The following is a 54,883-nucleotide window of genomic DNA, read 5'->3' as shown; positions in this document are numbered from 1 at the left end:
ACATCGTCCCCTGGGACGCCGCCTGGCACATCACCCACCTGTTCGGCGGCGATGTCCGCTACGTGCTCGCCTCCAGCGGCCATGTCGCCGGCATCATCAACCCGCCGGGCGGCAAGGGCAGCTACCTCGTCAACGAATCCGGCACGCCCGCCGGGACGCCCACCCTCTGGCGCCAGACCGCGAGCAAGCGCGAGGGAAGCTGGTGGACCGACTGGTTCGACTGGCTGGGCGCGCATGCCGGCGCGCGCGGCGCGCCGCCGCCGATGGGCCGCCCCGGCGAGGCGCCGCTGGCCGACGCGCCCGGCACCTACGTGCTGGAGCGCTGATCCCGGCACAGGCGGCGCCCCCGGCGGGCGCCGCCGACGCGCCGGTGGAGAGGCGCGCGCCGCGCGGATGCCGTATCAGGCTCGCATCATCCCTTCCGGAGCCGGTACCGCCGCATGCAAGACGCGCACACGCCAGAAACCCTCGCCGCCGCCGGCTGGGTCCCGAGCCACGAACCCGGCCTTTCCGACACGCTCGGCGGCCCGCTGTGGAGCCGGCCGGACGAGGGGCTGACGGACGGCCTGCCCTGCTTCGGCTTCCGGACCGCGCCGCACCACGCCAACGGCCACGGGATGGTGCATGGCGGCGTGCTGCTGACCGTGATCGACCACTCGCTCGGCATGTTCGTGCGCGCGGCGACCGGCGGCCAGGGCGGCGTGACGATGCAGCTCGACACGCAATTCGTGGGCGCCGTGACGCCGGGCGCCTTCGTGGTGCTGCACGGGCGGCTGGTCCGCGCCGCGCGCAGCGTGGTGTTCGTGCAGGGCCGGCTGCTGGCGGGCACGCAGGAGGCGGCCTCGGCGAGCGGCATCTGGAAGCTGCGGCGCGCCACGCCGGCGGGCTGAGCGACTCGCCGGCGGGCGGAGCCGCCCGGGAGAGGCAGCTCACGCAGCGTTTGCGGCCGCGCCCCCGGCGCGGGGCCCGCCCGATTCCCTCGTGCCCGCCTTCCCCGTGCCCACCTTCCTCGTCCCCGTCCCCCGCTCAGGCCGCCGGCAGCACCGCGACGCGCCAGCCGAGCGCGCGCGACTCGCCGGGAGGGATCAGCATCAGCCCCGGCTTGGTGGCGAATTCGCCGTCGAAGCCCTCCTCGCTCGCCATGCCGCACCAGGGCTCGATGCACAGGAAGTCGCCGCCCGCGCGGGTCCAGAGGCCGAGTTCCCGGAAGCCGTGCCAGGAGAAGTCCAGCGTGGGCGCGCCCGGCGCCGTGAAGCGGAGCGAGCGGCTGCGCGGCCGGTCCAGGATCAGCGCGTCGGCTTCGAACAGCGAGGAATCGAGCGGCAGGGTGGCGCCCCGGATCGGCGTCGGCTCCGGCTCGCGGCGCAGCAGCCCGCCGGCCAGACGGCGCACCGGCTCCGGCTCGGCCTCGGCGAATTCCAGCCGGTGCGCCTCGCGCGGCACGCCCGGCGCCAGCGGCCAGCGGAAGGCCGGATGGGCCCCCAGCGAGGCCGGCAGCGTCACCTCCCCGGTGTTGGTCACCCGGTACTCCACCGAGAGCGCCCCGGCGGCCAGCGCGTATTCGACCTCCAGCCGGAAGGCGAAGGGGTAGAGGGCGCGCGTCGCGTCGTCGTCCTCCAGCACCAGCCGGCAGCGGTCGGGCGCGCGCTCGGCCCAGGCGAAGCGGCGGTCGCGGCCGAAGCCGTGCTGGGTCAGGCGGTAGGTACGCCCCTCGTGGCGCAGCGTGTCGCCCGCCAGGCGGCCGACGATCGGGAACAGGATGGGCGAGTGCCGCGGCCAGGCCGGCTCCGCCAGCCACAGCACCTCGCCCGCCGCCGCCTCCCGCAGCGAGCACAGCTCGGCGCCCTGCGCGAGCACGGCGGCGGCGAGGCGGCCCTCGGCGAATTCGTGGCGGTCCTGCTCGGCCATGCGCGGTTCTCCTGTGACGCCTACAGCGAAACGCAGTCCGATCGGGACTGCGGTTCGCCGTAGCTCGTTGTTCTCGGCGCGGATTCACGCCGCCGGGCGTGTCCGCCCGCCGGCGATCCGCTCTAGAGCCGATCCAGCCTGACTGTATCAGGCCGGAACGGCTCTAGCCTTTTGATTTTTCGCATTTTCCGAGCCGCTGAGCGAGGACGCTCAGCTTGAAAATGCTCTAAGGGTGGGCGGCGGACGGGCAACGATGCCGGCTTCCCGCCGGGCCGTCGAGCGCGGCCAGCGGGTTGGCGCGGCGGGCGGGCGATCCCGCCCCGATGCGGCGGGCGTCAGCCGGCGCCGCCGAGCAGCCGGCGCAGGCGGATCTCCTCGGCGTCCAGCTCGCCCTCCAGGTCCGAGAGCAGCGACGCGTCCATCTCGCCCTCCCGGAAATGGTGCAGCAGCCGGTCGCGGCCCGCGCGCACCGCCGCGAGGCGCAGCGCGAGCCGCGCCTGCAGCTCGGCCGCCGCCCCGCCATGCGCCGCGACGCGGTGATAGACCCCCGCCTTGTCCCGGTACTCCGACACGAGGTCGGCGGCGATGGCGCCCTCCAGCGGGTCGCCGGCGCGGCGCTCCAGCTCCTCCAGCATGGCGTCGGAGAGCACGCGGCGCGCCGCGGCCTCCTGCGGCGGCAGGCCGCGCAGCGCCGGCTCCTCGATGCCGAGGCGCCGGATCACCCATTCGAGGCTGGTGCCCTGCAGCACCAGCGTCGCCAGGATGGCGGTGAAGGCGAGGAAGACGATCAGGTCCCGCTGGGGGAAGTCCTCCGGCAGGCCGATCGCGGCGGCGAGGCTGACGACGCCGCGCATGCCCGCCCAGGCGATCACGGCCACGTGCCGGGACGAGGGCTGCGGCCGGCGGCGCGAGCCGGGTCCGGAAGCGGGATCGGGGCCGGCCTTGGCCGCGGGGCGCGACGCCTCGTCGCGGGCGTCCCGCAGCCCGTCCGCCAGCCGCGACAGCCAGTCCGTCCCGAACACCCAGACGAAGCGCGAGACGATCAGCACGGCCGAGAGCAGCAGCGCCGCCCGCGCCAGCGCCCAGCCATCGTCCCCCGCCAGCCGGCCGAGGATGGCGTTGAGCTGCAGCCCGATCAGGATGAACACGAGGCTGTTGAGCACGAACTCCACGAAGGCCCAGACCGCCCGGCCGTCCTGGCGGGTGCGGGCGGAGAAGACGGCGTGCTGCCGCACGCCGAGCACCATGCCGCAGGCGACGACCCCGAGCACGCCCGAGACGCCCGCCGCGTCGGCCAGCATGTAGGCGGCGTAGCCGGCGAGGAAGCCGACGCAGGTCTCCAGCAGGCTGTCGTGCAGCCGGCCGATCATCCAGATCGTGACCCGCCCGACCGCGTAGCCGATCGCGACACCCCCCGCCGCCAGCACCAGGAACGACGCGGCGGCCTCCAGCGGGTGGACGCCGCCGAGGGCGAAGGCGGCGACGGCGAGGCGGTAGACCACCAGCGAGGAGGCGTCGTTGATCAGGCTCTCGCCCTCCAGCACCGTGACCATGCGGCGCGGCAGGCGCAGCTTGCGCAGCACGGCGCCGGCCGCCACGGCGTCTGGCGGCGCGACGATGGCGCCGAGCGCGATGGCCGCCGCCCAGGGCAGGTCCGGCAGCAGCCAGCGCGCCGCCACGGCGATGCAGAGGGTGGTGAACAGCACCGCCCCCAGCGCCAGCGCCAGGATCGGCCGCAGGTCCTGGCGGAAGGCGCGCCAGTCCGTCCGGTAAGCGCTCACCTGCAGCAGCGGCGGCAGGAAGAAGGCGAGCGCGAAATCGGGATCGAGGTGCGGGGCCGGCAGGCCCGGGATCAGCGCCGCCGCCATGCCGCCGATCACCAGGATCACGGCGTAGGGCACGCGGATGGTGCGGGCGAGCACCGCGAACACGATGCAGGCCGCCATCATGGCCAGCGTGGCCTGGACGATCTCCATGCTGCTCCTCGGCCGGTGGCGGCGCCTCGCCGCCGGGAAGTCCGATACCCGCCCTGAGCGCGCCGGCGGGGTCCGCCCGCGCGCCGTTCCGGGCCCTCGGCGGGATAGCCGACCCGGCCCCGCAGGGCCGGGACCGGGATGGGCGCGGGGTTCGGCCGCGCGTCGGACCCCGGGGAGGTCAGGCCCGTCGCGGCCGGCCGGGCGGGACGCCGCGCCGGCGCGGGATCAGCGGTAGCAGCGCTGCTGGTTGCCGGAGACGCCGGTGTCGAAGCAGATCTCGGGCGTGTCGTTCTGGCCGGCGGCGGGGCGCAGCGGCCCGCAGGCGGCCACCAGCAGGATCATGGCGAGCAGGCAGAGGCGCATGGTCGTTCCTCGGGGCTGGGTCGGGCGCGTCGCCGGCCGTTCCGGACGCCGCGCGCCCCGCTGCCGGACACCCTTCGCCACCGCACCATGGCGGAGTCGCGGGATGCGGGGCGGCCCTCCATCGCATGCGGGACATGGCCCGGCAACCGAACCCCGGCCGCGGCGCGGCGACAACCCCGGCCGCGGCGCGGCCGTCGCGCCCGCCTCCCCGTCCGGCCACCCGCCGGGCGGAACCGGCCCGGCCGGCTCAGTTGCAGATGGGCTGGGCGTTGGCCGAGGTGCGCACGCAATGCAGCCCGGTCGGATTCTCGGCCATGTTGTCGCGCAGCGTCTGGCAGCCGGCCACGGCCAGCAGGGACAGGAAGATGAGGATGGTGCGCATTGTCGCTCCCGCGATGGCCGGGCCTCTCCGCCGCGGCGCCTGCTCGATGTCCACTTCCCCGGGCCGGCGGCGGCGGGGGCCTCGCCCCGCCGGCGCCCGGCCCGGTGATCCGGATCCGCCGCGCCGTCACCGCCGACCGGCGGGCCGCCCTTATCCGCGTGGCAGGCTGAATCGGCAACTTACCCCGGCTTAATTGTTCGGCGGCGCCCGGCCGGCCCCCACCGCGCCGGGCACGCGGCGCGCTGGCCGGCATGTCCCGCCGCCCCGGCCACATGGAGGCGGACGTAACTTGCGCGATTCCAGTTCCTGGAATACGCACCGCGACATCGTGCCAGAACCGAACCGGATGGCCCGTGGCGGCGGACCGCCGATGCGGCACGCCGGCGCCCGACCGAACAGAGAATTCCGATCCGGCGGCCCCGGCCAAGGGGGTTCCGGCCAGGGGATTCAGCCAGAGGACTTGCGATGCCGAAACCCATCTCCCGGCGGAGCCTCGTGCGCCTCGCGCCCCTTGCCCTCCTGCCGGCCGCCGCCTGTACCAGCGACGCCCGGGTCGGCGCCAGCGCGCTCGCCGATCAGGTCCCCGACGCGACGGTGGAGATGCGGCAGGCGCAGGCCGCGTTCATCGGCAGCGCCGGCGGCGGCAGCGGCGTGCTCACCTTCCGCGGTCAGCGCTACCCCTTCACCGTGGCCGGCGCCGGCATCGGCGGCATCGGCGCCTCCACCATCGAGGCGCAGGGCGACGTGTTCAGCCTTCGCGACATCTCGCAGTTCCCGGGCGCCTACGGCCAGGTGCGCCACGGTCTGGCGGTCGGCCAGATGAGCTCGGGCGAGCTGTGGCTGCAGAACCGGAACGGCGTCATCATGCGCCTGCGGGCCCGTCGGACCGGGCTGATGCTCTCCCTGGGCGGCGACGCCGTCATCATTACCATGCGCTGAGCGGCGGCCGCTCCGCGCGGCCGCCGCCCCCTGCCCCGCCCCGCCGGTGCGCCGGCATCCGGCCGGAGACGCCGGGACGGGTTCCTCGATACCCCCCCGGCCGGCGGGCGGCCCGTGCCCCCGACCGGCATCCCGCCGCCCGACGGCGCCGCAGGCATCCCCTGCCCCGCGCCGGCCGCGAGGCCGCGTCCCTTGGCCGGCGGCCTCGCGCGCGGGGGCGCGACGGGCGCCGAACGGTGCGTGGCGCGGCCGGATCTGCTCCAGGCTTTTGATCCGGTGCATTTTCCGAGCCGCCGGGCGAGTACGCCCGGCTTGAAAATGCTCTAACGTCCCGCGCGCGGCCGGCTCTCGCGGGCAGGGCGGGAATCGGCGGGCTGCCCGGTGGCGCCGCCGGCCGGGCCGCCCGCCGACCGCCCTCTGGCCACCCGCCGTCCTGCTCGGGAGAACGTCATGCAACGTCGCACGCTGCTCGCCGCCCCTGTGGCGGCCCCCCTTGCCGCCCCGCTCATTTCTCCCATGGCGGCTCCCCTGGTCGCGGCGGCGCTGGCCGGTGCCGCCGAACCGGCGGCAGCCCAGGGGGCGCCCCAGGGAACGGAGAGCCAGGACGCGGTGCCCTCCCTTGCCAGCGACGAGTATTTCGTGCCGGCGCGTGACGCCGGCATCGAGCTCTACGTGCGCAACAAGCGGCCCGAGGGCCTGGCGGCGCGGCCGGACCGCACCGTGCTGTTCGTCCACGGCGCCACCTACCCGGCCGAGACCGCCTTCGACCTGCCGCTCGGCGACATCTCCTGGATGGACTACATCGCCGCCCGCGGCTTCGACGTGTGGTGCATGGATGTGCGCGGCTACGGCCGCTCCACCCGCCCGCCGGAGATGGCCCGGCCCGCCGCCGAGAACCCGCCGCTCGTGCGCGGCGAGACGGCCGTGGCCGACATCGCCGCCGTCGCCGACTTCATCCGCGAGCGGCGCGGGCTGCCCCGGCTCGTGGTGATGGGCTGGTCCTGGGGCACGGCGCTGATGGGCCGCTACGCCGCCGACAACCCTTCTCTGGTCGAGCGCGTGGTGCTCTACGCGCCGGTATGGCTGCGCAACACGCCGAGCCTCGTGCAGGCCGGGCCGGGCCCGCTCGGCGCCTACCGGACGGTGACGCGCCAGCAGGCGCGCGAACGCTGGCTCGCCGGCGTGCCGGAGGAGAAGAAGGCCGCGCTGATCCCGGCCGGCTGGTTCGACTACTGGGCCAACCTGACCTTCGCCACCGATCCCGAGGGCCAGCGCCTGCGCCCGCCCGTCCTGCGCGCGCCGAACGGGGTGGTGCTGGACGGGCAGGAGTACTGGAGCGCCGGGCGCCCCTTCTACGACCCCGCGAAGATCACCGCGCCGACCCTGCTGGTGCTGGCGGAGTGGGACCGCGACACGCCGCTCTACATGGCGACGACGCTGTTCCCGCTGCTGACGAACGCGCCGGGCAAGCGGCTGGTGGTCCTGGCCGAGGGCACGCACTCGATCCTGATGGAGCGCAACCGCGGCGCGCTGTTCCAGGCCGTGCAGGTGTTCCTGGAGGAGGCGCCGGCGGGCTGAGCCGGGGCCGGACGGGCCGGGGCCCCCGTCAGCCGGGGCCCGTCTTGCGCCATGGCGGCGCGCGGCGGCGGGCAGGCGGCCGGCACGGTCGGGCGGGAGCCGCGACATCGTCCTGGAGCCCGGCCGGGTCTTCGCCTATCGCTGGTGCAGGAGCGACGTGGGACCGTGGGACAAGCGATGCGCGATTCACGCCGCGGCACGAGGATGCCGGCCGGGCCGGCCGCCGTGGCGCACCGCCCCGCCGCCGCCGGGGGCGCCGACCCCGCAGGTCGCGGCGCCGCGGGCCGGAACGCGCCGAAGCGGGGCCGGCGGGGACGATGGCCGGGCGCCGGACTCGCGCGGCTGCTGGCCGGCGTGCTGCTGGCCGTGGCGCCCCAGGCGGGCGGGGCGCGGGCGCAGGCAAGCCTCGACCCGCGCGTGTTCACGGACCCGCTGCCCGGCACGCCGCGCGGCGGCAACCCGCTGTTCGGCAACGGGACGGACCCGTTCGGGCCTCGGCCGGGCGGGCGCGACTGGCCGGGTGCGCCGGGGACGGCAGAGCCGGGGTCGGGCATGCCCGGTCCCGGCGGTGGATCGCCGGGGGCGAGGCCCGGCGCCGCGGGCCTGTTCCCGAACCCCGGCGGCGGCCCGCCTGACGAGGCTTCCGAGCCGGGCAGCCTGCTGGTGGTCAACGGTGACTACGAGGCGGTCGTCGCGCTCTACGTGTCGATGCCGGGCACGGGAAGCTGGTCGGAGCTGCTGCACGGCAACGCCCTGCCGCCACGGCAGGCGCGGCGCGTGACGCTGCCGCGCGGGCGCTGCCAGAACGACGTGCGCGCCGTGTTCCCGGACGGCACCACCCGCGAGGCGCGCAGCCTGCCGACCTGCGGCCTCGCCCGGCTGGTGCTCCCGCGCGACCTGTCCGGGCTGGCGGCGCAGCGCGGCACGGTGCCGGCGGCACCGGGCGAATCCGGGGGGCTCGGATCGAGCGATTCCGGCGTCGGCAGCCCGCTCTCGCAACGCTGAGCCGGCGCGGCGCCGAGCCGATCGTCGGGAGCCGGCCGCGGGGAGCCGCGGCCGGTGCCGGGCGGGCGCGGCCCACCCCCGGCCCGGAAACGAGGGGCCGGGAAGGCGGAGCGGCGCCGCATCCGGGGGGCGCCGTGCCCCCCGGTCCGGGATCAGAGCCCGGCGGTCGCCGCGACCTCGGCCGCGAAGTCGCCCTGCGGCTTGTCGATGCCCTCGCCCAGCTTGAAGCGGGCGAAGCCCGCCAGCTCGGCGCCGGCCTTCTTCACCACGGCCTTCACGCGGCTCTCGCCGTCATGCACCCAGACCTGCTCCAGCAGCACCACCTCCTCGTAGTACTTGCGGATGCGGCCCTCGACCATCTTCTCGATGATGTTCTCGGGCTTGCCGGAGGCGCGGGCCTGCTCGGACAGCACGTTCTTCTCGCGCTCCAGCGCCGCCGGGTCGACGGCGGTGATGTCGAGCGCCTCGGGCATGGTCGCGGCGACGTGCATGCCGACCTGCCGGCCGAGCGTCTCCAGCGCGTCCAGCTCGCCCGCGCCCTTCACCGCCACGATCACGCCGATCTTGCCCAGGCCCGGCTTCAGCGCCTGGTGGACGTAGGTCGCCACCACGCCCTGGTCGACCGTCAGCACCTTCGCGCGGCGGATCGTCATGTTCTCGCCGATCGTCGCGACCATGTGCGTGAGCTGGTCGGCGACGGTCCGGTCGGCGCCCGGGAACTGGGCGGCCTTCAGCGCCTCCACGTCGTCGCCGACGGTGAGCGCGATCTTCGCCAGCTCCTCGACGAAGTTCTGGAAGGTCTCGTTGCGCGCCACGAAGTCGGTCTCGGCGTTCACCTCGACCATGGCGGCGACCTGCGGCGCGGTGGCGACGCCGACCAGCCCCTCGGCGGCGACGCGGCCGGACTTCTTGGCGGCGGCGGAGAGGCCCTTCTTGCGCAGCCAGTCGACCGCGGCCTCCATGTCGCCGCCGGCTTCGACGAGGGCCTTCTTGCAGTCCATCATGCCGGCGCCGGTCTTCTCGCGAAGGTCCTTCACGAGGGCTGCGGTGATCTCGGCCATGTTCTCAGTCTCCCACGGATCGGTCAGGGATGTCGGTATTCGTCGGGGGAAGCGCGGGGGCGGAAACGCAGACGGGCCGGGGCGCTGCGAGCGGCCCCGGCCCGGTCGCGTCCCGCGAGCGCGCTCAGTTGGCGGTGGGGGCCTCGTCCTGGCCCATCTGCTCCACCGCGGCGGCGTCGAGGCCGACGGTCGGGCTGGCCTGGGCGTCGTCCAGGAGCGGCTCCCCGGCCAGGATCTCGCCGGTCAGCGTCTCGTCGGCCAGCGGCTCGATCTCCTCGTCCGGCAGCTCCTCGCGGGCGCCGAGATCCATGCCGGAGGCGCCCAGCTCGGCGCTGATGCCGTCCAGCACCGCCGACGCGACCATGTCGCAGTAGAGGGTGATGGCGCGGATCGCATCGTCGTTGCCGGGGATCGGGAAGGCGACGCCCGAGGGATCAGCGTTGCTGTCCACCACGGCGACGACCGGGATGTTCAGCTTGTTGGCCTCCTCGATCGCCAGCTTCTCCTTCACCACGTCGATGATGAAGATGATGTCCGGCAGGCCGCCCATCTCCTTGATGCCGCCGAGGGAGCGGTCCAGCTTCTCCTTCTCGCGCGTCAGCATCAGGGTCTCCTTCTTGGTGAGGCCCTGCACGCCGGCGCCGAGCTGCTCCTCCATCTGGCGGAGGCGCTTGATCGAGCCGGTGATCGTCTTCCAGTTGGTCAGCATGCCGCCGAGCCAGCGGTGGTTGACGTAGTACTGGCCGCAGCGCTGGGCGCTCTCGGCCACGTAGTCGGCGGCGGACTTCTTGGTGCCGACGAACAGCACGCGCCCGCCCGCGGCCACCACGTCGCGGATGGCGCGCAGCGCGCGGTCCATCATCGGGACGGTCTGCTGCAGGTCGAGGATGTGGACCTGGTTGCGGACGCCGAAGATGTACGGCGCCATCTTCGGGTTCCAGCGGCGGGTGTGGTGGCCGAAGTGAACGCCGGCCTCGAGCAGCGGGCGCAGCGCGACCTGGGGCATCGCCATGGGCGAGATCCTTCCTGGTGTCCGGTTGGGCCTCCGCGGCGCTAAGCCCGGGATGTCTCCCCGGGACCGGACCCTGCCGGATGGTAGGGCGCGCCGCGTGCGGATTGGCAGGCCGCGGGGCCGCGCGCGGGGAAATGCCCGCCGGCGCGAATCCGGGTCCTGACGGCGCGCATATGGCACGCGGGCGCCGCGCGGACAACCCCGCGCGGGGCGCGCGGAACGCGGGGCGAGCCCGGTGGCGCCGCATGGGGACCGGGGCCGGGCGGGCCGTCCGGCGCCGCGGCGCGTTGCCGCTTATGGCCTTCGGACGCGGAATCCGACATGTCCCATGCCGACATGCCGCATCGCGCCGCCCGCCCGATCCTCGCCGCCCTGCTCCTGCTGCTCACCCCGTCGCCGGGGTGGACGCAGCGGCTCGACCATGCGCCCAACCCGTTCGCCGGCGGCGCGCCCGGCGGCACCGCGCCGACGACGCCGTCCCACCCCGCCCCCACCGCTCCGGCCACGGCGGTGCCGGCACCGGCAGATACGCCCGCGCGGCGGTTCACCTCGCTTCGCGCGGCCCGGCGCGCCTGCGGGGAGGATCCGGTGGTCTGGGCCAACCTGAATTCGCGCGCCCTGCACGAGGCAGGCAGCCCCTATTTCGGCAGGACGCGGCGCGGCGCCTATCTCTGCCGCTCGGAGGCGGAGCGCGACGGCTTCCGCCTGCCCGAGCGCGACGGCGGCCGCGCAACGGGGACGGGCGGGCGGGATGGCGGTGCCCGTCGGGGCGATGCCTCCCAGCCGGCGGAGCGTGCCGCCCCTCGGCACGACGGGTCGTGACGCTCCCCGCGCGCCCGGATGCACTAGCTCCCGTGCGCCCTGGATCTCCCATTTGCCCTGGCGTGACACCCCCGCGCGCCCTGGCGCGATACCCCCGCGCGCCCTGGCGCGACACCTCTGCTCCTGCGCACCCGGGACGACTGACCGCGCCGGAGCCGGCGCCCGGCGGCCTCAGCCGGCGCCGAACCGGTCCTGCCAGCAGGGCTGCGCTCCCGGCACCGGCAGCGCCTCGGCATGGAACACGCCGCGCGCGATCGCCCGCGCCATGACCAGCGTGGCGGCATGGCCGAGCAGCGTCAGTTCGGCGACCGGGTCGCGCAGCGGCACCTTCCCGGTGGCGGCGGCGAAGATCGTGTCGCCATCGTTCGGCGCGTGCGCCGGCAGCACGGCGCGTGCCAGCCCGTCATGCGCCATGACGGCCAGCCGCTTCGCCTGCGCCTTGGTCAGCGTGGCGTCGGTGGCGACCAGCCCGATGGTGGTGGCGGTCGGGTCCACGCCCTTCAGCCGGGGACGGAGCAGATCGGGCGTGAAGGCGGCGGGCAGGCCGCGGCCACCGAATTCGCCCTCCCGCTCGTAGGGCGCGGCCCAGAACCAGGGCCCCTCCCCCACCAGCGGCGAGCCCACCGCGTTCACCGCCACCAGCGCCGCCACGGTGTGCCCGGCCGCCGTCACGGCGCTCGCCGAACCCAGGCCGCCCTTCACCGTGGCCGTGGTCGCCCCCGTGCCGGCGCCCACGCTGCCCAGTGCGAACGCCCCCGGCGCGGCCGCCAGCGCCGCCCGGTGGCCCAACTCCCGGTAGGGCGGGAAGCGGCCCCATTCCTTGTCGCCGCCGTTGAGCAGATCGAACAGGATCGCCTGCGGCGCCAGCGGGATGCGGATGCCGGCGAAGCGCTGCCCGATCCCGGCCTCGCGCAGCGCCGCCTGCACGCCGCCGCCGGCATCGAGGCCGAAGGTGGAGCCGCCGGAGAGCACGATCGCGTCCACCCGCTCCAGCGTCGCATCGCCGTCGAGCAGCGCGGTGTCGCGCGTGCCGGGCGCGCCGCCCTGGATGCTGACGGCGGCGACCGCACCGCCCTCGAACAGCACGGCGGTGACGCCGGAGCCGAGCGCCAGGTCGGTGGCGTGCCCGACGCGAAGGCCGGGGATGTCGGTGAGGAGGTTCAGGGGCATGGCGCGGGCAGCATAGGACGGTTCCCTCGCCGGCGCCGGGCGGATCGGCCTCGGGCCGGGCGGATCGGGGAGGACAGGCCGGGGAACGGGGCTCCGACGAAGCGCCCGGGACCCGTGGCGAGGCGCCGCGCCCTTCGCCCCCCCGGCCTTCACCTCCCGGCCTTCACGCCCCTGGCCTTCGCGCCCGGCCGCAGACAACCCGGCCCGGCTGCCGTAAGGTGCCGCCGTGCCCGCCGACCCGCCCTTCTGGAAGCGCAAGACGCTCGACGCGCTGAGCCGCGCCGAGTGGGAATCCCTCTGCGACGGCTGCGGCCGCTGCTGCCTGCACAAGCTGCGCGACGAGGACACGGAGGAGCTGGCCTTCACCAACGTCGCCTGCCGGCTGCTCGACCTCGATTCGTGCCGCTGCTCGGACTACGCCAACCGGCGCGCCACCGTGCCCGACTGCATCAAGCTCACGGTGCGCCGGGTGATGACGATCGACTGGCTGCCGCCCTCCTGCGGCTACCGGCTGGTGGCGGAAGGCAAGGACCTGCCCTGGTGGCACCCGCTGGTCTCGGGCAGCGCCGAGACGGTGCACGAGGCCGGCATTTCCGTGCGCGGCCGCGCCGTGTCGGAGCGTCGCGCGGGGCCGCTGGAGGACCATGTGGTCGAGTGGCCCGGCGTGGCGCCGCCCGGCGCCCTGTCGCCGACGCCGCCGGAGGGCGGCGCCCGATCGGCAGGGCCGGGATCCGGCGACGCGACGGCAGCAAGCGACGCGACGGCAGCAAGCGACGCGACAGCAGCAAGCGACGCGCCGGCAGCACAGGCCGGGAGCGACGCGCCGGCAGCGCCGGAAGGGACCGCGCACGGACGGCCCGCCGGCCGGAAGGCGGCGGCCATGGCGATGACGGGAGAGGCGCCGGCGGCCGTCCGGAACGACCGTCGCGCCAGGAAGGGAGCGAGCTGATGCCGGAGGCCCTGTTCGGCGGCGTCAACGCCGCGGTGCTGACGCCGATGCGCGACGACCTCAGTCCCGATCCCGTCCGCCTCGCCGCGCGCTGCCGCTGGCTGCTGGCCAATGGCTGCGACGGCATCGGCCTGCTCGGCACCACGGGCGAGGCCAACAGCCTGGGCCTCGACGAGCGCCGCGCCGTGCTGGAGGGCGTGGTGGCGCAAGGCATCGACCCGGCCCGGCTGCTGCCCGGCACCGCCACCCCGGCGCTGACCGACACGGTGACGCTGACGCGGCACGCCGCGGCCCAGGGCTGCCGCGGCGTGCTGCTGCTGCCGCCCTTCTACTACAAGGGACCGAGCGAGGACGGGCTGTTCGCCTGGTTCTCGGAGGTGATCAACCGCACCGGCGGCGGCACGGCGATCTACCTCTACCACTTCCCGCAGCAATCGGCGGTGCCCTTCACCCTGCCCCTGGTCGAGCGGCTGCTGCGCGCCTTCCCCGGCACGGTGCGCGGCATGAAGGACAGCAGCGGCGACTGGGACAACACCGCCGCCATGATCGCGAATTTCGCCGCCGAGGGCTTCGAGGTCTATTCCGGCGCCGACGAGCACCTGCAGCGCAATCTCGCCGCCGGCGGCGCGGGCTGCATCACCGCCACCAGCAACATCAGCGCGCCCTGGGCCCAGCTCGTGTACGCGCACCGCGACGGGCCGGAGGCGGCGGCGGCGCAGGCGCGGATGGTGGCGCTGCGCGGCGTCGTCGCCGGGCCGCAGCTGATCCCGAACCTGCACGAGATCGTGGCGCGAAGCACCGGCGATGCCGCCTGGCGCACGCCCCGTCCGCCCTTCCTGCCGCTGCCGGCCGAGGCCGCCGGGTCGCTCTGGGCGCGGTACCAGGCGGCATTGCCCGAGGGCTGGCAGGCCAGCCAGGCGACGGCATGAACGGAGAGCGATGAGATGAGCGGTTTCGGCGAGAAGGCCATCGTGCCGCCGCTGACCTGCCGGGAGCCGGCGGTGCCCACCCTGCAGGTGGAGAACGAGCATGTGCGCGTGACGCGCTGGGACTTCCCGCCCGGCTCGGAGACCGGCTGGCACCGGCACGGCTTCAGCTACGTGGTGGTGCCGGTGATCGCCGGCACGATGCACGTGGAATTGCCGGGCGGCGGGACCACGACGGTCGAGATCACCCCCGGCGTCAGCTACGCGCGCGACTTCGGCGTGGAGCACAACGTGGTCAATGCCGGCACGGCGCCCTTCGCCTTCGTCGAGGTGGAGCTGAAGGCGCTGGCGGGGTAGGACGTCGCGAGGGAAGAGGGAAACGCCAGCCATGGCCATCCAGTACAAGTCGGACCACATCCACCTGCGCAGCCCGGACCCGGTCGCCGCGGCGCGCTTCTACGTCGAGGCGCTGGGCGCGCGCGAGGTGACGCGGCTCGACAACAACGGCGCGCTGCGAATCGTGCTCGACCTCGGCGGCCTCAGCGTCTTCGTCGAGCAGGTGCCCGCCACGACGCACCGCGCACCCGAGCCGCCCTATGTCGGCATCGAGCATATCGGCCTCGGCGTGAACGACATGGACGCGGCGGTGGCCGACCTGCGCACGCGCGGCGTGCATTTCGTGGTGGAGCCGAAGGAGGCGCGCCCCGGCGTGCGCATCGCCTTCCTCGAAGGCCCCGACAAGGTGCGCATCGAGCTGATCGAGCGCCGCCCCGCCTGAGCGGCAGGGCTGCGGCGGCCCGGCCTTCAGGGCCGCCAGCCGCCCTCGTTGCGCCCGTCCAGCTCGCGGTCGAGGTAGTAGGCGGCGCTGATGAGCGCGAGATGCGTGAAGGCCTGCGGGTAGTTGCCGAGGTAGCCGGCCTTCATGCTGAACTCCTCGGCGTAGAGCTGCAGGTGGTTGCCGTAGCGCAGCACCTTCTCGAAGATGTGGCGCGCCTCCTTCACCCGCCCCGCGCGCGCCAGGCACTCGACGTACCAGAAGGAGCAGGCGGCGAAGGCGCCCTCCTTTCCCCGTAGCCCGTCATCGCCGCGGTAGCGGTGGATCAGCCCGTCATCGGCCAGCTCCCGCCCGATCGCGTCCAGAGTCGCGAGCCAGCGCGGATCGGTGGCGCCGACGAAGCGCACCAGCGGCATCATCAGCAGCGAGGCGTCGAGCGCGGTGCCGCCCTTGCTCTGCACGAAATGGCCGCGCTCCTCGTTCCAGAAATTCGCCCAGATGTCGTCGTGGATCGCGTTGCGCGTCGCGACCCAGCGCTCGAAGGGCGCGGCGAGCGAACGCTTGCTGGCCAGGCGCACGGCACGGTCCACCGCCACCCAGCACATCAGCCGCGAGTGCAGGAATTCGCGCGGCGCGCTGCGCATCTCCCAGATGCCGGCATCCGCCTCCTGCCAGCATTCGCAGACATGGTCGACCACGCGCACCACGCCCATCCACTCGTCGTGCCAGATCGCCGGGCCGTACTTGTTGGCGAGGTAGATGGAATCCAGCAGCTCGCCGTAGATGTCGAGCTGGGTCTGGTGCCAGGCGTCGTTGCCGATGCGCACGGGGCGCGCCCCGCCATAGCCGGAAAGATGGTCGAGCGAGACCTCCTCCAGGCTGCCATCGCCGCTGATCGGGTACATGATGCGCAGCCGGCCGCCGGAATCGGTCCGCCGCGCCCGCTCGTCGACCCAGCGGGTGAAGGCCTGCGCCTCCTTCTGGTAGCCGAGGCGCATCAGCGCGTACATGGTGAAGGAGGCGTCGCGGACCCAGGTCGCGCGGTAGTCCCAGTTGCGCTCGCCGCCCGGCGCCTCCGGCAGGCCGAAGGTCGCGGCCGCGACCATCGAGCCGTGATGGCGCGAGGTCAGCAGCTTCAGCACCAGCGCCGAGCGCGTCACCACCTCGCGCCAGCGACCGCGATAGGTGGACTGCCCGGCCCAGCCCTGCCAGAACGCGACGGTGCGGTGGATGACGCCTTCCACGTCGGGCAGCGGCAGCGGATCGTCGCGGCCGGAATCGAGCACGATGTCGACCTGCTCGCCGGCCTGCAGCGTGAAGCACGCCACCACGTCGCCATCCTCGATGCCGAGCGGCGCGGTGGCGCGGAGGCGCAGCGCCGGCCCGCGCTCCGGCCGGAACCAGGCCGCGTCCGGCTCCAGCGTGGCCGGGACGCGCTCGCGCGCATAGTCGAAGCGCGGGGCGCAGCGCAGGCGCACCGTCACCGCGCCGCGCGTCGCGCGGACGCGGCGGATCAGCCGCGTCGCCTCGTCGCGTTCCGCCTCGGCGAGCGGCATCAGGTCGAGCACCTCGGCGCTCCACTCCTCGCCCAGCCAGCGCGTCATCAGCACGTTGGTGGCGGGCAGGTACATCTGCACGATGCGCGGCTCGGGGATCTCTGGGGCGAGCTCGAAGCAGCCGCCCTTCTCCGGGTCGAGCAGCGCCGCGAAGATGCTCGGGCTGTCGAAGTAGGGCCAGCAGAGGAAGTCGATCGTGCCGTCGGTCGCGACCAGCGCCACGGTGGAGAGGTCGCCGATCGCGCCGTGATCCTCGATCGGCCGCGGGATGCCCGGGCGCGGCTCGCGCTGCGCGCCGGCGGGGGAATGCTCAGCCATTGTCGCGGAAGCCCGGGTAGAGCGCCATGCCGCCATCGACGAACAGCGTGGCGCCGGTGACGTAGTCCGCCATGTCGGAGACCAGGAACAGCGCCGCCCGCGCCACGTCCTCGGGCTCGCCGACGCGGCCGTAGGGGATCAGCGCCAGCAGCCGCTTCGCGCCGTCGCCGTCCGTCACCTTCTCGTTGATCCGGGTGTGGATGGCGCCAGGGGCGATGGCGTTGACGCGGATGCGCTCGCCCGCCACCTCCTGCGCCAGGGTCTGCATCAGCAGGTGGATGCCGCCCTTGGAGGCGGCGTAGTTCGCGTGCCCCGCCCAGGGGATCACCTGGTGCACCGAGCTCATGCAGAGGATCTTGCCGCGCGCGCGGGAGACGCCGCGCTCGCCCTGGGCGCGGAACCGCTTCAGCGCCTCGCGGGCGCAGAGGAACTGCCCGGTCAGGTTGACCGAGATCACCTTGTCCCATTGCGCCAGCGTCATCTCGGCGAAGGCGGCGTCCTGCTGCAGGCCGGAATTGGCCACCAGCACGTCCACCGCGCCGTAGCGCGCCACCGTCTCCGTGAAGAGCCGCTCCACCGAGGCCTCGTCCGACACGTCCGCCTGCGCGGCGAAGGCGCGGCCGCCTTCCGCCTCGATCTCGCGCACCACCGCCTCGGCCGCCTCGGCGCCCGAATTGTAGTTCACCGCCACCGCCGCCCCGGCCCGCGCGAAAAGCAGCGCGATGCCGCGCCCGAGGCCGGAGCTTGCCCCGGTCACGATCGCCACCTGCCCGTCCAGCCTGCATTCCACGGCCCGTACTCCCACCAACGATCCAACGCGAAGCGTGGTGACGGGGCCGTGGGTTCCGCCCGCGCCGCCCGGCGGGATGCCGCCTTGTCTGGGCGGCGGGCTCAGGGCAGCAGGTGGTAGAGCGCCGTCCGGGCTGCCGCGATGCCCGTGGTGAACGGGGACGTGGCAGCGATCAGCCCGCCCCGGCGCGCCACCACGCCACGGTCTCCCGCAGCCCCGCCGCCAGTTCGATGCGTGGCGACCACAGCGCGCGCGGCGGCTGCGCGCCCGGCGTGGAGCCCCAGTCGCGGTGCAGGATCTCGCGGGCCTTGCCGTGGCCGAAGATGGTGCGCGGCAGGCCCAGCGCCGCCAGCGCGTCGTTGGCCGCGCCGGCGGCCAGCAGCAGCGCGTCCGGCACCGGCACGAAGCGCGGCGCGCGCCCCAGCGCCGCGCCGGTCAGGCGCAGGATGTCGCGCCAGGGGTGGCCCTCGGTGCGGACATCGGTGATCTCGAAGGTGGCGCCGGCCGGGCCCTCCCGGCACAGCGCGGCGATGGCGGCGGCCGCATCGGCGACGTGGATCATGCCGAGGCGCGGCGCGGGCGCCGTCGGCACCGGGGTGAGCGGCAGCCGGGCGAGGCGCAGCAGCGAGAGGCCGTCCACGTCCCACGGGCCGTAGATCACGCAGGGTCGCAGCACCACCCAGGGCGCCCCGCCGAGCGCCGCCACCGCCGCCGCCTCCCCGGCGCGCTTGCTGGCGGCGTAGGCGGAAAGCGAGGGCTCCCGCGCCGCCTGCGAGGAGACCAGCACGCAGCGCGCCGCCGGGGCATGCGCCGCGACGGCGGCGCCCAGCCGCCCGCTGCCGTCACGGTTGGCGGCCATGAATTCGGCCGCGCCGCGCGCCTTCACCAGCCCGGCCGCATGCACCACGGCATCGGCGCCGCGCACCAGCCGGGCCAGGGCGTCCGGGTCGGCGAGATCGCCGGGCACCGTCTCGAAGGGCAGGCCGGCGAGTTGCGGGTGCGCGGGCGCGCGGCGCGCCAGCAGGCGGACGCGCCAGCCGGCGGCGAGCAGCGCGGCGACGGCGTGGCGGCCGAGGAAGCCGGTGCCGCCGGTGAGGGCGGCGAGCGGAGAGGTCATCCGGTCGGGGGCGTCCGGCAGGGAAGGCCGCGCCTTTCCCGGGCCCCTACCGCCTGGGGAGGGCTCTGCCCTCCCCAGACCCCGCCCGCCAGGAACCTCAGGTTCCTGGACCTCCGCCGGCGTTCGGCCCTGGGCGGTGCAACCTGCGAATTCCGAAACGAACGGGGTATCCAAGGGGGCTTCGCCCCTTGGCGGGAGGATGCAAGGAGGGCGGCGCCCTCCTTGCCGGGGTCCGGGGCGGAGCCCCGAAACCGCCTCACCGCCCGCCCGGCGCCTTCCGCCGCCGCAGCAGCAGATGCACCGCACCCGTGTTCGCCGCGTGCGGGTGCGCCGCCCCCAGCAGCAGCGGCCGCAGGTCCGGCGCGTTCAGCCAGTGCAGGAATTCCCGCCGGATCACCCCGCCCCCGGAGGAGCCCTTCCCCGTCACCACCGCCACGCAGCGCAGCCCCTCCGCCTGGGCCAGCGCCAGGAAGCTGCGCACGGCGTGGTGCGCCTCGGCGGCGGTGCGTCCGTGCAGGTCCAGCGTGCGCTCCGGCCGCAGCCGGCCGCGCCGCAGGTCGCGCCAGCGCTGCGCGTCCAGCCCGCCCGGCGCCTCGCCGATGCTGATCGGCGCCTCCCCCATGCCGCCGCGCCGCTTCGGCGCCACGGCCGGCGCGGCGGGGGTCGGCCCGGGAGCCGGCGCCGGGGCCGGCGCCTCGGGCGCGGCCGGCGGCGCGGCGGGGGCGGGCGGCGGGGCACGGCCGCGCAGGGGCGTGACGCGGCTGGCATAGGCCAGCCACAGCGCCCGGTCCGCCTCGCTCAGCCCACGCGCGCGACGCGGCTTTCCCGTTGCTGCCATGCCGCGCGCGTCGTCAGTCGCCGGGAACCGCCGGCTCGCCCGGCTGCGCCACGGCCTCGGCCCGCGGATCTCCCGGCGCTTCGGCGGGGGCATCGCCCTCGTCGTCCACCAGCACGACGTGCAGCCGGCGCGGGCCGTGCGCGCCGAGCTCCAGCGTGGACTCGATGTCGGCCGAGCGCGAGGGGCCGGTGACCAGCATCACGTTGCGCGGCATGAAGCCGCCGGTCATGGGGTCGCGCCGCTCGGCGCGCAGCAGGTCCCACGCCTCCTCCAGCGCGCCGACGACGCGGCTGGCGTGCAGCACCACGATGGCGTGCTCGGGCAGCAGGTTCAGCGTGGTCGGGCGCGTCGGATCGGCCGGGAACATCAGCGTGCCGGTCTCGGCGATCGCGGCGAAGGCATGCTGCACCGTCACCTCGTCGGTCGGCATGGCGCGGCGCGCCTCGAAGCGCAGCAGCGGCCGCGCCGACCAGTCGATCCCCAGCAGCACCGGGTGCGGCGCCATGCCGAATTGCGGCGGCAGGTTGTGGGCGGCGAGGTAGTCGGCCACCGCCTCCGGCACGGCGGCGAGGTCGGGCACGCGCTCGAAGCTGCCGAACTCCTTCTCCAGGTTGCGCAGGAACAGCGCGAGCTGCTCCGGGCGCGGCAGGCGCGAGCGTGCGGGGATGAGCTGGCGCGGGTGCCGCGCCAGCCGCCCGCGCAGCATCGCCGCCTGGTCCTCCGGCAGCGGGCCGCGGCGCAGGCCGCGACGGATGGAGTCGAGGATGGCTTCCCTGCTCATGCGCGTGCCCCTGCCCTCGCCCTCACCGACCGCGCTGCCGCTTGCGGTACTCGGCCATGAAGGTGCCGCCCTCCGGCACCGGCAGGTCGCGCCCCCCGGTCCAGCCGCCGGCCAGCGGCAGCGCGCGGAAGGCGCCCCGCCCGCGCCCGAGCAGCCGCAGCGTCCCGGCGGCGAGGCGCGTCGCCGCGCGGTACATCGCCGGCCGCCGCGCGAACCACGCCCAGAGGCCGAGGCCGCGCCGCACCGTGGCGGGAGTCAGGTGGCGCTCGAACTCGCGCTCGCGCCAGTGGCGCATCAGCCCGGGCAGCGGGATCCTGACCGGGCAGACGCTCTCGCAGCGGCCGCAGAAGGTGGAGGCGTTGGGCAGGTGCCCGGCCTTGTCCACGCCCACCAGGGTCGGCGTCAGCACGCTGCCCATCGGGCCCGGGTACACCCAGCCGTAGCTGTGCCCGCCCACCGCGCCGTAGACCGGGCAGTGGTTCATGCAGGCGGCGCAGCGGATGCAGCGCAGCATGTCCTGGAACTCGGAGCCGATCATGTTGGAGCGGCCGCCGTCGATCAGCACGACGTGGTACTCCTCCGGCCCGTCCAGGTCCCCCTCGCGCCGCACGCCGGTGGAGAAGGTGGTGTAGACCGACATGTCCTGCCCCGTGGCCGAGCGCGCCAGCAGGCGCAGCAGGGTGCAGGCATCCTCCAGCGTCGGCACCGCCTTCTCGATGCTGGCGAGCGCCACGTGCACGCGCGGCAGCGTCTGCGTTAGGTCGCCGTTGCCCTCGTTGGTGACGATGACGGTGCTGCCGGTCTCGGCGATCAGGAAGTTGGCGCCGGTGATGCCCACGTCGGCGGCCAGGAAGCGCGCGCGCAGCCTGGTGCGCGCCTCGTCCATGAGCTGGCGCCGCTCGCCGAGCGGCCGGTCCGCCGGCAGGTCGGTGTGCGAGCGGCGGAAGCTCTCCTCCCAGTCCTCGCGGTTGAGGTGGAAGGCCGGGCCGATGATGTGCGAGGGCGGCTCGTCGCGCAATTGCAGGATGTACTCGCCGAGGTCGGTCTCGACCGGGGTGATGCCGTGCCGCTCCAGGTGCTCGTTGATGCCGAGTTCCTCGGAGATCATCGACTTGCCCTTGGTGACGGTGCGTGCCCCCGCCTCCCGGCAGATCCGCAGCACCGCCTCGCGCGCCTCGTCCGCCGTCGAGCACCAGTGCACCCGGCCGCCCGCCTTCTCGACGTTGGCGGCGAAGGTCTCAAGGTAGAAGTCGAGGTTCGCCAGCGTGTGGTTCTTGATGTCGCGCGCCACGTCGCGCAGCCGCTCGAATTCCGGCAGCGCGGCCCTGGCCGCGGCGCGCTTGGCGTGCATCTGCGGCGTGGTGGTGCCGAGCGCCTTCTGCAGCCCGGCATCGGCCAGGGCGCGGGCGGCGTTGCGCTTGAATTGGGGCGAGGTGACGAGCACGGGCGGCGATCCCTTATCGTTCCCGCACTCTACAACGCGCCGCTGCCCCGTACAGTACGGCGCCGCCCCGCCGGGTCGGCGCAATGCCGCAGCCCCTTGTTTTCAGGCCGGATTTGCCTTCGCACGGCCGGGCCGCGCGTGGCGGCCGCCACGGGGCGGCGGGCGGCCGGGGGCGGCGGTCGAGGAGGAAGGCGCCCCCGGCGCCGCGGCTCAGCCGGCCTTCCGCAGCGCCGGCAGCACCTCGCGGGCGAACAGGGCCATCCCCGCCAGCGCCTCGCCGTCGTCCAGCACGCCGTTGCCGTTGAAGACGCAGCGCAGCGCGCCGATGCCGGTCCCCGCCAGCAGCGCCCGGATCTGCGCGTGGCACGCCTCGGGGTCGCCGCAGATCGCCTGCTCGCGCAGGAAGCGCGCGGGATCGGCCGGCGGCACCGCGTCGGGCGGCGTGCCGCGCAGCGCGGCGAAGTGACGGCGCCGGCGATCGAGCCCCGGCAGCAGCCGTTCCAGCCGCGCCCGCGCCTCGGCCGCGTCGCGCCCGATGCAGACGTAGCGTGCCAGCGAGGAGCGCCCGAGCGCCCCCTCGCCGCCCCGCTCCGCCAGCAGCGTCCGGTAGAGCGCGAGCTGCCGCCCCTCCGGCGGCTCCAGGCTCAGCAGCAGCGGCAGGTCGTGGCGCAGCGCGAATTCCAGCGTCCCGCGCGAGGCGGCGGCGACGTGCAGCGGCGGGTGCGGCCGCTGCACCGGCTCCGGCCCGACCGGCACCCCCTCGAAGGACCAGAAGCGCCCCCGCGCCGTGACCGCGGGCTGCGTCCAGGCCCGGACCAGCAGCCCGTGCGCCTCCTCGAACCGCTCCCGCACCTCCTCCGGGCCGATGCCGAGCGCGCGAAAGGTCTCCGGGTCGGTGCCGCGCCCGATGCCGATGTCGAGCCGGCCGCCGCACTGCCGGTCGAGCTGCGCGATCTCCTCGGCCAGCAGCAGCGGGTGGTGCAGCGCCAGCACCAGCACCGAGGTGCCGACGCGCAGCCGCTCCGTCCGCGCCAGCAGCGCCGCGGCCAGCAGCAGCGTCGAGGGATAGGGCAGCGCCCGGCGGAAGCGGAACTCGCTGAACCACACCCCGTCGAAGCCCATCCGGTCCGCCGCCTCGAACAGCGCCAGGAAGTCGCGCGGGTCGCCCGCCGTCGCCTCCCGGGTCCATCCCGCCAGATCGATCCGCACGTCCCCCCCCCCCTGCCTTCCGCGCCTCTCCCCTTGCTCGACCTCGGCGACGGCCGCCCCGCGCGGCGCGCCCCGGAGCCTGCCCGAGTGGCCCGCGGGTCGGTCCCGTCCGCGCCCGAGGCACGCGGGCGAGCGCCGGGGTCCCGGCACGACGCGCCGCCCGCGCCGGCGGCCCTCGCTTCCCGGCACGGGAGGCCCTCGCCATCCCGAGGCCGGTCACCCGAACGGCGCTCAGCGACGTCCCGCCGCCGCGCCTCCGGCCCCCGATCCCCTGGCCAGCAGCGCCTCGTTCCCCGTCTCCCCGGCGCCGCCCGCCTGCGCCTGCATCTCCGCCAGCAGCACGCGCAGGTCCTCGTTCATCAGCGCGATGCTCGCCTCCAGCAGGTCGAGCATCGAATCGCGCAGCTCCAGATCCTGGATGGTGTAGTTGCCGCCGGGGCCGAACAGCAGCGCGAAGCGTTCGCGCTCGGCCGGCGTGCCGTCCGGGTCCAGCCCGCCATCGGCACGCCACTCCGCGACCAGCAGCGCGGCGGGCGTCTGCGCCGAGGCATCGTCCAGCCGGGGGCGGGTCAGGTAGTGCCAGACCGTGTAGGGGTACAGAGTCGAGCGGTCGGGACCCTCCCAGACCTCGCGCAGCAGGTTGGGGCTGGTGCGCAGCGGGCCGGAGGCCTCGCCGAACAGCAGCGACAGCGCCACCCCCGCCCCCGCCGCGCCGCCGGCGATCTCCGCGACGTCCGAGGCGGCATCGAGGCCGCCCAGCGAGAGCCCGCCCGACACCGCCGCCGAGGCCGCGCCGAGCAGGATGCCGGCCAGGCTCAGCCGCTGCACGCGCCGGTCCTGCGCCGATTGCAGCCGCGCCCGCAGCCCGTCCCCACGCTCGCCCTCGCAGTCGATCACGGCCAGGGTGCTAGCGACGTCGAGCATGGCGCGAGTCACGCGGTCGTCGACCGCCTGCCGCAGCCGGAGCTGCCGCAGCTCGGCCGCCATCCCGCCCGTCCCCGGTGCCGCCTCCGCCGCCGCCAGCCGCTCCAGCAGCGGCAGCGCGTCGATCACCTCGGCGATGCCGATCGCCGTGCGCGAATAGCCCCTGGCGGCGAGCGCGTCCGCCGCCCGCCGCCGCGTCTCGGGCGGCGCCGGCTCGACCGTCGCGACGTGACGGAGCCGCGTCTGCGGCACGCAGACACGCTCGGTCGCGGACAGCAGCCGGTGCTCGCGCGCGTTCCGCTCCGCCGTCGCGCAGCCGCCGAGCAGCAGCGCCAGCCCGAGCGCGGCGGGCCAGGCCCGGACGCGGCGCCGCGGCGGGACAGGCCGGCGGGGCGACGGGCCGGCGGCGGTGCACGGGGGCGGCAGGCAGGGCATGCGCCTCTCTACCGTACCGGCGCCGGCACGCAACGAAGCCTGGCCGCAGGCGGCCGGGCATGGCGGCCCGGCCCGTTCCCCGCTCCAGTTCCGGTGTCCGGTCCTGGCGCCGGGCCTGCCCGCCAGCGGACCGGCTCCGGCCCGTGGCAGGCTCGCGCGTCCGAACGCCACGGAGCGAATCGCATTCCCATGCCGGCCGAAGCAGCGCCACCGCGGCACGGCCGCCCCACCCTGCCTCTCGGCCCGCCTCCCGGCCCGCCGGCAACGAGCGGCGGACGGGGCGACGATGCCGACCCGCTCCCGACGCGCCGGCGGCTGCTGGGCGCGGGCAGGAGACTCGCCATCGCCGCGCTGGCCGCCGGCGGCACCACCGCCGCCTATGCGCTGGCGATCGAGCCCGCCTTCCGTCTCGTGGTGCGGGAATACCGCCTCTCCCTCCCCGGCTGGGGCGCCCGCCCGCCCCTCTCGCTGTGCCTCCTCGCCGACCCGCATTGCGGCGGGCCCTGGATGCCGCTCGCGCGCCTGCACCGGATCGTGGCGCTGGCCAACGCGTTGCGGCCGGATCTGCACCTGCTGCTCGGCGATCTGCCGGCGCATCACCGCTTCGCCGCCCCCGTGCCGATGGACGAGGCGGCCGCCATCCTGTCCGGGTTGCGCGCGCCGCTCGGCACCCTTGCCGTGCTCGGCAACCACGACTGGTGGGACGACGCGGCGGTGCAGCGGCGGCGTGCCGGGCGCCCGGCCATCGAGGCGCGGCTGCGGCGGGCCGGCATCCCGGTGCTGGCCAACGCGGCGTGCCGGCTGGCGCACGGCGACGGCATCTGGCTCTGCGGCACCGACAGCATGCTGCCCTACCGGGCCGCGCAGCATCTGCGCGCCGACGACCTGCCCGCCACGCTCGCCCAGCTGCGCGACGACGCCCCCGCCATCCTGCTCGCCCACGAGCCGGACCTGTTCCCGGAGGTGCCGGCGCGGATCGCGCTGACGCTGAGCGGCCACACCCATGGCGGACAGGTGCGGCTGTTCGGCCACTCCCCGGTCGTCCCCTCGCGCTACGGCAACCGCTACGCCTACGGGCTGGTGGAGGAGGCGGGCCGCCGCCTGATCGTCTCCGGCGGGCTGGGCTGCAGCATCCTGCCGGTGCGCCTCGGCGTCCCGCCCGAGCTGACCCTGGTGCATCTCGCCTGAGCACCCGACGCCCGCGGCGCACGCCCTCGCACGGCCTCGTGATGCCGCCGGCGCGTTGCCGCGCGACGATATCCTTACCGTTTCGTCACCGGTTTCTGTACTCTGCATGAAGGAAACGTCACGAAAGGTGCGCCATCATGAGCCGTACCGCACTGGAGCAGATCTCGCTCATCACCGAGGTCGCCGCCCTGGCCTTCATCCTCGGCGCCATGGCCGCCTCCGCCTGGGAGACGCGGCGCTGGAACCTGCAGGCCGGCGGCCGGACCCTCCGTACCCTGCATGCCGGCTCGCTGACTGCCGGCATCGTCGCCGCCGTCATCGCCTTCGCGCTGGCGCTGCACATCAGCTACCTGCTGCTGCACTGAGCGGCCGCGCGGCATCGCCACGGGCGGCATCGGCCCGCCCGCGGCGCCATGCCGGTCATGCCGTGCCGGTCACGCCGTTCCGGTAACGGGCGGCCGCCGGCCGCATGCATGCCGCGACACCGGCGCCCGGCCGGCCGTTACCGGAACGGCGCGGCCCGGCGGCACCCCGCCTCGGCACGGCATGCCCTCAGCCGCCGAGATACGCCTCCCGCACCTCCGGCCGCGCCAGCAGCTCCCGCCCGGTGCCGGCCAGCACGATCCGCCCGGTCTGCAGCGTGTAGCCGCGATGCGCGAGCCGCAGCGCCGCCTGCGCGTTCTGCTCCACCAGCAGCACGGAAAGCCCGGATTCCGCGTTCAGCCGGCGGATCGCCGCGAAGATCCCCTTCACCACCAGCGGCGCGAGGCCCAGCGAAGGCTCGTCCAGCAGCAGCAGCCGCGGCCGCGACATCAGCGCCCGCCCGATCGCCAGCATCTGCTGCTCGCCGCCCGAGAGCGTGCCGGCGCGCTGCGCCTGACGCTCCTCCAGGCGCGGGAACAGCGCGAACACCCGTGCCAGCTCCGGCCCGGGATCGACCGCCACCGCCTGCGCGCCGATCAGCAGGTTCTCCAGCACGCTCATCCGCCCGAAGATGCGCCGTCCCTCCGGCGCCTGCGCGATGCCGCCGCGCATGATGCGGTGCGTGGGCTGCCCGGTGATGTCGGCCCCGTCGAAGCGGATGCGGCCGGCGCGGGCGGGCGGGTCGCCGCAGATCGTCATCAGCAGCGTCGACTTGCCCGCGCCGTTGGCGCCGATCAGCGTCACGATCTCGCCCGCCTCCACGTGCAGCGACACGTCGTCGAGCGCCAGCACCGCGCCGTAGCGCGCGGTGACGTTCTCGACGGCGAGGAGCGGCCCGCTCATGCCGTGCCCCCCGGCCCGGAAGCCGCCCCCGCCACCCCGCTCCCCGCCACGCCGGCCTCCGCCGGCGCGTCCTCGTCCGCCTCCTCCTCGCCCAGATAGGCCGCGATCACCTTCGGATCGGCCCGCACCGCCGCCGGCGTGCCGTCGGCGATCTTGCGGCCGTGGTCGAGCACCACCACGCGGTCGGAGATGCGCATCACCACGCCCATGTCGTGCTCGATCAGCAGGATCGAGCAGGGCGCCCCGTTCGGCGCCTCGCCCGAGCGGATGCGCAGCAGCAGCGCCGCGAGCTGGTCGGACTCGCGCGGGTTCAGCCCCGCCGCCGGCTCGTCGAGGCAGAGCAGCAGCGGGTCCGTGCACATCGCGCGCGCGATCTCCAGGCGCCGCTGCGCCCCGTAGGGCAGCGCCCCCGCCGGATCGTCGGCCCGCTCCAGCAGGTTCGTCGCCGCCAGCCAGGCCCGCGCCCGGTCGATCGCCGCCGCCTCCGCGCGCGGGTAGCGCACGAGCCCCAGCACCGCGCCGATGCCCCAGCCGGTCGCGGCCATCAGCGCGTTGTGCTGCGCGACCAGCAGGTTCTCCAGCGCCGTCATGCCGGAGAACAGCCGGATGTTCTGGAAGGTGCGCGCGACCCCCGCGCGCACGATGCGGTGGCCGGCGAGGCGGTGCAGCGCCACCGGCGCGCCGCCCGCCACCTCCGGCGCCTGCAGCAGCACCGCGCCGCCGGTCGGGCGGTAGAAGCCGGTGACGCAGTTGAACACCGTGGTCTTGCCCGCGCCGTTCGGCCCGATCAGCGAGGTGATGGCGCCGCGCGCCGCCTCGAAGGAGACGCCGGCCACGGCCAGCAGCCCGCCGAAGCGCATCGAGAGGTCCTCCACCCGGAGGATGTCGGTGCCCGCCACGCCGCTCACCCGTGCCCCTCGCCCACCAGCTCGCCGCTGATGGCGCGCCGCTTCCCCAGCGCCACGGTCGGCGTGCGCGAGGCGACGATGCCGCGTGGCCGCAGCACCATGATGAGCACCATGGCGCCCCCGAACACCAGCATCCGCCACTCGGCGAGGTCGCGGAACACCTCGAAGCCGCCGATCATCACGACGGCCGCGATGGCGACGCCGATCTGGCTGCCGAGCCCGCCCAGCACGACGATGGCGAGCACGATGGCGCTCTCGAGGAAGGTGAAGCTCTCCGGGCTGATGAAGGCCTGCCGCGTCGCGAAGAAGGCGCCGGCGAAGCCGCCGAACATGGCGCCGAGCGCGAAGGCGGTGAGCTTGGTGGTGGTGACGTTGATGCCGAGCGCCCGGCAGGCGATCTCGTCCTCGCGCAGCGCCTCCCAGGCCCGGCCGAGCGGCTGGCGGCGCAGCCGGATCGTCACCCAGTTGGTCAGCAGCGCCAGCGCCAGGATCAGGTAGTAGAGGAACACCACGCGGTGGGTCGGGCTCGGCTCCAGCCCGAAGAAGTCGGCGAAGGAGCCGGGGCCGCCGCCGGCCGAGAAGCTCAGCCCGAAGAAGCTCGGGCGCGGGATGCCGCCGATGCCGTTCGGGCCGCCGGTGAGCGAGACCCAGTTGAGCAGCACGATGCGGATGATCTCGCCGAAGCCGAGCGTGACGATGGCGAGGTAGTCGCCGCGCAGCCGCAGCACCGGGAAGCCGAGCAGGATGCCGGCGAAGGCGGCCATGATGCCGGCGAGCGGCAGGCAGAGCCAGAAGCTCCAGCCGAGCGAGGTGGAGAGCAGCGCGTAGGAATAGGCCCCCACCGCGTAGAAGGCGACGTAGCCGAGGTCGAGCAGCCCCGCGAGCCCGACCACGATGTTGAGGCCCCAGCCCAGCATCACGTAGGTCAGCACCAGGATGCCGAGGTCGAGCGTGTAGCGCCCCACCCAGGGCAGCGCCGGCAGCAGCAGCGCCAGCGCCAGCAGCAGCGGCCCCAGCACCCGCCCGAACCGGCGCAGCGAGCCCTCCCAGCGCCCGGACCTGGTCGAGGCCACGGCCACCGCCGGCGCCGCGCGCCCCCAGCCCAGCGCCAGGAACACGCCGCCCGCCACGACGAACAGCGCCAGCAGCGCCAAGGCGCGGTCGTGCCCGCCCGCCGAGAGCAGCGTCTCGCCCGTCGGCAGCGGCGGCAGCATCAGCGCGAACAGCAGCGCCAGCGCCAGCGCCAGCGGCACCGCCCGCGCCAGCGCCGGCAGGAAGGCCGGGAAGCGATGCGACCGCGCCCAGACCAGCCCGAAGCGCCCCACGAACACCATGGCGCAGAGCAGCGCCACCGTCGGCCAGCGCTGCACCAGCATCAGGCCGCCCGCCCCCGGTTCCGTCCGCAGCCCCACCATCGGCCCGAACAGGCCGAGCGCCACCAGCGCCGCGAGGCCCGCCTCCCGCAGCGCGCCCGCCACCGGCGCGGCCGCCCGCGGCGGCGCCTCCGCCACCCCCGCCGGCGCGCTCATACCTTCTCGACCTCCGCCCGCCCGAGCAGCCCCGTCGGCAGGAAGACCAGGGTCAGCACCAGGATCGAGAAAGCGGCGACGTCCTTGTACTGGACGGAGAAGTAGGCCGACCAGAAGGTCTCGATCAGGCCGATCAGCAGCCCGCCCAGCACCGCGCCGGGCAGCGAGCCGATGCCGCCCAGCACGGCGGCGGTGAACGCCTTCACCCCCGCGAGGAAGCCGATGTAGAAGTCGATCACGCCGTAGCGCAGCAGGTACATCATGCCCGCGACCGCGGCGAGGCCGGCGCCGATCACGAAGGTCAGGCTGATCGTGCGGTCCGTGTCGATGCCGAGCAGCGAGGCCATCCTGCGGTCCTGCTCGCAGGCGCGCATGGCGCGGCCGAGCGGCGTGCGGGTGACGAGCCAGGTGAACACGGCCAGCACGCCGAGCGTCACCGCCACGATCAGCATCTGCATGTAGGAGAGCTGCGCCGCGAAGCCCGCCTCGGTCAGCAGCGTGATGCCGCCCGGCACCAGCGGCTCCAGCGGCTTCACCCGCGCCCCCTGCGCGATCTGGACGTAGTTCTGGAGCACGATCGACATGCCGATCGCCGAGATCAGCGGCGCGAGCCGGAAGGAACCGCGCAGCGGGCGGTAGGCCAGCCGCTCCACCGTCCAGCCGTAGAGCGCGGTGAAGGCGACGGTGAGCAGCAGCACCAGCAGCAGCGCCGCCGGCCCCGCCGCGATGCCGCCCGCGCCCAGCGCCAGGATCGAGATCAGCGCGAGGAAGGCGCCCACCATGAACACGTCGCCATGCGCGAAGTTGATCATGCCGATGATGCCGTAGACCATGGTGTAGCCCACGGCGATGAGGCCGTAGATCATCCCGAGGCTGATCCCGTTGATCAGCTGCTGCAGCGCGTAGGCCAGTGGCCGCCCCCTTCCGCTTCGTGCCCGACCGAATCCGCCGGCGGCGGACCCCCGTTCCGCCGGCCGGCCCTGCAAACGCTAGGCCAGCGTGCCGCCGCCGCGAAGCGGTTTCGCATCCGGACGCGCCCCCTCCCCGCCGGCGGCCGGCCGGGTTCCGTCCGGCCGCGTACCGGCCGGGGCCGGCGGGTGGTGGCGCGCCGCGGCGGAGACTAGAAGGGCCGCAGGCGCGCCGGATTCCCGGCACGCCTCCCGGCCCGCCCCGCCGCCGCCCTTCGGAACCGCCTCCCGCATGCCTTCCTGGCTGCCGCTGCTGCTCGGCTTCCTCACCGCGATCAACCCGATCTCGACCGACATGTACCTGCCGGCCTTCCCGGCCATGGAGGCGAGCCTGGGCAGCCCGCCCGGCTCGGCGCAGGTCACGCTGGCCGCCTGGTTCATCGGCGTCGCCATCGGCCAGCTGCTGCAGGGCACCCTGTCGGACCGCTTCGGCCGGCGCATGCCGCTGATCGCGGGCACGGCGGTCTACACGCTGGCCTCGGCCGGCTGCGCCCTGGCGCCCGACATCGCCACCCTCTCGGCCTTCCGCTTCCTGGCCGCGATCGGCGGCTCGGCCAGCTCCGTGCTGCCGCGCGCCGTGGTGCGGGACGTGGCCGAGGGCCTCGCCGCCGCGCGGCTGATGTCGCGCCTGATGCTGGTGATGGGGGTGGCGCCGATCGCCGCCCCCGGCCTCGGCGGCCTCGTGCTCGGCCTCGCCGGCTGGCACGCCATCTTCTGGGTCTGCACCGTCTACGGCGCGCTCTCCACCTTCCTCGTCTGGCGCTTCCTGCCCGAGACGAGCCGGCCGGAGCGGCGCAGCGCGCTGAACCCGGCCGTCATCCTCGGCCACTACGGCGCGGCGCTGGGCGAGCGCGGCTTCCTCACCCACGCCGCCATGGCCGGCTTCTGCATGTTCCTGATCTTCGCCTACGTCGCCAGCGCCCCCACCGTGTTCATCCAGGGCTTCGGCCTCTCGCCGGGCGGCTTCAGCCTGCTCTTCGCGCTGAATTCCGTCGGCTTCATCGGCGCCTCGCAGTGCAACCCCTGGCTGCTCGCGCGGCTCGGCGCGAACCGGCTGCTGCACCTCGCGACCGGGCTCTGCGCCGCCGCCGTGCTCACCCTGGCCGTCACCGCCCTGACCGGCTGGGGCGGCCTCGCCGGCACCTTCGCGCCCATCGTCGCCGCCATGGCCGCCTGCGGCCTCATCATGCCCAACGCCGCCGTGGGGGCGCTGGCCCGGCACGGCGCCCGGGCGGGCAGCGCCTCGGCCCTGATGGGCACGCTGCAATTCGGCCTCGCGGCGCTGAGCGGCCTGCTGGTCGGCGTGCTCAGCGACGGCACGGCGCGCCCGATGGTGCTGCTGATGCTGGCGGGGCTGGCGGCGATGGTAATTGCAGACGTATTGCGCCCTGCTCGGTAAGACTTCCAACCACAACCTGATAGACCGGAGTTCCAAATGCCGAAAATAATCTCACTCGAACAACCAAGAGCTCCCCAACAAACGCCTTGACTGCCTCAAAACTTATCTCGTGGCGGCTATTTATTGGCATTATCATTCTTTGGTCGGCTCCAACAAAAAAATTGAGAACGGCAGTGTCGCTGACTATAATGGCTTTAGACAGAAACGGCACTAGGCCGTCCAGCCCAAGTACAGCAATCGCAAACCCATGAGCAATTTTTGCTATCAATCTTGCAAATGAAATAATATTTATGGCCACCTCGCTATAGATATTTGACTTGCCTTCTGGAAGATCTCCCAAATGTATATTGAAAACACGCATGCCGAATTCCTCTAGTCGCCCCGAAAGCCCGATCGGAGTAAATATGCCAGGTCGCCAAAAAAGAGGAAGGACGAAAAATGCAGGAGCAGGATCAACGTCCATTTCTTCAAAAACTAAATTTTCCTGAGCTATTTTTCTTCCTTGGTTAAACTCTAGCTTGCTGAAGGACACGCTTAGCGTCTTCGGAAGCTTCTTCCCGTTCTTCCTTGGAATCTTTAATTTAACTCGCGTTGGGCCAAATAAAGCGCGAGCACAGTCCATTTCGAACTTGGATGTAATTTTGCTGCATTTATCACAGGATGATTTTGGCAGCTCCCATTTCCCGCCTAACGATTCGGGCAAAATGTGCTCCGCGCTTAACTTGGCTGACTTTGATCCACAGTAAATACATTTAAAAACTGCGGGAAAAATACGTTTGGCCATCATGTCAGCAGGAGTGTTCGATTTATTTGGAAACGCCTCGTCACACATTTCTACTTCCCAATTCACATGAATTGTCTTAAGTTTCTGCTTATTTTATTATAACCACAATTCTTGCCTCAAAAGGAAGAAGTCTTGCCTCAAAAGCCCGACAAAAATCCATCTGATATTCCCATCATATCAAAGCTCCCTTAACAAGCTTTAGCGCAAGTTACCACCCCATATCTCAGGGCTCCTCTCCAATGCTGCTCTCCCGTCAGAACGTCATCGTCGCCAGCAGCCGCACCGTGCGCCCCGGCAGCAGCACCTGGTCCTTCTTGAACGAGGCGCTGTTGCGCATGTCCACGTCCAGCAGGTTGGTGCCGGCGACGAACAGGCCGATCTCGCGCGGCGTCCGCCCCTCCAGCCGCGCCGTGTAGCCGATGCGCGCGTTGAGCAGGTTGTAGCCCGGCGTGCGGGTCTCGTTCTCCGAGGTGCGGGTCTGCTCGAAGGCGTGCAGGTAGTCCACGCTCGCCTGCCAGCTCGGGCTGCGGTACCAGAGCCCGCCGCCCAGGCGCTGCGGCGGGATGCGCGGCACGTTGCCGCCGCCGTCGAATTCGGCGCGCACCAGGTCGTAGCGCGCCGAGACGCCGAACATCCCGTCGCCGATCGGCAGCAGGTCGAGCTGGCCGCTCAGCTCGCCGCCGTAGAAGCGCGCGTCGCGCTGGCTGTAGTTGGTCTGGATGAACTCGCGGCCGCCGCCGGGGCCGCAGGAGGCGAAGGTGTCGTCGCAGGAATTGCCGGTCAGCGCGCGATAGATGAAGCCGCCATACTGCGAGAAGTACACGCTGCCGTCGAAGCGCAGGGCACCGGCCGGACGCGAGAGGCCCAGCTCGACCGTCCTGGCGGATTCGACGCGCAGATTGGGGTTGCCGATATCGAAGGTGCCCGAGGCATCGTGGCCGCCGCGCGAGAACAGCTCGGCGGCGCCGGGCGCGCGCTCCACGTACTGGCCGGTGAGGCGGGCCCGCATGCCCCAGGGCAGGTCGCGCACCAGGCCGAGGCTGACGCTCTTGGGCGCGAAGGCGCGGGCGGCGGAGAAGTTGGTCAGCGCCTGCGCGTCCCCGGTCGCCAGGTAGCCGGCGGGGAACAGCGCGGTGGCGCCGTTCACGGAGACGGATTCGATTCGCGCCGCCGCCTGGAGGCGCAGCACGTCGGTCAGGGCCAGCTCCTCGAACACGTAGGCGGCGAGGCGGGCGGTGTCGTTGGGCGGCAGGAAGTCGTAGGCCTCCTGCGTGGTGCGCAGCCGCTCGTACTCGAAGGAGACGCCGATCGCCCCGGTGAGCGTGCCGATGCCGGTGTCCACCGGGACGTGCTGCGCCTCCAGCCGGCTGTCCCAGAGGCGGTTGCGGAAGCCGCCATGCACGACGCGGCCGCCGGCCGCGAAGCTGCCGTCGTCGCCCGCCTCCAGCCCGACCTCGTTGTGCTGGTACTGCGTGTAGCCGAGACGGAAGCTGAGGCTGCTGAACGGGCCGGACAGCGGCCGGTACTCGCCGCGGCTGGCCCAGCGGAGCTGCTCCACGTCGAGCGCCGTGCGCGAGAGCGCCTGCTCGCCGCCGGGGATCTCGTAGAAGGTGCGGAAGCGCTCGAACGAGGTGCCGATGAAGCCCTGGTCGAAGAAGTAGCTCAGCCCGAAGGACTGCCCGTCGGTGTCGAGGCTGCTGTTGCGCTGCCGCCCGCCGCCGGGGATGTCGTAGTCGCCGGCGGTGCGGCCGAACAGGTCGCCGTGCACCATGAAGTTGCCGACGCGCATGTCGGTCGAGGCGCTGCCGTCGAAGCCGCGCGAGCCGGTGTTGTACGCCCCGGAGACGCGGCCGCGCACCGCGCCCGGCTCCAGCAGCTCGAGCGGGATCCGGTTGTTGATGAGGTTGACCACGCCGCCGATCGCCTGCGAGCCCCAGCGCAGCGCGGCGGGGCCCCGCACCACCTCGATGCGGTCGGCCGAGAGCGGGTCGAGCGGCACGACGTGGTCGTCGCCGAAGGCGGAGACGTCGCCGGCGGCGAAGCCGTTCTCCTGCAACCGGACTCGGAAGTCGCCGAGGCCGCGGATGATCGGCCGGCTCGCGCCCGGCGCGAAGGTGGTGGCGGAAAGGCCCGGCTCGGTCCACAGCGTGTCGCCCAGCGACTGCGCCGGACGGGTGGCGAGATCCTCGCGGCGCAGCACCGTGACGGGGGCGAAGCTGCGGGCATCCTCGGTCGCGATCGGGCTGGCGGTGACGCTGGTCTCCGGCAGCTCGACCGCCGCCGGTGCCGCCTCCCCGGCCGCCGGCTGCGCCAGGGCGATACGGCCCGCCAGCAGGCCGAGACCGGCCAGGGCCAGCCGGGCCGGGCGGAAGGAATGGGGCATGCGGACCTCGCGGCAACGGATATCGGTTTATGTTATGTTATAACATCCAAAGGGTGGCAAGAGAGCGGCCGCCGGCCGCGCGCGGAACCTCCCCCGGCCCGGGCACGCCCGTCCCGCAACCCGCCCCACCCCTCCTGCCGATCCCTGCCGCGGGTCCGCGCCGCGGGTCCGCGCCACGGGTCCGCATCGTGACTTTGCTTCGGCCGCAAATCGCGTCAGGCTCGGCGCCGGAGAACGCCCGGGGGCGCCGCGACGGCGCGTCCAGACAGGATGAGCAGCCATGGCGATTCAGCTCGGGCAGGTCGCGCCCGACTTCGAGCAGGACACGACGGAAGGTCGCATCCGCTTCCACGAGTGGCTCGGCGGGAGCTGGTGCGTGCTGTTCAGCCACCCCAAGGACTACACGCCGGTCTGCACCACCGAGCTGGGCGAGGCCGCGCGCCTCAAGCCGGAATTCGAGCGCCGCAACGTCAAGGTGATCGGCCTGTCGGTCGATCCGGTGGAGAGCCACCGCGGCTGGGAGGCGGACATCGAGGAGACCCAGGGCACGGCGGTGAACTTCCCGATGATCGCGGACGCGGACCGCAAGGTCTCGACGCTCTACGGCATGGTCCACCCGGATGCCGACCCGCTGCTCACCGTGCGGTCGGTGTTCGTGATCGACCCGGACAGGAAGGTGCGCCTCACCCTCACCTATCCGCCCTCGACGGGGCGCAACTTCGCCGAGGTGCTGCGCGTGATCGACAGCCTCCAGCTCACCGACCGCCACAAGGTGGCGACGCCGGTGAACTGGCAGCCCGGCGACCGCGCGATCATCCCGCCCTCGATCGACGACGAGGCCGCCAGGACCCGGTTCCCGCAGGGATGGGAGGAGAAGAAGCCCTATCTCCGCTACGTCGAGATCAAGGCGCAGGAGCAGCAGCAGTCATGAGCGTCCCCGACATCTCCCCCCGGCAGGCCTGGGAGGCGCTGCGCGCCGACCCGGACGCTGTGCTGGTGGACGTGCGCACCGATGCCGAATGGAATTTCGTCGGCCTGCCGGACCTGACGGACGTCGACAAGCGGCCGGTGCTGATCCCCTGGCAGCTCTACCCCTCCATGCAGGTCAACGGCGCCTTCGCCGAGCACCTGCACAAGGCGGGCGTGACGCCGCTCAGCAAGGTCTACTACCTGTGCCGCTCCGGGGCGCGCTCGCTCGCGGCAGGCCAGGCGGCCCAGGCGGCCGGCTTTCCGCACGCCTTCAACGTCGCCGACGGCTTCGAGGGTCCGCCCGACGGCGACGGCCATCGCGGCACGATCGCCGGGTGGAAGGCCTCCGGCCTGCCCTGGCGGCAGCGCTGATCCTTTTCCCCCCAGGCGGCATCCAAGGCGGCATCCAGGCCGCCCCCAGGGGCAGCCACCCAGGGGCGGCCACCCAGGGGCGGCCCTCAGGCGCGACCCGACGCCGTGCCCGTCGGCCGCCGCCAGGGCCGTCAGAAGCCGCCGGCCACCCGCACCGTGCTCCCGCCACGCGCGGGCGAAGGCCGTGCCGGCGTCACCTCGCTGGTCAGGCTCGAATGCACCCACCCCTCGGGGCGGGAGACGCCGACCCGCAGCCAGCCGCCCGGTGCCGTCGCGAAGACCTGCAGCGCCTGCCCACGCGCCACGGTGCGCAGCACCGCGCCGCCGGGCGCGGCGCGAAGGTTGACGGCCGAGCGAACCGACACGCTCCCGACCACGCCGCCTTCGCCCGGAACCGATCCGCCCGCGCCGCCGGCAGCGGCCGCCGCCGGCATCACCGCCTCGAACCGCGGCGTCCCGACCGGGTCCGGCCGGGCCGACACCAGGGCGGTGCGGCAATGGCGTAGCCGCGCGTCGGCCACCATGCGTGGCGGGTTGCCGGCATCGGCCAGCAGGGTCAGCGGGCGCAGGCGAACCCTGCCATCCTCCCGTGCCGGGTCTTCGCGCACGACGCGCACCACGAAGCTGCGGAACTCCCTGGCATCGCCGGCGGGCCGTACCTCGCCGCACACCGCGCGCTCATCGTCCCGCTCCCGGCCATAGGTCGAGACGCCACGGAACTCGGCGCCGCTGCCGAGGCGCGCGCGCAAGGCCTGCAGCGCCACATGCTCGGCGCCCTGCTCCCAGTTGCCGGCGGCGACGGCCACCGTGGCGTCCACCTCCCGGCCGGGCAGCATCCCATGCACCAGCGCGCCGGCCGTCAGCAGCCCGGCCGCCAGCAGGCCGCCACCCATCGCCCACCTGCGCACGCCCATGACTGCCGCCCACCAGGATGAAACCGGTTCGATCGCCGGAACGAACGCATCTAACCATGACGGCCACGGCCGGTTTCGCTTCCGTCGCACGGCGCCGGAGCAACACACGAGGATTTTCCCTGACCCGGCATGGGGTGCCGATGGCGATTCCGAATCGCGCCTGGGCGGTGGCGAACGGAGGCGGTTAAGGGCGAAGGCGGGACCGGGCGAAGCCGGTGCGGGCGAGGCGGGCGGGCGCGCCGGGGACGCGCCGGGGGAACCCGACAGCCATCCGGCCGTTCTCTGTCCCGAAGCCGCCATCGTGGCGGCAACGGGGAGATCGACAGATGGACAAGGATCGCGTCGCCGGCGTCGGCAACCAGATCAAGGGCACCGTGAAGGAGATGGCGGGGAAGGTCACCGGCGACGCCAAGCTCGAGGCCGAGGGCAAGGCCGACAAGGCCGCCGGCAAGGTGCAGAATGCCGTGGGCGGCGCCAAGGATGCTGCCCGGGACGCCACCGGGAACTGATCCCGCAGGAGCGGTCCCGCAGGGCGGGCCCCGGCGGGGTCGTGCTCCGGGCCACTGAAGACGGCGCGCGGCCGGCCCTCTCCTGGGGCAGGTCGCGCGCTTCGTGTTTCCGCCCCTTCGCACGCATGCCGCTCCCGCCCCGACCGGGAACCGGGACCTTCCCTCGGCGCTCTCGGTCTCTTCCCCCTGTCGCTCCCTTCGGGACCCGCCGCTACGGCGAACCGCAGTCCCAACCGGACCGCGGTTCGCCGTAGCTCGTTGCCCTCGGCGCGGATTCACGCCGCCGGGCGTGTCCGCCCGCCGGCGATCCGCTCTAGAAAGGCGCCATGTCCCCGACGGCGCGCCCCCGAATCTCCATCGACGGCTACAACCTCGCCCTGGAAAAGGGCACCGGCGTCGCGACCTACGCCCGGAACCTGAGTTTCGCCCTGCGCGACCTCGGCTGCGATGTCGGCATCCTCTACGGCGGCAGCGCGCCCGCCTCGCGCGACCCGCTGATGCGCGAGGTCGCCTTCTTCGACACGGAACCGCTCAAGATCCCCAAGTGGACGCGCACGCTGCGCGAGCTGCGCGGCAACGTCGCCGCGCTGCTCGGCCTGCGCGCGGCCCGCATCCCCGTCACCGGCAAGGTGATCGTCGAGACCTACCGTTCGCGCCTGCCCTACTTCGACCAGATCTGGAACGCGCGCGACCTCTTCGTCGCCTCCTATGCCTTCTTCGACCTGTTCAAGCGCCACCTCGACGTGTCCATGCCGGGCGGCACGCCCGAGATCATGCACTGGACCTACCCGCTGCCGATCCGCGTGAAGGGCGCGCGCAACATCTACACGATGCACGACCTCGTGCCGCTGCGCCTGCCCTACACCACGCTCGACGCGAAGCGCCGCTACTTCCGCATGTGCCAGATGCTGATACGGGACGCCGACCACATCGTCACCGTCTCGGAAGCCTCGCGGCGCGACATCATCGGGCTGCTCGGCGTGCCGGAGGACCGCGTCACCAACACCTACCAGACCGTCGAGATCCCCGCCCGCCACGCCGCGCGGCCGCTCGACATGGTGCGCGGCGACATCGAGGGCACGTTCGGCCTGACCATGGGCAACTACTTCCTCTTCTTCGGCGCCATCGAGCCGAAGAAGAACGTCGGCCGGCTGATCGAGGCCTATCTCGCCAGCGGCGTCACCGGCCCGCTGGTGATCGCCGGCAAGAAGGCGTGGAAGTCCGAGGACGAGCTGAAGCTGCTCTTCGACGACCACATCCGCTACCTCGTCGCCGACGGTCCCTACACCTTCACCCGCCACCGGGTGGTCCACCTCGACTACGTCTCGTTCCCGCTGCTGGTGAGCCTGATCCGCGGCGCCAGGGCGGTGCTGTTCCCCTCGCTCTACGAGGGCTTCGGCCTGCCGGCGCTGGAGGCGATGCTGCTCGGGACGCCGGTGATGACCTCCAACACCGCCTCGCTGCCCGAGGTGGTGGGCGACGCCGCCCTCACCGTCGATCCCTACGACACGCGCGCCATGGCCGAGGCGATACGCCGCCTCGACACGGACGCGCAACTCCGTGCCCGCCTCGCCGCGATGGGCCCGGGCCAGGCGGCGAAGTTCGACTCGGCCGCCTACCGGAAGCGGCTCACCTCGCTGTATGGGCGGCTCGGGATCGGGTTCGCCGCCTGAGCCCACGCCGGCGACGGATCGGCCGGCCGGATCAGACCACGCTGCGGCGCGACAGGACCATCGGGTACTGCCCGCCGGGCAGCCCCGCCACCGCCTCCGCCGTGGTCGGGTGCAGCGAGCCGTCGCCGCCCACGAACCAGAAGCGGAAGCCGAGCGACCGCGCGTATTCGGCCAGCGCCGCCACCGTCTCGCCATGCAGCCGCATGCCGTCGGGCTGCACGCGGACGGCGATGCGCACGTCGGGTGAGCGCTCGATCATCCCGCGCAGCCCCTTCAGCGCCGCCAGTTCCGCCCCCTGCACCGAGAGCTTGATGGCGTCCACCCGGAAGTCCGCCGGGAAGAGGCCGTCGAGCGGCGCCATCCGGCAGGGCTGCGAGATCTGCCCGCCCGCCGGCGTCACCATCGCCACCGGCAGTACCACGCCGGCGCCGGACCAGGCCGGATCGACGATCAGCTCCATGTCCCGCACCGCATCCCCCGCCGCCACCGTGTGCAGCCTGGCGATGCCGTCCAGCCCGTTCGCCGTGATGGAACGCTGCGCGAGCCGGCTGAGCGATTCGTTCGGCTCGATGCCGTGCACCTGCCCGCCCGCCCCCACCGCCGCCGCGGAAAGCAGGGTGTGGAAGCCCATGTGGGCACCCACGTCGAGCACCGTGTCGCCCGGGTTGAGCAGGCCCAGCCAGGCGGCGGTGATGCCCGGCTCCCAGTCGCCGCCGGTCGCGACGTGCGGCGTGAAGTCGGTGCTGCGCGTATCGAGGAAGATCAGCAGGCCGCCGCGCAGCCGCGTCAGCACCACCTGGCCGCCCATGTAGGTGGCGGCCGGCCGGACGCCATCCGCCAGGCTCTCCACCCGCGCCGCGATCCGGGCGAGCTGCTCCTCGATGGCCGCGAGGCGACGGCGCAGCACCGCCTCAACCGCCCTTGCCGACTGGTCCATGGTCCTAGGCCCCGTTCAACGCCGGTGCCGGCGCCCCGATCGGGCGCAGGCAGAGATCGAGATGCGTGCCCGCCTCCTCGCGCACGTGCCGCTCGCACGCCGCGTCGGTGCGCGCGATCGCCGTCTCGGCGTCGAGCCCGGCGAGCGATTCCGGCGGCGCGGTGCGGTGCAGGATCTCGACCGCGTAGCCGCGTTCGAGGAAGAAGCGCAGCAGCGCCGCCGCCGGCACGCCCGAGACGTCGCGCAGCAGGCCGGGCGAGTACTCCAGGTACACCACCGGCCGCTCCGCCTCGAACAGCGCCCGCCCGCCCTGCGCCACGCGGTGCTCCATCCCCTCCACGTCCATCTTCACCACGTCGATGCGGCCGAGCGGCCCGCGCAGCGCGTCGAGCGGCAGCACCGGCACCACCTCGTAGCGGTCCAGCGCCTCGCCCTCGACCGTGCCGGTGTCGTGGATGGTGTTGTTGTGCGAGCCGGTCTGCACCGGCAGCAGCTCGGCGCCCAGCCGGTCGGAGACGCCGAAGGGCAGCACCTCCAGCCAGGCGAATCCGTTGGCGCGGGCGTTGCGCAGCAGCACGCGGCAGTTGCGCGCGCTCACCTCCAGCGCGAAGACCCGCCCCGCCGGCCCGACGCGCCGGGCCGCCGGCAGCGCGAACAGCCCCCAGCTCGCGCCGAGGTCGAGCACCCGCATCCCCGGGCGCAGCTCGTCGAGGAAGCGCGGCAGCACCCAGGGCTCGTAGCCACCCGGGGCCCGCAGGTCGCCCGCCACCTCGGAATCCTCGGCGACGTGGAAGGTGCAGCCCATGAAGGGAATCGCGACCGGCGTCCCGAAGGCGTCCATCCGGCCGGTGCGGCCCCGATACTCGCGCGAGCCCAGCATCTCGGCGGCCACGTCGCGCAGCGTGCACTCGCCCCGCGCGATGCCGCCCGCGTAGGTGGCGAGCCCGCCCGGATCGGCCGGGCGGTGCAGCAGCGCCTCGTAGAGCACGCCGACCGCCGTCTCGGGCGAAGGCGGCGCGGCCGCCGGCAGCGGCGCGGCGGCAGGCGGCGCCCTGCCCTCGCCGCGCGCGGCGGATCTGAAGAATCGCATCGCGGCCTCGTCTCCCTCCGCCGTTCCCCGGCCCGCCACGCGCCGCGCCGTCCCGCACGGCCCCGGCATCGCCGGCGGCCCCGCGCGCCGCCCGTCCGGCGCAACGCCATCACGCCAGCCCTGCGACTGATGGCCGGGGCTCTCCGCGGCCGACCGTCAGTCGCAGGGATGCCCGAGCAGCCCCAGCGCCACCCAGGGCTGGGTCTCGGAATTGGTCTCGGCGGAAAGCCAGGAGGTCCTGATCTCCACCCCATCCTCGCAGGCGTGCGCGGAGAGGCGGAGCTGCGCCTCCAGCACCGCCTCCAGCACGGCGATGCGCGGCGCGTGGCGCGCCAGCACCGCCTGCAGCGCCGGCAGCGGCGAGGCGCGCAGCGCGTTGAAGAAGCGCAGCGTCAGCCCCGCCTGGTAATTCCAGAAGGCGGTGTTGCTGTGCCGCCCGCCCGCCGTGTCGCCCCAGCCCACCGCCACCACGTCGATGCGCCGGTGCCGGTCGCTCTCGTGCAGCGTCGACTGCAGGAAGTAGGCGCCGAGGCCGCGGTCGATCGCCGGCGCGACCATCGCCGGGTCGAGATGGCGCGCCGCGTGGACCAGCGCCAGCAGCGCCGCGCCGTGGCAGTCCGCGTAGACCAGCCTCGCGTCGATCGTGCCGAGCAGGAAGCCCGACTCGGCCTGGCCGTCCATCCCCGCGCTGATCCATTCCAGCCCGAGCATGATGTCGCACAGCGTCCGCAACCGCTCGCGGTAGGCCGCCTCGCCGGTCGCCCCCAGCATGGTCGCCGTCCCCAGCATCACGAAGGCGAGCTGGCGGGAGAAGATCGTCTTCCCGCCGCGATGGTGCGGCGCCACGAATTCCTCGAAGTAGAGGTCGAGGTAGCGGTCCACCAGCGCGCGCAGCTCCTCCCGCAGCCCCGGCGGCGCCGGGATGCCGGGATCGGCGGCGAGCGCCGCGAAGCACTTGGCGAAGGCGTTGATCTCGACGCCGTAGTCGTAGGAGATCGAAAGGTCGAAGGCGATCGGCCGCGACTGCGCCGAGGCCTCGCGCAGCAGCGCCGCGTAGTCCGCCACGCGGTCGTACAGCCCGCCCGCGGTCAGCGCCTTCTCCTCGCGCGCCACCAGCCGGCCGCTCCGCTCGCCGGGGAACTCGTACCAGGCGGAAACCCAGTGCAGCTCCCCCGGCACCTTGCTCACCACGCTGAAGCCGCGCAGCGCCTCGGGCGTCAGCGGCCGCGTGTGCGCGGCGAAGGCGAAGCCCGCGATGTGGTGCTGCACGATGCCGTAGTAGCCGCCGCCCGCCGCCGCCAGCCAGCCCTCGCCCGGCACCGCCGGCGCGTCGTAGCGCCGGACCTCGCCGCCCACCTCGGCACGCACCGAGCCGTAGTGCACCTGGTTGACGTTGTGGCTCAGCTCGTCGTGCCCGACCGTCAGCGTCACGTCGCTGACGCGCTCCCCCGGGTCGAGGTCGAGCGCCACCTCCACGCCCACCAGCGCCGAGCGCGCGTCGATCGTGTAGGTGTAGGTCAGCCGCCCGAGGCGGTGCGTCCGCTCCTTCGGCGGGAAGCGCAGCTCGCTCGCGTGCCACAGCATCAGCCGGTCGCCCTCGCGGTGGCTGCCGCTTTCCGTGATCGCGTCCTCGGCGTCGAGCGTCCAGCGCCGGCCCCGGCAGTGGAAGCGCACGAAGTTGCCGGTCATGGTCAGGTTGCGCGCCGTGCGCCCGTCGTGGAAGCGCACGCCGAGCGAGACGCTGCCGCGCGGCAGGTCGTACTCGACATCCATCAGCGCGTGCACGTGCGCGCCGCGGCGCGCATCGCCGCGCGCGTGGTCGAGGCGCGGCAGGCTGACGCGCCGGAAGATGAACGGCCCGCTGCACATCGCGCGCAGGAAGTCGAGGATGCGCGCCGTCTCCTCGGGATACTTCCGCCACAGCTCCGGCCGCGACAGCAGCTCCAGCACCTTGGCGTTGTCGTCGGCCCAGATCCAGAGATCGCCGTCGATCGGCAGCTCGGTTTCCAGCACCGCCGAGAGGGTGGTCGCGTCGCTGAAGCCGAAGGGCCGGTAGAGCCGCCGCACGAGGAAATCGGCATAGGGCGCCGCGTCACGGGGCAACGGCTGCAGCGGCATCGATCCCCCTTACGGTCCGGCCGCCTGCTGATAGGCGGCGCCGGTTGGCCCGTCAATCAAGCCCGCGCGCGCATGGCGGCACGGGTCGAACCGCAGGATCCGGCCCGCCGGGCCGCGAGGACTGCCCGCCTGTGCTGCGGCAGCGGGTCCGCTACACCGCCCGCCTTGCCCTGAGCGCCGCCGCCAGCGTGCCGTCGTCCAGCACCTCCAGCGAGCCGCCGATCGGCACGCCCTGCGCGAGACGCGTCACCTGCACGCCGGTCGGGCGCAGCCGGTCGGTCAGGTAGTGCCCCGTGGTGGCACCGTCCACCGTCGCCGGCAGCGCCAAGATCACCTCCTCGACCCCCTCCGACGCCACCCGCGCCACCAGCGGCTGGATGGCGAGGTCCTCCGGCCCCACCCCGCCGAGCGGCGACAGCGTGCCGCCCAGCACGTGGTACAGCCCGCGATGCACCTGCGCGCGCTCCAGCGCCCAGAGGTCGCCCACCCCCTCCACCACGCAGATCAGCCCGCGCTCGCGCCGCGGGTCGCGGCAGATCGCGCAGGGGCTGGCCGTGTCGAGGTTGCCGCACGACTCGCAGCGCCGCACCGCCGCCGCCGCCTCCCGCAGCGCCTCGGCCAGCGGCAGCATCACGCGCTCGGGCTCGCCCAGTATGCGCAGCACGGCGCGCCGCGCGCTGCGCCGGCCGAGCCCCGGCAGCCGGGCGAGCAGCCCGACCAGCCGCTCGATCTCGTCGGAATGGGTCGTCATCGCACCCGGTCATATGGGGCCGCCCCCCTGGGGGCGCCACGGGAAGGCGGCGCGGAGCGCGCGGGACCGGCCGGCGCCGGCCTGGACCGACGACCGGCCGCCGCCGCGGCCGGCCCCGGCGGAGCGGCCCCGGCGGAACGACCTCGGCGGAACGGCCCCGGCCGCCGTCAGAACGGCAGCTTGAGCCCGCCCGGCAGACCGCCGCCCATGCCGGGGATGTTCAGCCCGGCGGTCGCCTTCTGCATCTCCTCGGCGGCGGCCGCCTCCACCTTCGCCTTGGCGTCGGCATGCGCCGCGACCAGCAGGTCCTCGACCACCTCGCGCTCGTCGGCGGTCATCAGCGAGGGGTCGATCGCCACGCGCCTGAGGTCGCCCTTGCCACTCAGCGTCACCTTGACCATGCCGGCCCCGGCGGCGCCCTCCACCTCCAGCGCCTCCAGCTTCGCCTGCATCTCCTGCATGCGCGACTGCATCTGCTGCGCCTGCTTCAGCATGTTGGTGAGGTTCTTCATGGTCTCTCCATCCCCGGGGCCTCTGCCCCGGGCCCTGTGTATCCGATGTCTCGATCGGCGCCGGCCCGCCGGTCCGTGCCCCGCGACCCGCACCCTGAAGCCGTTCCGGCCCGACCGTATCAGGCCGGAACGGCTCCGGCCTTTGATCCGGCGCATTTCCCGAGCCGCTGAGCGAGGACGCTCAGCTTGAAAATGCTCTACAGCGAACCGCAGTCCGGTTGGGACTGCGGTTCGCTGTAGAGCGTTGTTCTCGGCGCGGATTCACGCCGACGGGCGTCCGCCCGCCGGCGATCCGCTCTAGAGATCGTCCGGCCGATCCGCGTCGGGCGGCGCGAATTCCAGCCCGCCATCGTCCGGCGAGTCCGAATCGTCGCTGATTCCCGCCGGGTCGCCGTCCGGCTCGGGCGGCGCCGGCGCCAGCCCGTAGTAGTCGGCTCCCGCGTCGCGCACCGCCTCGATGCGCGCGCCCGGGAAGGCCGCCAGCACCGCCTGCACCAGCGGATGGCTGGCCACGATCTCGCGCCGCCCCAGATCGGCGCTGCGCCCCTGCTCGGCCAGGGTCGGCTCGCCCGGCGCGTTGGAGAGCGCCACGGTCCAGCGCATCCCCGTCGCCTCGCCCAGCAGCGCGGCGAACTGCCCGGCGAGGTCGCGCGGCGCCTGCGGCTCCACCCGCAATTCGATCCGTCCCGGCGCGAACTGCACCAGATGCACGCTGTGCACCAGTTCCCCGTGCAGACGGGGCCGACGCCCCTGCGCCAGCGCCACCGCCTCGCGGAAGCTGCCCACGCGAACCGGCGCCTCGGGCGGCGGCGTCTGCGCCTGGGGCTCCGGCATCCGCCCGCCGGCCACCGCCCGCAGCGCCACCGATGCCCCGCCGCCCGGGATGCCGACGCCCGGCGCCACGGCCTCCGGAGCGTGGGGAGCGGGTGTCCTGGGGCCGGACGGCACGGCCCCCGCCGCCCGGATGTCCAGGGCGGGGGCTGCCATGCCTGCGCTCCCCCGGCCCTGCCGGCCGAACCCGGGGCCGACCTCTGGGTTCCCCCCTGGGCCACCCCCGACCATCGCCATGCCGACCGGACCCCGTGCCGCGTCGCCACGGGCATGCCCCGCCGCGCCGCCCGGATCCCCGGCCGCGACCGGCCCGCCACGCCCGCCGGCCGGCGCGCCGCCGGGCTCCACGCCTTCACCGGCCAGCCGGCGCACCAGTTCGCCCGGAGTCGGCAGCTCGGCCACGTGCGCCAGCCGGATCAGCACCATCTCCGCCGCCGCCTGCCGGTCCGGCGCCTCGGCAAGCTCGCCCAGGCCCTTGAGCAGCATCTGCCAGGCCCGCCCCAGCGCCGGCACGGAAAGCCGCGCCGCCAGCGCCCCGCCGCGCACCCGCTCGGCCTCGGGCAGCGACTGGTCCTCCCGCAGCGCCGGCACCGCGCGCAGCCGCGTCAGCGTGTGCACCAGCTCCAGCAGGTCGGCGAGCACCACCCCAGGATCGGCGCCGCGCGCATGCGCCTCGCCCATCAGCGCCAGCGCCTCGGGCAGCCGGCCCGTCAGCACCGACTCGGCGAGGTCGAGCACCAGCGCCCGGTCCGCCAGGCCCAGCATGTCGCGCACCGATTCCGCCGAGACCGAATCGCCCCCCAGGGCAATCGCCTGGTCGAGCAGCGACAGCCCGTCGCGCACCGAGCCGTCCGCGGCGCGCGCGATCATCGCCAGCGCCTCGGGCTCCACCGCGGCGCCCTCCAGCCCCGCGATCCGCCCGAAATGCTCGCGCAGCGCCGCCTGCGGCACGCGGCGCAGGTGGAAGGTCTGGCAGCGCGACAGGATCGTCGTCGGTACCTTGCGGATCTCGGTCGTCGCGAAGACGAACTTCACCTGCGGCGGCGGCTCCTCCAGCGTCTTCAGCAGGGCGTTGAACGCCTGCGTCGACAGCATGTGGACCTCGTCCAGGATGTAGACCTTGAAGCGCGCCCGCGCCGGCCGGTAGCGCACCGCCTCGCGCAGTTCGCGGATGCTGTCGACGCCGTTGTTGCTGGCCGCATCCAGCTCCTGCACGTCCGGGTGCCGGTCGGCGAGGATCGCCACGCACTCGGCGCACACCCCGCACGGATCGGCGGTCGGCCCGCCCTTCCCGTCCGGCCCGACGCAGTTCAGCGCCCGCGCGATGATCCGCGCCGTGGTGGTCTTGCCCACCCCGCGCACGCCGGTGAGCATGAAGCCGTGCGCCACGCGCCCCTGCGCGAAGGCGTTGCGCAGCGTGCGCACCAGCGTGTCCTGGCCGATCAGGTCGTCGAGGGTCTGCGGGCGGTACTTGCGCGCCAGCACCCGGTACGGCGCCGGCGCCGCCTCCCGGGGCACACCCGGGGGCACGACCGGTGGCGCACCACCGGAGGATCCCGGGGTCGCGGCCGGCGCCGGCGCGTCCCCGAACAGCCCCGGCCCCTCGGCCGGCGGCTCGGGCAGCGCGTCCGCCGGATTCGCGGTGTTCAGCGCGTCGTCGGAGCCATGGAGGGTGGAAGCCATGCGCGGGCGGCGGTTATCCGTTCGGACGGCCGCGTCCCCCAGGCAGGCGGGGCCGGCAGGCGGGCCGGGGTTGCGTGGCCCGCCCCCCCGGGCGAGGCCCGTCCCTCGGCGAGGGAGAAGCGGGGGAGCCGGGTGGAAGGCCGGCGAAGCGACCCGGGCAAGAACCCGTTACGGCTGCTTCCTTCCGGACCTGACCGGGTTGGCGAGGAGCCCGTCCGCCACCGACCTTCCGACGGCAGGATATCATGCCCCCCGGGGGGTGGGACAAGGGAGGGGTGGGACAAAGGAAGGGTCTGGCACCGACCGCCGCGGGCCTCCGGCACCCTCGCCGCCCGCCCCGCCCGTCTCCCGCGAACCGATCCCGATCGCCGCCGCGACGTCCGGGCGCGTCGCAGGTGACGGGGCCGGGAAAGCGCCGCCGCGTCGCCGGGAGCCAGCCGCGTCCCTGCGGCGCCACCCCGGGAAAACGGCCGGCAGCGATCGTCGTCCGGGCCGTTCATGTGCGAAGCGTCACACCCTGGCGTGCGGGAGCGCGGCGGAACGTTGCCGCCCGGATCCCGCCATGCGACGATCCATTGTCGGAATGAGTCCGCTTCCGGAGGAAGCATGGCCGGAGGAAGCATGGAACGCCGCGCATTCCTGCTGTCCGCGGCCTCGGCGGCGATTCTCCCGAAGCCGGCCGGCGCCGCGGGCGGCTGCGTTTCCATGACCGCCATGGGCCCGCTCTGCCGCGTGTATGTCGAGCGGCCGCGGATCATCAAGCAGGACTGCGCGCAATGGTGCTGGGCCGCATCCGCCGCCATGATCTTCGCGATGCACGGGTACCAGGTGGATCAGCAGCGGATCGTGCAGGCCGTGTTCGGGCAGCAGGCCTGCCTGCCCAGCCCCAGCATCGTCATGGCCCGGGTTCTGAGCGCCCGCTGGACCGACAACGACGGGAACGACTTCAGCGCGTCGCTGCGGGCGGCCTATGATTTCGGGAACGGCATAAACGCGATCACCGACGGCTTCATCGTCGACGAGATCAGGAACAACCGTCCGCTGCTGTACGGGAACGGCCATCACGCGATGGTGCTCAGCCAGGTCGACTTCGTCGACACGCCTTCGGGACCGCTGATCCAGGGATCGGGGGTTTTCGATCCCTGGCCCTGGAGCCCCGACTTCCATCCGCTGTCGCCGCCCGAATTGGTGCCGGCGCACCGTGGCGGCCAACTGAATTTCCTGGCCGCCGTCGACGTCCACTGATGCCCGACGCCGGGGCGGTCCCCACGCCCATCAGGCTTCCGCGCAGGCTTCCCGGGACACCCGGTATCAACTCCGCGAGGCCGGCGGCAAACCTTTCGGGGCGTTGCCGGGGCGCCGGCTGACCTTCCCCACCCACTTCGCCGATACCCATGCCCGCAGGGCCGATACCCATGACAGCAGGATGGAAGACGTCCGGGGTCGCGGCCCACGGGCCGGCGGGAACCCCTCGCCTTCTCCCGCCCCGCCGGCCCGACCGTTACGCCCCGTTGCCGCCCAACCCCGCGCATGGCACCGTCCGCGCCCCATGCCCGAAGACACCGTGCTCGACATTCCCGCCAGCCGCCCGAACGCCTACAGCGGCAGCCCGCTGGACCGCGCCTCGAACCGGCGCGAGGACGCGACCTTCATCGAGGCCGCGATCTCCCACCCGGACACGCTCTTCGCCCCGGTCTGGCGCGCCCGCAGCCTGATGCGGCGCGACGCCGCCGGCGCCCCGCAGGCCGTGCTGCTGACCGGCGAGGCCGCCTCGGCGGTGCGCATGGCCGGCGGCCCCTGGGCCTTCCTCGGCCTCTGGGACGGCCGGCCGGTCTTCGCGGTGGACTGCTCCGCCGCCGACGACCCGCTGCCGCTGCTGCCAGCCGATCTCGGCGAGTTCACGGATCTGCGCGCCGTCGCCGGCCAGCTTCCCCCCGGCGAGGCCTCGGTGCTCGCCCATGCACGCGGCCTGATGCACTGGCGCACCAAGCACCGCTACTGCGGCGTCTGCGGCGGCAATTGTGAGCCGCGCTCGGCCGGCAACGCCATGCAGTGCACGCAATGCGGCACGCAGCACTTCCCGCGCACCGACCCTGCCGTGATCATGCTGGTGATCCGCCAGGACCGCGAGCTGGGCCCGTGCTGCCTGCTCGGCCACTCCACGCGCTTCCCGAATTCGGTGATGTACTCGACCCTCGCGGGGTTCGTGGAGCCGGGCGAGAGCCTGGAGGAGGCGGTGCGGCGCGAGGTGCTGGAGGAGACCGGCGTCAGCGTCGGCCGCGTCCACTACCATTCCTCGCAGCCCTGGCCCTTCCCCGCCTCGATCATGCTGGGCTTCCATGCCGAGGCGGTCTCCGAGCGCATCAGCATCGACCCCGAGGAGCTGCGCGACGCGCGCTGGTTCACCCTGGCGCAGCTGCGCGACCCCGAGGCGAACGGCTTCGCCCTCCCCCGCCTTGATTCCATCGCCCGCCGGCTGATCGAGGACTGGATGGAGGCCATGGCATGAGCCGGGCGCTCCTCGCCGCGCTGGCCCTGCTCGGCCTCGCCGCCTGCGCGCGTTCCTCGCTGCCGCCGATCGAGAACCCCACCCCCGACCAGATCGCCTGTCGCGAGGAGGCGGCGCGCGACCCGCGCGTGGCCGACTACTCCCACCGCTACAGCCAGAGCCCCTGGGCCGAGACGGCGATCCGCGACGACCAGCGCGCCACCGAGCTGCGCGCCTATCGGAACTGCCTCGCCGCGCGCGGCGTGCGCCTGCCCGGCGGCGTCGAGATGGAGCGCCGGCCCAGCGGGCTGCAGATCTTCTGAGGCGACAGGCCCCGGCCTCCCGGCCGGCGCCGTTCCGGCCTTCCGATCCGGCGCATTTCCCGAGCCGCCGGTTTCCCAAGCCGCAGGGCGCGTGCGCCCGGCCTGAAAACGCCCTACCCCTTCTCCTTCTCCCCGAAGCCCATCACCAGCTCCTGGATGCGGGCCGGGTCGCTCTGCTCCATCACGCGCCGCGCGAAACGGGCACAGCCGTCGATGCCGAGGCTGCGCACGGCCTGCTTCACCCGCGGCACGGCCGAGGCGTTCATCGAGAGGCAGCGTATCCCGAGCCCGAGCAGCAGCGGCACCAGGCGCGGGTTGCCCGCCATCTCGCCGCATACCGAGACGGGCATGCGCAGGCGCAGCGCCGCCTCGGTGGCGAACTGCATCAGCCGCAGCACCGCCGGGTGCAGCGGGTCGTAGAGGTGGCTCACCTCGGCCTCGGCGCGGTCGACGGCCAGCGTGTACATGGTCAGGTCGTTGGTGCCGATGGCGAAGAAGTCCGCCTCCAGCGCGATGGCGTCGGCCGCGAGGGCGGCGCCCGGCGTCTCGATCATGGCGCCCAGCGGCGGCAGCTTCTCGGGCAGCGGCACCGACTTGCGGCGCAGCCGGCGCGCCACGCGCTCGTAGATCTCGCGCGCCTGCTTCACCTCCTCGGGATTGGTGACCAGCGGCAGCAGGATACGCACCGGCCCGCCCACCGCCACGCGCAGGATGGCGGCGAACTGCGCCTCCAGCAGCTCCGGCCGGCGCAGCAGCAGCCGGATGCCGCGCAGGCCGAGCGCCGGGTTCGGGCCGGTCAGCGCCGGCACGCCCTCGGCCAGCGCCTCGATGTCCTTCTCGCCGCCCCAGTCGAGCACGCGGATGGTGATGGGATCGCCCGCCATCGCCTCCAGCACCTGCCGGTAGACGGTGTACTGCACCTCCTCGTCCGGCAGGTCCTCGCGGTTCATGAACAGGAACTCGGAGCGCAGCAGGCCGATGCCCTGGGCGCCCGCCTGGGCGATCAGCGGCAGCTCGGCCGGGATCTCGAGGTTGGCCAGCAGCTCCACGTCCTCGCCGTCGGTGGTGACGGCGGGCAGCCGGCGCAGCTTGGAGAGCTTGGCGCGCTCCTTGGCGTAGGCGGCGATCTGGTCGCGCGCCTTCTCCAGCGTGGCGGCGGCGGGGCGCAGCGCGATGGTGCCGGCGGCGCCGTCCAGCACGGCCTGGTCGCCGCGCGCCGCCGCCTCGGTCAGCCCGGCGATGCCGAGCACCGACGGGATGCCGAGGGCGCGCAGCATGATCGCCGTGTGCCCGTCGGTGCCGCCCTCCTCGGTGGCGACGCCGGCGACGCGGGCGGGGTCGAGCAGCGCGGCGTCGGCGGGCGTCAGCTCCTCGACCACCAGGATCGAGCCCTCGGGCACGGCGGAGAGGGCGCGGAAGGGCGTCGCGGTCAGGTTGCGGGTCAGGCGGCGGGCGATCTCGCGCACCTCGCCGGCGCGCCGCTGCAGGCCCTGCCGGTCGTCGTCCTTCGTCGCCAGGATCGCCGCGGCGATCGCCTCCGCCTCGTCGCCCACCGCCGTCTCGGCGGCCAGCAGCTCCGCCTCGATGCGGCGGCGGGCGCCGCGCAGCAGGCGGGAGTTGTTGAGCATCATGAGGTAGGCGTCGAGCAGCGGCGCCAGCTCCTCCTGCGCCTCCTCGGGCAGCACGGCGAGGCGGGCGCGCAGCTTGGCCACCTGCTTGCGCGAGAGGGCCACGGCATCGGTCAGGCGGGTGCGCTCGGCCTCCACCTGGGCGGGCAGGATGGCGCGTCGCGGCGCCTCGGCCGGGACCTCGGCGGGATCGTAGACCGGGCCGATCGCGATGCCGGGGGCGACCGGGATGCCGTGCAGATGCACCTCGCGGATGCGGTGGGCACGCCCCTTGCGGGCGGCCTCCGGGCGCGCCTCGGCGCCTTTCGGCTCCCCACCCCTGGCGTCGTTCCCCCTGGTTTCCGGACGGGGCGGCTCGGTGGCCGCCTCGGCCTCGGTCCTGCGCGCCTCGGCCGACCTGGCCTCGCCCCCCTTGCCGGCGCCCGGCGCCTTCGCCTCGCCCCTGGCGGCGACCTCGCGCGGCTCGGCGCGGGCTTCCAGCCGGTGGCCTTCCGGGGCGCGGTCAGCAGTCTTCATGGAATCCCGCTTCGACCAGCCCGGCGATCGCCTCCAGCGCCTCCTTGGCGTCCCAGCCCTCGGCCTGCACCGTGATCTCGCTGCCCTTGCCGGCGCCGAGCATCATCAGCCCCATCAGCGAGCAGGCCGGCACGCTCTGGCCGTGCCGCGAGACGGTGACGCAGGCCGAGAAGCGCTCGGCGAGGTTCACCAGCTTCGCGGCGGCGCGGGCATGCAGGCCGCGGCCGTTGACGACGCGCAGGGTGCGCGTGAGCACGATGCCGCCCGGACCGCCGCCCGCCCCGCCGCAGCATCCTTCGGCGGTGCAGGCGCCGGCCCCGCCTTCTCGGCCCGCCGCCTCGCCGGCAAGGGACTGGGCTTCGGTGTTGGCGAGATCGTTCATGGATGCTTCCCGTTCATGACGCCGTGGCCGGCGGGCGACGGGGTGGCCTCGTGGCCACCCAGAACGGCGCTGGCACAGGCGATGTACTTGCGGCCGGCCGCCTGCGCGTGCTCGACCGCCTGCGGCAGCGGCTCGGAGCCGCGCACCTTGGCGAGCTTGACCAGCAGGGGCAGGTTCACCCCCGCGATCACCTCGACGTTCTCGCCCATGGTGGCGAGGGCGAGATTGGAGGGGGTGCCGCCGAACATGTCGGTCAGCACCACCACCCCGTCGCCCTCGTCGACGGCCGCGACGCGGCCGCGGATGTCCTCGCGCCGCCCCTCCATGTCGTCCTCGGGGCCGATGCAGACGGTGGCGACGTTCCGCTGCGGCCCGACCACGTGCTCCATGGCGAGCTTCAGCTCCTCGGCCAGGCGGCCATGGGTCACCAGCACGAGGCCGATCATCGCCGGTCGGTCGGGGCGCGGGGCCCGGCCCTCCCGGATCGGGCCACGGGGCCCGGTGCGCGGCGCACGGCTTCCGGCGCCGGCCCGGCCGCACGCGCCGGCGAGGCATTGCCCAGGCGATCCACCGGGCCGGGCCGGGCGGAGGCGTGGAAGGGACCCGGCGCACGGCGTGGCAGGCTTGCCGGGGGGGCATCCTGCGCGCGGCGCTCGAAGGCAGGCTGGTGATTCAAGGTCGTGTCCTGTGTCGGCCCGTGCCGTCGTTCGGGTTCGGCGTCGCCCGGCGGCATCGCGCGGCGGGCCATGGCGGGCCGCTGTCGCCCCTCCTTTCCCGTCATGGGTCCCCCGCGCGCGGTCGGGGGGCAAGGGCCGCGGCGGGAAATTCCGGTCTTCGGCCGGGCGCCGGCGGCGCGGGCGTGGCATCGTCCGGCCAGTCCGGCGCCGGGCGGGGCGGGGCGGGCAACTCGCGATGCGTGACGTCCACCGGCCATCCGGACCGCAACAGATGGGCTGCCAGCCGCTCGGCGGCAAGGACCGAGCGGTGCTTGCCGCCGGTGCAGCCCATGGCCACCGTCAGGTACTTCTTGCCCTCCGCGACGTAGCGCGGCACCAGCATGTCGATCAGCGAGACCAGCCTCTCCCAGAAGGGCGCGAAGGCGGGATCGGCCTCGATATGGGCGGCGATGGCGGGGTCTCGGCCGGTCAGCGGCCGCAGCGCGGGATCGTAGTGCGGGTTGCGGAGGAAGCGCAGGTCGAAGACCAGGTCGGCCTCGCGCGGCAGGCCGCGCGGGAAGGCGAAGGACTGCACGCCGATGGCGAGTGCGGTGCCGCGCCCGACGCCGAACCGGCGCTCCACCAGCCGGCGCAGTTCGGGCAGTGGCAGGTCCGAGGTGTCCACCAGCCAGTCGGCGGCGTCGCGCAGGCGGGCGAGCAGCGCCGTCTCGCGCGCGATGCCTTCCACCACCGGCCCGGTCAGGCCGGTGGAGGACTCGGCACGGGGCGAGGCCATGGGATGGCGGCGGCGCGTCTCGGTGTAGCGGCGCAGCAGGACCGCCTCGTCGGCGGTGGCGAAGACGAGCTGCGGCGCGACGTCGGCACGCTGGCGCAGGCGGGCGAGCAGGTCGAGGACGGTATCGACCGAGAAGCCGCGCGAGCGGACGTCGATGCCGGCGGCGAAGGGCCGGGCGGGCACGGCCGCGGCCTCATCCCCGTGGGCCTCGCCGGAGGATGCCTCGGGCCGGGCAGGCTCCAGCAGCGTGCCGAGCACGGCGAGCGGCGGGCTGTCCACCGTCTCGAAACCCAGATCCTCGAGGGCACGCAGGATCGTCGCCTTGCCGGCGCCCGAGAGGCCGGTCACCAGCACCAGCGGCCGCGGTGTGGAAGGCCGTTCGGCGGGCGGGCTTTCCGGCGCCTCCGGGAAATGGGGATCTGGTGCACCGGTCGCCATGGCTCAGGCGAAGGCGCCTGCCTGCTGCCGGACGCGGCCGGTCGCCGCATCCAGCGCCATGGCGATCCGCGCGGGCGCCGCGGCGTCGAAGCCGTGCAGCGCGACCAGCGGCAGGGTGGGAAGGCCGGCGGCGTGCCAGCGACGAGGCTCGGGGAGGCGCGGCACCGCGTCGCGCGGTACCAGCTCGACGGCGAGACGCAGCGCGGCATGGGTTGACGGCAGATCGCGGAAGATGCCGAGGCCACGAACCTCCAGCAGGCCGCGCAGAGCGTCCGGAGCGCTTGCGGTCACCTCTCCCCCTGTTGCCTGCAAGGAAACCTGATCGTCAGCCACGAGGCACCAGCCAGCCTGCAGCAGGCGCAGCACGAGATCGGACTTGCCCGCACCGGGCGGCCCGAGCAGCAGCACGGCATCGTTACCACGGGCCGCGCAGCTTGCGTGGACGAACATGCCCCTGCCTGCTTCCGCCGCCTGCCGGGACAGTGACAGGAAACGTCGCCGGGCGGAAGTGCAGGACGCGGGGACGGACAGGAATCTGGATGTGCGCTTGAAATCTGGATGCGGGGGCTGGATTTGAACCAGCGACCTTCAGGT

General features: G+C 74.0%; 52 protein-coding genes, 1 other RNA gene and 1 pseudogene (1 of these 54 cut by a window edge). 20 read left to right on the top strand and 34 right to left on the bottom strand.

The features are described 5' to 3' along the window. On the top strand, positions 1-326 hold the final stretch of the coding sequence (locus M0638_RS06080; protein ID WP_248666068.1) for an alpha/beta fold hydrolase. 1,834 nt of this gene lie to the left of the window's left edge; the window shows 326 of its 2,160 coding nt (coding positions 1,835-2,160); its start codon lies off the left edge, out of view; its stop codon occupies positions 324-326. A gap of 114 nt (positions 327-440) precedes the next feature. Beyond that, the gene (locus M0638_RS06075; RefSeq protein ID WP_248666067.1) at positions 441-890 is read left to right on the top strand and encodes a PaaI family thioesterase; all 450 of its coding nucleotides are present in this window, start codon (positions 441-443) and stop codon (positions 888-890) included. Between the two features lie 136 nt (positions 891-1,026). Here M0638_RS06075 and M0638_RS06070 read toward each other — a convergent pair whose 3' ends face one another. From M0638_RS06070 to M0638_RS28765, 4 genes are all read right to left on the bottom strand, one after another. Then, positions 1,027-1,908, bottom strand: a complete 882-nt coding sequence (locus M0638_RS06070) for an aldose 1-epimerase family protein (RefSeq protein WP_248666066.1) — start codon at positions 1,906-1,908, stop codon at positions 1,027-1,029. 335 nt (positions 1,909-2,243) lie between these two features. Continuing rightward, a complete protein-coding gene (locus M0638_RS06065; RefSeq protein WP_248666065.1) occupies positions 2,244-3,884 on the bottom strand; it encodes a Na+/H+ antiporter in 1,641 nt (546 codons plus the stop codon). Positions 3,885-4,109: 225 nt separating this feature from the next. Continuing rightward, positions 4,110-4,247, bottom strand: a complete 138-nt coding sequence (locus M0638_RS06060) for a hypothetical protein (protein WP_248666064.1) — start codon at positions 4,245-4,247, stop codon at positions 4,110-4,112. A 247-nt stretch (positions 4,248-4,494) separates the two neighbouring features. After that, positions 4,495-4,629 (bottom strand): hypothetical protein, encoded by a 135-nt coding sequence (locus tag M0638_RS28765; protein WP_282571874.1) that lies wholly within the window; start codon positions 4,627-4,629, stop codon positions 4,495-4,497. Positions 4,630-5,094: 465 nt separating this feature from the next. On the opposite strand from M0638_RS28765, the gene M0638_RS06055 reads away from it, so the two are divergent. The 3 genes from M0638_RS06055 (at position 5,095) to M0638_RS28760 (ending at position 8,151) form a co-directional block, all read left to right on the top strand. Next, a complete protein-coding gene (locus M0638_RS06055; protein ID WP_248666063.1) occupies positions 5,095-5,568 on the top strand; it encodes a hypothetical protein in 474 nt (157 codons plus the stop codon). A gap of 450 nt (positions 5,569-6,018) precedes the next feature. Continuing rightward, entirely contained in the window at positions 6,019-7,146 is a 1,128-nt protein-coding gene (locus tag M0638_RS06050) for an alpha/beta hydrolase (protein ID WP_248666062.1), read from the top strand. A 177-nt stretch (positions 7,147-7,323) separates the two neighbouring features. Next, complete coding sequence (locus tag M0638_RS28760) at positions 7,324-8,151, top strand: hypothetical protein (RefSeq protein WP_282571873.1); 828 nt, start codon at positions 7,324-7,326, stop codon at positions 8,149-8,151. A 152-nt stretch (positions 8,152-8,303) separates the two neighbouring features. Here M0638_RS28760 and tsf read toward each other — a convergent pair whose 3' ends face one another. Both tsf and rpsB read right to left on the bottom strand, forming a co-directional pair. Next, positions 8,304-9,212 carry a translation elongation factor Ts gene (gene tsf / locus M0638_RS06035; RefSeq protein WP_248666060.1) on the bottom strand — a complete coding sequence of 303 codons (909 nt, stop codon included), beginning with the start codon at positions 9,210-9,212 and terminating at the stop codon, positions 8,304-8,306. A gap of 124 nt (positions 9,213-9,336) precedes the next feature. Next, positions 9,337-10,224 carry a 30S ribosomal protein S2 gene (gene rpsB / locus M0638_RS06030; protein WP_248666059.1) on the bottom strand — a complete coding sequence of 296 codons (888 nt, stop codon included), beginning with the start codon at positions 10,222-10,224 and terminating at the stop codon, positions 9,337-9,339. 321 nt (positions 10,225-10,545) lie between these two features. Here rpsB and M0638_RS06025 point away from each other — a divergent pair, with 321 nt between their 5' ends. Beyond that, positions 10,546-11,046: a hypothetical protein gene (locus tag M0638_RS06025; protein ID WP_248666058.1), complete on the top strand. Its 501-nt coding sequence runs from the start codon at positions 10,546-10,548 to the stop codon at positions 11,044-11,046. A gap of 171 nt (positions 11,047-11,217) precedes the next feature. On the opposite strand, the gene M0638_RS06020 is transcribed toward M0638_RS06025, so the two are convergent. After that, positions 11,218-12,216: a P1 family peptidase gene (locus M0638_RS06020; protein WP_248666057.1), complete on the bottom strand. Its 999-nt coding sequence runs from the start codon at positions 12,214-12,216 to the stop codon at positions 11,218-11,220. 226 nt (positions 12,217-12,442) lie between these two features. On the opposite strand from M0638_RS06020, the pseudogene M0638_RS06015 reads away from it, so the two are divergent. From M0638_RS06015 to M0638_RS06000, 4 genes and pseudogenes are all read left to right on the top strand, one after another. Then, positions 12,443-12,889 (top strand): annotated as a pseudogene (locus tag M0638_RS06015) (YcgN family cysteine cluster protein); the annotation flags it as partial. A gap of 275 nt (positions 12,890-13,164) precedes the next feature. Further along, the gene (locus tag M0638_RS06010; protein WP_248666056.1) at positions 13,165-14,094 is read left to right on the top strand and encodes a dihydrodipicolinate synthase family protein; all 930 of its coding nucleotides are present in this window, start codon (positions 13,165-13,167) and stop codon (positions 14,092-14,094) included. A gap of 15 nt (positions 14,095-14,109) precedes the next feature. Next, the gene (locus tag M0638_RS06005; RefSeq protein ID WP_282571872.1) at positions 14,110-14,448 is read left to right on the top strand and encodes a cupin domain-containing protein; all 339 of its coding nucleotides are present in this window, start codon (positions 14,110-14,112) and stop codon (positions 14,446-14,448) included. Between the two features lie 31 nt (positions 14,449-14,479). Continuing rightward, a complete protein-coding gene (locus tag M0638_RS06000) occupies positions 14,480-14,869 on the top strand; it encodes a VOC family protein (RefSeq protein WP_248666055.1) in 390 nt (129 codons plus the stop codon). A 26-nt stretch (positions 14,870-14,895) separates the two neighbouring features. On the opposite strand, the gene M0638_RS05995 is transcribed toward M0638_RS06000, so the two are convergent. The 8 genes from M0638_RS05995 to M0638_RS05960 all read right to left on the bottom strand — a co-directional run bounded on the left by M0638_RS05995 (position 14,896) and on the right by M0638_RS05960 (position 24,278). Then, positions 14,896-16,740: a glycoside hydrolase family 15 protein gene (locus M0638_RS05995; RefSeq protein WP_248666054.1), complete on the bottom strand. Its 1,845-nt coding sequence runs from the start codon at positions 16,738-16,740 to the stop codon at positions 14,896-14,898. Next, on the bottom strand, positions 16,733-17,530 hold the full coding sequence (locus tag M0638_RS05990) for a glucose 1-dehydrogenase (RefSeq protein WP_248666053.1): 798 nt from the start codon (positions 17,528-17,530) through the stop codon (positions 16,733-16,735). Before M0638_RS05990 ends, M0638_RS05995 begins: the two co-directional genes overlap by 8 nt. A 172-nt stretch (positions 17,531-17,702) precedes the next feature. After that, on the bottom strand, positions 17,703-18,647 hold the full coding sequence (locus M0638_RS05985; protein WP_248666052.1) for an NAD-dependent epimerase/dehydratase family protein: 945 nt from the start codon (positions 18,645-18,647) through the stop codon (positions 17,703-17,705). Between the two features lie 256 nt (positions 18,648-18,903). Then, complete coding sequence (locus tag M0638_RS05980) at positions 18,904-19,485, bottom strand: Smr/MutS family protein (protein ID WP_248666051.1); 582 nt, start codon at positions 19,483-19,485, stop codon at positions 18,904-18,906. Positions 19,486-19,498: 13 nt separating this feature from the next. Continuing rightward, complete coding sequence (locus M0638_RS05975) at positions 19,499-20,266, bottom strand: LutC/YkgG family protein (protein WP_248666050.1); 768 nt, start codon at positions 20,264-20,266, stop codon at positions 19,499-19,501. A 22-nt stretch (positions 20,267-20,288) separates the two neighbouring features. Beyond that, entirely contained in the window at positions 20,289-21,710 is a 1,422-nt protein-coding gene (locus tag M0638_RS05970) for a LutB/LldF family L-lactate oxidation iron-sulfur protein (RefSeq protein WP_248666049.1), read from the bottom strand. A 210-nt stretch (positions 21,711-21,920) separates the two neighbouring features. After that, the gene (locus M0638_RS05965) at positions 21,921-22,919 is read right to left on the bottom strand and encodes an LLM class flavin-dependent oxidoreductase (RefSeq protein WP_248666048.1); all 999 of its coding nucleotides are present in this window, start codon (positions 22,917-22,919) and stop codon (positions 21,921-21,923) included. Between the two features lie 231 nt (positions 22,920-23,150). Continuing rightward, entirely contained in the window at positions 23,151-24,278 is a 1,128-nt protein-coding gene (locus M0638_RS05960) for a hypothetical protein (RefSeq protein ID WP_248666047.1), read from the bottom strand. A 189-nt stretch (positions 24,279-24,467) separates the two neighbouring features. Here M0638_RS05960 and M0638_RS05955 point away from each other — a divergent pair, with 189 nt between their 5' ends. Together M0638_RS05955 and M0638_RS05950 are read left to right on the top strand one after the other, a co-directional pair. Beyond that, entirely contained in the window at positions 24,468-25,466 is a 999-nt protein-coding gene (locus M0638_RS05955; protein ID WP_248666046.1) for a metallophosphoesterase, read from the top strand. A gap of 137 nt (positions 25,467-25,603) precedes the next feature. Beyond that, the gene (locus M0638_RS05950; protein ID WP_248666045.1) at positions 25,604-25,831 is read left to right on the top strand and encodes a hypothetical protein; all 228 of its coding nucleotides are present in this window, start codon (positions 25,604-25,606) and stop codon (positions 25,829-25,831) included. 187 nt (positions 25,832-26,018) lie between these two features. Here the strand turns inward: M0638_RS05950 and M0638_RS05945 are convergent, their stop codons facing one another. Genes M0638_RS05945 through M0638_RS05930 form a run of 4 tightly spaced genes read right to left on the bottom strand, consistent with a single transcriptional unit; the run spans position 26,019 to position 30,047 of the window. Further along, complete coding sequence (locus M0638_RS05945; RefSeq protein ID WP_248666044.1) at positions 26,019-26,732, bottom strand: ABC transporter ATP-binding protein; 714 nt, start codon at positions 26,730-26,732, stop codon at positions 26,019-26,021. Continuing rightward, complete coding sequence (locus tag M0638_RS05940) at positions 26,729-27,640, bottom strand: ABC transporter ATP-binding protein (protein ID WP_456316023.1); 912 nt, start codon at positions 27,638-27,640, stop codon at positions 26,729-26,731. The genes M0638_RS05945 and M0638_RS05940 overlap by 4 nt, the downstream gene beginning before the upstream one ends. Continuing rightward, positions 27,637-29,169: a high-affinity branched-chain amino acid ABC transporter permease LivM gene (livM, locus tag M0638_RS05935; RefSeq protein WP_282571870.1), complete on the bottom strand. Its 1,533-nt coding sequence runs from the start codon at positions 29,167-29,169 to the stop codon at positions 27,637-27,639. Before livM ends, M0638_RS05940 begins: the two co-directional genes overlap by 4 nt. Further along, positions 29,166-30,047 (bottom strand): ABC transporter permease subunit, encoded by an 882-nt coding sequence (locus M0638_RS05930; protein WP_456316025.1) that lies wholly within the window; start codon positions 30,045-30,047, stop codon positions 29,166-29,168. Before M0638_RS05930 ends, livM begins: the two co-directional genes overlap by 4 nt. Before the next feature lie 322 nt (positions 30,048-30,369). Here M0638_RS05930 and M0638_RS05925 point away from each other — a divergent pair, with 322 nt between their 5' ends. Then, entirely contained in the window at positions 30,370-31,536 is a 1,167-nt protein-coding gene (locus M0638_RS05925) for a multidrug effflux MFS transporter (RefSeq protein ID WP_248666043.1), read from the top strand. On the opposite strand, the gene M0638_RS05920 is transcribed toward M0638_RS05925, so the two are convergent. Together M0638_RS05920 and M0638_RS05915 are read right to left on the bottom strand one after the other, a co-directional pair. Beyond that, positions 31,445-32,368 carry an HNH endonuclease gene (locus M0638_RS05920; RefSeq protein WP_248666042.1) on the bottom strand — a complete coding sequence of 308 codons (924 nt, stop codon included), beginning with the start codon at positions 32,366-32,368 and terminating at the stop codon, positions 31,445-31,447. The two genes, M0638_RS05925 and M0638_RS05920, sit on opposite strands and share 92 nt — an antisense overlap. 205 nt (positions 32,369-32,573) lie before the next feature. Further along, a complete protein-coding gene (locus M0638_RS05915; protein WP_248666041.1) occupies positions 32,574-34,703 on the bottom strand; it encodes a TonB-dependent receptor in 2,130 nt (709 codons plus the stop codon). A gap of 280 nt (positions 34,704-34,983) precedes the next feature. Here M0638_RS05915 and M0638_RS05910 point away from each other — a divergent pair, with 280 nt between their 5' ends. Both M0638_RS05910 and M0638_RS05905 read left to right on the top strand, forming a co-directional pair. Next, positions 34,984-35,634 (top strand): peroxiredoxin, encoded by a 651-nt coding sequence (locus tag M0638_RS05910; RefSeq protein WP_248666040.1) that lies wholly within the window; start codon positions 34,984-34,986, stop codon positions 35,632-35,634. Then, the gene (locus M0638_RS05905) at positions 35,631-36,044 is read left to right on the top strand and encodes a rhodanese-like domain-containing protein (protein ID WP_248666039.1); all 414 of its coding nucleotides are present in this window, start codon (positions 35,631-35,633) and stop codon (positions 36,042-36,044) included. The genes M0638_RS05910 and M0638_RS05905 overlap by 4 nt, the downstream gene beginning before the upstream one ends. A 131-nt stretch (positions 36,045-36,175) precedes the next feature. On the opposite strand, the gene M0638_RS05900 is transcribed toward M0638_RS05905, so the two are convergent. Beyond that, positions 36,176-36,958, bottom strand: a complete 783-nt coding sequence (locus M0638_RS05900; protein ID WP_248666038.1) for an SH3 domain-containing protein — start codon at positions 36,956-36,958, stop codon at positions 36,176-36,178. 326 nt (positions 36,959-37,284) lie between these two features. Here M0638_RS05900 and M0638_RS05895 point away from each other — a divergent pair, with 326 nt between their 5' ends. Beyond that, positions 37,285-37,467: a CsbD family protein gene (locus tag M0638_RS05895; RefSeq protein WP_248666037.1), complete on the top strand. Its 183-nt coding sequence runs from the start codon at positions 37,285-37,287 to the stop codon at positions 37,465-37,467. A 326-nt stretch (positions 37,468-37,793) separates the two neighbouring features. Then, the gene (locus M0638_RS05890) at positions 37,794-39,140 is read left to right on the top strand and encodes a glycosyltransferase (protein WP_248666036.1); all 1,347 of its coding nucleotides are present in this window, start codon (positions 37,794-37,796) and stop codon (positions 39,138-39,140) included. Between the two features lie 31 nt (positions 39,141-39,171). Here M0638_RS05890 and M0638_RS05885 read toward each other — a convergent pair whose 3' ends face one another. The 7 genes from M0638_RS05885 to ffs all read right to left on the bottom strand — a co-directional run bounded on the left by M0638_RS05885 (position 39,172) and on the right by ffs (position 47,292). Next, a complete protein-coding gene (locus tag M0638_RS05885) occupies positions 39,172-40,077 on the bottom strand; it encodes an FkbM family methyltransferase (protein ID WP_248666035.1) in 906 nt (301 codons plus the stop codon). 4 nt (positions 40,078-40,081) lie between these two features. Then, positions 40,082-41,167: an FkbM family methyltransferase gene (locus M0638_RS05880; protein ID WP_248666034.1), complete on the bottom strand. Its 1,086-nt coding sequence runs from the start codon at positions 41,165-41,167 to the stop codon at positions 40,082-40,084. Between the two features lie 156 nt (positions 41,168-41,323). Continuing rightward, complete coding sequence (locus M0638_RS05875; RefSeq protein ID WP_248666033.1) at positions 41,324-43,285, bottom strand: hypothetical protein; 1,962 nt, start codon at positions 43,283-43,285, stop codon at positions 41,324-41,326. Between the two features lie 151 nt (positions 43,286-43,436). Beyond that, entirely contained in the window at positions 43,437-44,036 is a 600-nt protein-coding gene (gene recR / locus M0638_RS05870) for a recombination mediator RecR (RefSeq protein WP_248666032.1), read from the bottom strand. Positions 44,037-44,203: 167 nt separating this feature from the next. Further along, on the bottom strand, positions 44,204-44,548 hold the full coding sequence (locus tag M0638_RS05865) for a YbaB/EbfC family nucleoid-associated protein (protein WP_248666031.1): 345 nt from the start codon (positions 44,546-44,548) through the stop codon (positions 44,204-44,206). A gap of 297 nt (positions 44,549-44,845) precedes the next feature. Beyond that, positions 44,846-47,062 carry a DNA polymerase III subunit gamma/tau gene (locus tag M0638_RS05860; RefSeq protein WP_248666030.1) on the bottom strand — a complete coding sequence of 739 codons (2,217 nt, stop codon included), beginning with the start codon at positions 47,060-47,062 and terminating at the stop codon, positions 44,846-44,848. 132 nt (positions 47,063-47,194) lie between these two features. Beyond that, an RNA gene (gene ffs, locus M0638_RS05855) (signal recognition particle sRNA small type) lies at positions 47,195-47,292 on the bottom strand. Between the two features lie 391 nt (positions 47,293-47,683). Here ffs and M0638_RS05850 point away from each other — a divergent pair. The 3 genes from M0638_RS05850 (at position 47,684) to M0638_RS05840 (ending at position 49,873) form a co-directional block, all read left to right on the top strand. Next, complete coding sequence (locus tag M0638_RS05850; protein ID WP_248666029.1) at positions 47,684-48,307, top strand: hypothetical protein; 624 nt, start codon at positions 47,684-47,686, stop codon at positions 48,305-48,307. 304 nt (positions 48,308-48,611) lie between these two features. Continuing rightward, positions 48,612-49,571, top strand: a complete 960-nt coding sequence (gene nudC, locus M0638_RS05845; RefSeq protein WP_248666028.1) for an NAD(+) diphosphatase — start codon at positions 48,612-48,614, stop codon at positions 49,569-49,571. Beyond that, the gene (locus tag M0638_RS05840; RefSeq protein WP_248666027.1) at positions 49,568-49,873 is read left to right on the top strand and encodes a phosphoribosylamine--glycine ligase; all 306 of its coding nucleotides are present in this window, start codon (positions 49,568-49,570) and stop codon (positions 49,871-49,873) included. The genes nudC and M0638_RS05840 overlap by 4 nt, the downstream gene beginning before the upstream one ends. A gap of 113 nt (positions 49,874-49,986) precedes the next feature. Here M0638_RS05840 and ptsP read toward each other — a convergent pair whose 3' ends face one another. The 5 genes from ptsP to M0638_RS05815 all read right to left on the bottom strand — a co-directional run bounded on the left by ptsP (position 49,987) and on the right by M0638_RS05815 (position 54,739). Further along, on the bottom strand, positions 49,987-52,017 hold the full coding sequence (ptsP, locus tag M0638_RS05835; RefSeq protein ID WP_248666026.1) for a phosphoenolpyruvate--protein phosphotransferase: 2,031 nt from the start codon (positions 52,015-52,017) through the stop codon (positions 49,987-49,989). Further along, the gene (locus M0638_RS05830; RefSeq protein WP_248666121.1) at positions 52,004-52,276 is read right to left on the bottom strand and encodes an HPr family phosphocarrier protein; all 273 of its coding nucleotides are present in this window, start codon (positions 52,274-52,276) and stop codon (positions 52,004-52,006) included. Before M0638_RS05830 ends, ptsP begins: the two co-directional genes overlap by 14 nt. Before the next feature lie 119 nt (positions 52,277-52,395). Then, the gene (locus M0638_RS05825; RefSeq protein WP_248666025.1) at positions 52,396-52,845 is read right to left on the bottom strand and encodes a PTS sugar transporter subunit IIA; all 450 of its coding nucleotides are present in this window, start codon (positions 52,843-52,845) and stop codon (positions 52,396-52,398) included. A 331-nt stretch (positions 52,846-53,176) separates the two neighbouring features. Further along, on the bottom strand, positions 53,177-54,205 hold the full coding sequence (gene rapZ, locus M0638_RS05820; protein WP_248666024.1) for an RNase adapter RapZ: 1,029 nt from the start codon (positions 54,203-54,205) through the stop codon (positions 53,177-53,179). 87 nt (positions 54,206-54,292) lie between these two features. Then, a complete protein-coding gene (locus M0638_RS05815; protein ID WP_248666023.1) occupies positions 54,293-54,739 on the bottom strand; it encodes an HPr kinase/phosphorylase in 447 nt (148 codons plus the stop codon). Between the last annotated feature and the right edge of the window lie 144 nt (positions 54,740-54,883).

This window comes from Roseomonas acroporae, assembly GCF_023223525.1.
Lineage (GTDB): Bacteria > Pseudomonadota > Alphaproteobacteria > Acetobacterales > Acetobacteraceae > Roseomonas_E > Roseomonas_E acroporae.
The sequence above is the reverse complement of the archived record's forward strand: the minus strand, read 5'-3'. Positions and strand labels throughout refer to the sequence as shown.

What these genes read in the sequence shown, in the direction of transcription:
- M0638_RS06075 (WP_248666067.1), top strand. Translation starts at nt 441, where the DNA reads ATGCAAGACGCGCACACGCCAGAAACCCTCGCCGCCGCCGGCTGGGTC.
- M0638_RS06070 (WP_248666066.1), bottom strand. Translation starts at nt 1,908, where the DNA reads ATGGCCGAGCAGGACCGCCACGAATTCGCCGAGGGCCGCCTCGCCGCC.
- M0638_RS06065 (WP_248666065.1), bottom strand. Translation starts at nt 3,884, where the DNA reads ATGGAGATCGTCCAGGCCACGCTGGCCATGATGGCGGCCTGCATCGTG.
- M0638_RS06060 (WP_248666064.1), bottom strand. Translation starts at nt 4,247, where the DNA reads ATGCGCCTCTGCCTGCTCGCCATGATCCTGCTGGTGGCCGCCTGCGGG.
- M0638_RS28765 (WP_282571874.1), bottom strand. Translation starts at nt 4,629, where the DNA reads ATGCGCACCATCCTCATCTTCCTGTCCCTGCTGGCCGTGGCCGGCTGC.
- M0638_RS06055 (WP_248666063.1), top strand. Translation starts at nt 5,095, where the DNA reads ATGCCGAAACCCATCTCCCGGCGGAGCCTCGTGCGCCTCGCGCCCCTT.
- M0638_RS06050 (WP_248666062.1), top strand. Translation starts at nt 6,019, where the DNA reads ATGCAACGTCGCACGCTGCTCGCCGCCCCTGTGGCGGCCCCCCTTGCC.
- M0638_RS28760 (WP_282571873.1), top strand. Translation starts at nt 7,324, where the DNA reads ATGCGCGATTCACGCCGCGGCACGAGGATGCCGGCCGGGCCGGCCGCC.
- tsf (WP_248666060.1), bottom strand. Translation starts at nt 9,212, where the DNA reads ATGGCCGAGATCACCGCAGCCCTCGTGAAGGACCTTCGCGAGAAGACC.
- rpsB (WP_248666059.1), bottom strand. Translation starts at nt 10,224, where the DNA reads ATGGCGATGCCCCAGGTCGCGCTGCGCCCGCTGCTCGAGGCCGGCGTT.
- M0638_RS06025 (WP_248666058.1), top strand. Translation starts at nt 10,546, where the DNA reads ATGTCCCATGCCGACATGCCGCATCGCGCCGCCCGCCCGATCCTCGCC.
- M0638_RS06020 (WP_248666057.1), bottom strand. Translation starts at nt 12,216, where the DNA reads ATGCCCCTGAACCTCCTCACCGACATCCCCGGCCTTCGCGTCGGGCAC.
- M0638_RS06010 (WP_248666056.1), top strand. Translation starts at nt 13,165, where the DNA reads ATGCCGGAGGCCCTGTTCGGCGGCGTCAACGCCGCGGTGCTGACGCCG.
- M0638_RS06005 (WP_282571872.1), top strand. Translation starts at nt 14,110, where the DNA reads ATGAGCGGTTTCGGCGAGAAGGCCATCGTGCCGCCGCTGACCTGCCGG.
- M0638_RS06000 (WP_248666055.1), top strand. Translation starts at nt 14,480, where the DNA reads ATGGCCATCCAGTACAAGTCGGACCACATCCACCTGCGCAGCCCGGAC.
- M0638_RS05995 (WP_248666054.1), bottom strand. Translation starts at nt 16,740, where the DNA reads ATGGCTGAGCATTCCCCCGCCGGCGCGCAGCGCGAGCCGCGCCCGGGC.
- M0638_RS05985 (WP_248666052.1), bottom strand. Translation starts at nt 18,647, where the DNA reads ATGACCTCTCCGCTCGCCGCCCTCACCGGCGGCACCGGCTTCCTCGGC.
- M0638_RS05980 (WP_248666051.1), bottom strand. Translation starts at nt 19,485, where the DNA reads ATGGCAGCAACGGGAAAGCCGCGTCGCGCGCGTGGGCTGAGCGAGGCG.
- M0638_RS05975 (WP_248666050.1), bottom strand. Translation starts at nt 20,266, where the DNA reads ATGAGCAGGGAAGCCATCCTCGACTCCATCCGTCGCGGCCTGCGCCGC.
- M0638_RS05960 (WP_248666047.1), bottom strand. Translation starts at nt 24,278, where the DNA reads ATGCCCTGCCTGCCGCCCCCGTGCACCGCCGCCGGCCCGTCGCCCCGC.
- M0638_RS05955 (WP_248666046.1), top strand. Translation starts at nt 24,468, where the DNA reads ATGCCGGCCGAAGCAGCGCCACCGCGGCACGGCCGCCCCACCCTGCCT.
- M0638_RS05950 (WP_248666045.1), top strand. Translation starts at nt 25,604, where the DNA reads ATGAGCCGTACCGCACTGGAGCAGATCTCGCTCATCACCGAGGTCGCC.
- M0638_RS05945 (WP_248666044.1), bottom strand. Translation starts at nt 26,732, where the DNA reads ATGAGCGGGCCGCTCCTCGCCGTCGAGAACGTCACCGCGCGCTACGGC.
- livM (WP_282571870.1), bottom strand. Translation starts at nt 29,169, where the DNA reads ATGAGCGCGCCGGCGGGGGTGGCGGAGGCGCCGCCGCGGGCGGCCGCG.
- M0638_RS05925 (WP_248666043.1), top strand. Translation starts at nt 30,370, where the DNA reads ATGCCTTCCTGGCTGCCGCTGCTGCTCGGCTTCCTCACCGCGATCAAC.
- M0638_RS05920 (WP_248666042.1), bottom strand. Translation starts at nt 32,368, where the DNA reads ATGTGTGACGAGGCGTTTCCAAATAAATCGAACACTCCTGCTGACATG.
- M0638_RS05915 (WP_248666041.1), bottom strand. Translation starts at nt 34,703, where the DNA reads ATGCCCCATTCCTTCCGCCCGGCCCGGCTGGCCCTGGCCGGTCTCGGC.
- M0638_RS05910 (WP_248666040.1), top strand. Translation starts at nt 34,984, where the DNA reads ATGGCGATTCAGCTCGGGCAGGTCGCGCCCGACTTCGAGCAGGACACG.
- M0638_RS05905 (WP_248666039.1), top strand. Translation starts at nt 35,631, where the DNA reads ATGAGCGTCCCCGACATCTCCCCCCGGCAGGCCTGGGAGGCGCTGCGC.
- M0638_RS05900 (WP_248666038.1), bottom strand. Translation starts at nt 36,958, where the DNA reads ATGGGCGTGCGCAGGTGGGCGATGGGTGGCGGCCTGCTGGCGGCCGGG.
- M0638_RS05895 (WP_248666037.1), top strand. Translation starts at nt 37,285, where the DNA reads ATGGACAAGGATCGCGTCGCCGGCGTCGGCAACCAGATCAAGGGCACC.
- M0638_RS05890 (WP_248666036.1), top strand. Translation starts at nt 37,794, where the DNA reads ATGTCCCCGACGGCGCGCCCCCGAATCTCCATCGACGGCTACAACCTC.
- M0638_RS05885 (WP_248666035.1), bottom strand. Translation starts at nt 40,077, where the DNA reads ATGGACCAGTCGGCAAGGGCGGTTGAGGCGGTGCTGCGCCGTCGCCTC.
- M0638_RS05880 (WP_248666034.1), bottom strand. Translation starts at nt 41,167, where the DNA reads ATGCGATTCTTCAGATCCGCCGCGCGCGGCGAGGGCAGGGCGCCGCCT.
- M0638_RS05875 (WP_248666033.1), bottom strand. Translation starts at nt 43,285, where the DNA reads ATGCCGCTGCAGCCGTTGCCCCGTGACGCGGCGCCCTATGCCGATTTC.
- recR (WP_248666032.1), bottom strand. Translation starts at nt 44,036, where the DNA reads ATGACGACCCATTCCGACGAGATCGAGCGGCTGGTCGGGCTGCTCGCC.
- M0638_RS05865 (WP_248666031.1), bottom strand. Translation starts at nt 44,548, where the DNA reads ATGAAGAACCTCACCAACATGCTGAAGCAGGCGCAGCAGATGCAGTCG.
- M0638_RS05860 (WP_248666030.1), bottom strand. Translation starts at nt 47,062, where the DNA reads ATGGCTTCCACCCTCCATGGCTCCGACGACGCGCTGAACACCGCGAAT.
- M0638_RS05850 (WP_248666029.1), top strand. Translation starts at nt 47,684, where the DNA reads ATGGAACGCCGCGCATTCCTGCTGTCCGCGGCCTCGGCGGCGATTCTC.
- nudC (WP_248666028.1), top strand. Translation starts at nt 48,612, where the DNA reads ATGCCCGAAGACACCGTGCTCGACATTCCCGCCAGCCGCCCGAACGCC.
- M0638_RS05840 (WP_248666027.1), top strand. Translation starts at nt 49,568, where the DNA reads ATGAGCCGGGCGCTCCTCGCCGCGCTGGCCCTGCTCGGCCTCGCCGCC.
- ptsP (WP_248666026.1), bottom strand. Translation starts at nt 52,017, where the DNA reads ATGAAGACTGCTGACCGCGCCCCGGAAGGCCACCGGCTGGAAGCCCGC.
- M0638_RS05825 (WP_248666025.1), bottom strand. Translation starts at nt 52,845, where the DNA reads ATGATCGGCCTCGTGCTGGTGACCCATGGCCGCCTGGCCGAGGAGCTG.
- M0638_RS05815 (WP_248666023.1), bottom strand. Translation starts at nt 54,739, where the DNA reads ATGTTCGTCCACGCAAGCTGCGCGGCCCGTGGTAACGATGCCGTGCTG.